Annotated in this window: 49 protein-coding genes and 2 pseudogenes; 22 read left to right on the forward strand and 29 right to left on the reverse strand. The window is 59.1% G+C overall.

The genetic code is table 11. The features are described from left to right. Positions 1-710 precede the first annotated feature (710 nt). Positions 711-968 (forward strand): hypothetical protein, encoded by a 258-nt coding sequence (locus EYC95_RS24500; protein WP_131062611.1) that lies wholly within the window; start codon positions 711-713, stop codon positions 966-968. 12 nt (positions 969-980) lie between these two features. Here the strand turns inward: EYC95_RS24500 and EYC95_RS24505 are convergent, their stop codons facing one another. Further along, positions 981-1,232, reverse strand: a complete 252-nt coding sequence (locus tag EYC95_RS24505) for a phage virion morphogenesis protein (RefSeq protein ID WP_131062612.1) — start codon at positions 1,230-1,232, stop codon at positions 981-983. A 648-nt stretch (positions 1,233-1,880) separates the two neighbouring features. Here EYC95_RS24505 and EYC95_RS24510 point away from each other — a divergent pair. The 6 genes and pseudogenes from EYC95_RS24510 to EYC95_RS24535 all read left to right on the forward strand — a co-directional run bounded on the left by EYC95_RS24510 (position 1,881) and on the right by EYC95_RS24535 (position 8,510). Then, a complete protein-coding gene (locus EYC95_RS24510) occupies positions 1,881-2,240 on the forward strand; it encodes a DUF6124 family protein (protein WP_131062613.1) in 360 nt (119 codons plus the stop codon). Positions 2,241-2,596: 356 nt separating this feature from the next. Then, positions 2,597-4,045 (forward strand): HAMP domain-containing sensor histidine kinase, encoded by a 1,449-nt coding sequence (locus EYC95_RS24515; RefSeq protein ID WP_131062614.1) that lies wholly within the window; start codon positions 2,597-2,599, stop codon positions 4,043-4,045. A gap of 184 nt (positions 4,046-4,229) precedes the next feature. Continuing rightward, positions 4,230-4,463, forward strand: a pseudogene (locus EYC95_RS24520) (hypothetical protein); the annotation flags it as partial. Positions 4,464-4,486: 23 nt separating this feature from the next. Next, positions 4,487-5,518, forward strand: a complete 1,032-nt coding sequence (locus EYC95_RS24525) for an SCO family protein (RefSeq protein WP_131062615.1) — start codon at positions 4,487-4,489, stop codon at positions 5,516-5,518. Positions 5,519-5,620: 102 nt separating this feature from the next. Then, positions 5,621-7,114, forward strand: coding sequence for a sensor histidine kinase (locus tag EYC95_RS24530; protein ID WP_131062616.1), 1,494 nt, complete (start codon positions 5,621-5,623; stop codon positions 7,112-7,114). Then, positions 7,083-8,510 (forward strand): sigma-54 dependent transcriptional regulator, encoded by a 1,428-nt coding sequence (locus EYC95_RS24535; protein ID WP_131062617.1) that lies wholly within the window; start codon positions 7,083-7,085, stop codon positions 8,508-8,510. The genes EYC95_RS24530 and EYC95_RS24535 overlap by 32 nt, the downstream gene beginning before the upstream one ends. A gap of 3 nt (positions 8,511-8,513) precedes the next feature. On the opposite strand, the gene EYC95_RS24540 is transcribed toward EYC95_RS24535, so the two are convergent. Next, on the reverse strand, positions 8,514-8,900 hold the full coding sequence (locus EYC95_RS24540) for a hypothetical protein (RefSeq protein WP_131062618.1): 387 nt from the start codon (positions 8,898-8,900) through the stop codon (positions 8,514-8,516). Between the two features lie 179 nt (positions 8,901-9,079). On the opposite strand from EYC95_RS24540, the gene EYC95_RS24545 reads away from it, so the two are divergent. Then, positions 9,080-9,886, forward strand: a complete 807-nt coding sequence (locus EYC95_RS24545; RefSeq protein ID WP_131062619.1) for a bifunctional 2-polyprenyl-6-hydroxyphenol methylase/3-demethylubiquinol 3-O-methyltransferase UbiG — start codon at positions 9,080-9,082, stop codon at positions 9,884-9,886. Between the two features lie 547 nt (positions 9,887-10,433). Here EYC95_RS24545 and EYC95_RS24550 read toward each other — a convergent pair. The 17 genes from EYC95_RS24550 to EYC95_RS24630 all read right to left on the reverse strand — a co-directional run bounded on the left by EYC95_RS24550 (position 10,434) and on the right by EYC95_RS24630 (position 29,227). Further along, positions 10,434-11,126: a GNAT family N-acetyltransferase gene (locus tag EYC95_RS24550; protein WP_131062620.1), complete on the reverse strand. Its 693-nt coding sequence runs from the start codon at positions 11,124-11,126 to the stop codon at positions 10,434-10,436. A 135-nt stretch (positions 11,127-11,261) separates the two neighbouring features. Continuing rightward, positions 11,262-12,026 carry a ChbG/HpnK family deacetylase gene (locus EYC95_RS24555; protein ID WP_131062621.1) on the reverse strand — a complete coding sequence of 255 codons (765 nt, stop codon included), beginning with the start codon at positions 12,024-12,026 and terminating at the stop codon, positions 11,262-11,264. Beyond that, on the reverse strand, positions 11,998-13,215 hold the full coding sequence (locus EYC95_RS24560; RefSeq protein ID WP_131062622.1) for a GNAT family N-acetyltransferase: 1,218 nt from the start codon (positions 13,213-13,215) through the stop codon (positions 11,998-12,000). Before EYC95_RS24560 ends, EYC95_RS24555 begins: the two co-directional genes overlap by 29 nt. A 4-nt stretch (positions 13,216-13,219) precedes the next feature. After that, a complete protein-coding gene (locus tag EYC95_RS24565; RefSeq protein WP_131062623.1) occupies positions 13,220-13,909 on the reverse strand; it encodes an N-acetyltransferase in 690 nt (229 codons plus the stop codon). 86 nt (positions 13,910-13,995) lie between these two features. After that, on the reverse strand, positions 13,996-15,915 hold the full coding sequence (locus EYC95_RS24570) for a hypothetical protein (RefSeq protein ID WP_131062624.1): 1,920 nt from the start codon (positions 15,913-15,915) through the stop codon (positions 13,996-13,998). Next, complete coding sequence (locus tag EYC95_RS24575; RefSeq protein WP_131062625.1) at positions 15,912-17,216, reverse strand: lipopolysaccharide biosynthesis protein; 1,305 nt, start codon at positions 17,214-17,216, stop codon at positions 15,912-15,914. The genes EYC95_RS24570 and EYC95_RS24575 overlap by 4 nt, the downstream gene beginning before the upstream one ends. After that, positions 17,213-18,214 (reverse strand): polysaccharide deacetylase family protein, encoded by a 1,002-nt coding sequence (locus EYC95_RS24580; RefSeq protein WP_131062626.1) that lies wholly within the window; start codon positions 18,212-18,214, stop codon positions 17,213-17,215. Before EYC95_RS24580 ends, EYC95_RS24575 begins: the two co-directional genes overlap by 4 nt. 12 nt (positions 18,215-18,226) lie before the next feature. Then, positions 18,227-19,363 carry a glycosyltransferase gene (locus EYC95_RS24585; RefSeq protein WP_131062627.1) on the reverse strand — a complete coding sequence of 379 codons (1,137 nt, stop codon included), beginning with the start codon at positions 19,361-19,363 and terminating at the stop codon, positions 18,227-18,229. After that, complete coding sequence (locus EYC95_RS24590) at positions 19,356-20,324, reverse strand: glycosyltransferase family 2 protein (RefSeq protein WP_131062628.1); 969 nt, start codon at positions 20,322-20,324, stop codon at positions 19,356-19,358. The genes EYC95_RS24585 and EYC95_RS24590 overlap by 8 nt, the downstream gene beginning before the upstream one ends. After that, the gene (locus EYC95_RS24595) at positions 20,321-21,688 is read right to left on the reverse strand and encodes an O-antigen ligase (protein WP_131062629.1); all 1,368 of its coding nucleotides are present in this window, start codon (positions 21,686-21,688) and stop codon (positions 20,321-20,323) included. The genes EYC95_RS24590 and EYC95_RS24595 overlap by 4 nt, the downstream gene beginning before the upstream one ends. Then, positions 21,685-22,773, reverse strand: a complete 1,089-nt coding sequence (locus EYC95_RS24600; protein ID WP_131062630.1) for a glycosyltransferase family 4 protein — start codon at positions 22,771-22,773, stop codon at positions 21,685-21,687. The genes EYC95_RS24595 and EYC95_RS24600 overlap by 4 nt, the downstream gene beginning before the upstream one ends. Then, positions 22,770-24,362, reverse strand: a complete 1,593-nt coding sequence (locus EYC95_RS24605) for a Wzz/FepE/Etk N-terminal domain-containing protein (RefSeq protein ID WP_131062631.1) — start codon at positions 24,360-24,362, stop codon at positions 22,770-22,772. The genes EYC95_RS24600 and EYC95_RS24605 overlap by 4 nt, the downstream gene beginning before the upstream one ends. 17 nt (positions 24,363-24,379) lie before the next feature. Beyond that, positions 24,380-25,405, reverse strand: a complete 1,026-nt coding sequence (locus EYC95_RS24610; protein ID WP_131062632.1) for a polysaccharide biosynthesis/export family protein — start codon at positions 25,403-25,405, stop codon at positions 24,380-24,382. A 23-nt stretch (positions 25,406-25,428) separates the two neighbouring features. Next, positions 25,429-26,076: a CpsD/CapB family tyrosine-protein kinase gene (locus EYC95_RS24615; RefSeq protein WP_131062633.1), complete on the reverse strand. Its 648-nt coding sequence runs from the start codon at positions 26,074-26,076 to the stop codon at positions 25,429-25,431. After that, positions 26,077-26,823, reverse strand: coding sequence for a sugar transferase (locus EYC95_RS24620; RefSeq protein ID WP_131062634.1), 747 nt, complete (start codon positions 26,821-26,823; stop codon positions 26,077-26,079). Continuing rightward, the gene (locus EYC95_RS24625; protein WP_131062635.1) at positions 26,820-27,878 is read right to left on the reverse strand and encodes an NAD-dependent epimerase; all 1,059 of its coding nucleotides are present in this window, start codon (positions 27,876-27,878) and stop codon (positions 26,820-26,822) included. Before EYC95_RS24625 ends, EYC95_RS24620 begins: the two co-directional genes overlap by 4 nt. Further along, positions 27,875-29,227, reverse strand: coding sequence for a UDP-glucose/GDP-mannose dehydrogenase family protein (locus EYC95_RS24630; RefSeq protein WP_131062636.1), 1,353 nt, complete (start codon positions 29,225-29,227; stop codon positions 27,875-27,877). Before EYC95_RS24630 ends, EYC95_RS24625 begins: the two co-directional genes overlap by 4 nt. A gap of 388 nt (positions 29,228-29,615) precedes the next feature. On the opposite strand from EYC95_RS24630, the gene EYC95_RS24635 reads away from it, so the two are divergent. Continuing rightward, complete coding sequence (locus EYC95_RS24635) at positions 29,616-31,313, forward strand: sulfatase-like hydrolase/transferase (RefSeq protein ID WP_131062637.1); 1,698 nt, start codon at positions 29,616-29,618, stop codon at positions 31,311-31,313. A gap of 113 nt (positions 31,314-31,426) precedes the next feature. Here the strand turns inward: EYC95_RS24635 and EYC95_RS24640 are convergent, their stop codons facing one another. Beyond that, positions 31,427-32,482 carry an AraC family transcriptional regulator gene (locus EYC95_RS24640; RefSeq protein WP_131062638.1) on the reverse strand — a complete coding sequence of 352 codons (1,056 nt, stop codon included), beginning with the start codon at positions 32,480-32,482 and terminating at the stop codon, positions 31,427-31,429. A 71-nt stretch (positions 32,483-32,553) separates the two neighbouring features. Between EYC95_RS24640 and EYC95_RS24645 the strand changes: the two genes are divergently transcribed. Then, positions 32,554-33,468 (forward strand): LysR family transcriptional regulator, encoded by a 915-nt coding sequence (locus tag EYC95_RS24645; protein ID WP_131062639.1) that lies wholly within the window; start codon positions 32,554-32,556, stop codon positions 33,466-33,468. A 132-nt stretch (positions 33,469-33,600) separates the two neighbouring features. On the opposite strand, the gene EYC95_RS24655 is transcribed toward EYC95_RS24645, so the two are convergent. Next, positions 33,601-34,530, reverse strand: coding sequence for a LysR family transcriptional regulator (locus EYC95_RS24655; protein WP_256656997.1), 930 nt, complete (start codon positions 34,528-34,530; stop codon positions 33,601-33,603). Between the two features lie 94 nt (positions 34,531-34,624). Here EYC95_RS24655 and EYC95_RS24660 point away from each other — a divergent pair, with 94 nt between their 5' ends. The 5 genes from EYC95_RS24660 to EYC95_RS24680 all read left to right on the forward strand — a co-directional run bounded on the left by EYC95_RS24660 (position 34,625) and on the right by EYC95_RS24680 (position 41,756). After that, positions 34,625-35,464, forward strand: coding sequence for an AraC family transcriptional regulator (locus tag EYC95_RS24660; RefSeq protein WP_131062641.1), 840 nt, complete (start codon positions 34,625-34,627; stop codon positions 35,462-35,464). A 223-nt stretch (positions 35,465-35,687) separates the two neighbouring features. Beyond that, complete coding sequence (locus EYC95_RS24665) at positions 35,688-37,514, forward strand: DUF1302 domain-containing protein (RefSeq protein WP_131062642.1); 1,827 nt, start codon at positions 35,688-35,690, stop codon at positions 37,512-37,514. Between the two features lie 11 nt (positions 37,515-37,525). Continuing rightward, positions 37,526-38,863, forward strand: coding sequence for a DUF1329 domain-containing protein (locus EYC95_RS24670; RefSeq protein WP_131062643.1), 1,338 nt, complete (start codon positions 37,526-37,528; stop codon positions 38,861-38,863). 161 nt (positions 38,864-39,024) lie between these two features. Then, positions 39,025-40,374 (forward strand): DUF1254 domain-containing protein, encoded by a 1,350-nt coding sequence (locus tag EYC95_RS24675; protein WP_131062644.1) that lies wholly within the window; start codon positions 39,025-39,027, stop codon positions 40,372-40,374. After that, positions 40,371-41,756: a DUF1254 domain-containing protein gene (locus tag EYC95_RS24680; RefSeq protein WP_131062645.1), complete on the forward strand. Its 1,386-nt coding sequence runs from the start codon at positions 40,371-40,373 to the stop codon at positions 41,754-41,756. The genes EYC95_RS24675 and EYC95_RS24680 overlap by 4 nt, the downstream gene beginning before the upstream one ends. A 120-nt stretch (positions 41,757-41,876) precedes the next feature. Here the strand turns inward: EYC95_RS24680 and EYC95_RS24685 are convergent, their stop codons facing one another. Further along, positions 41,877-43,850, reverse strand: coding sequence for an alkyl/aryl-sulfatase (locus tag EYC95_RS24685; protein WP_131062646.1), 1,974 nt, complete (start codon positions 43,848-43,850; stop codon positions 41,877-41,879). Between the two features lie 137 nt (positions 43,851-43,987). On the opposite strand from EYC95_RS24685, the gene EYC95_RS24690 reads away from it, so the two are divergent. From EYC95_RS24690 to EYC95_RS24715, 7 genes are all read left to right on the forward strand, one after another. After that, positions 43,988-44,656, forward strand: a complete 669-nt coding sequence (locus EYC95_RS24690; protein WP_131062647.1) for an ABC transporter ATP-binding protein — start codon at positions 43,988-43,990, stop codon at positions 44,654-44,656. Between the two features lies 1 nt (position 44,657). Beyond that, positions 44,658-47,129, forward strand: a complete 2,472-nt coding sequence (locus tag EYC95_RS24695) for an ABC transporter permease (RefSeq protein ID WP_131062648.1) — start codon at positions 44,658-44,660, stop codon at positions 47,127-47,129. Then, positions 47,119-48,174, forward strand: coding sequence for a lipocalin-like domain-containing protein (locus tag EYC95_RS24700; protein WP_131062649.1), 1,056 nt, complete (start codon positions 47,119-47,121; stop codon positions 48,172-48,174). Before EYC95_RS24695 ends, EYC95_RS24700 begins: the two co-directional genes overlap by 11 nt. A 124-nt stretch (positions 48,175-48,298) precedes the next feature. After that, the gene (locus tag EYC95_RS24705) at positions 48,299-48,541 is read left to right on the forward strand and encodes a hypothetical protein (RefSeq protein ID WP_131062650.1); all 243 of its coding nucleotides are present in this window, start codon (positions 48,299-48,301) and stop codon (positions 48,539-48,541) included. A gap of 11 nt (positions 48,542-48,552) precedes the next feature. Further along, positions 48,553-48,726 (forward strand): hypothetical protein, encoded by a 174-nt coding sequence (locus tag EYC95_RS30240; RefSeq protein ID WP_165557502.1) that lies wholly within the window; start codon positions 48,553-48,555, stop codon positions 48,724-48,726. Between the two features lie 87 nt (positions 48,727-48,813). Continuing rightward, positions 48,814-49,398: a hypothetical protein gene (locus EYC95_RS24710; protein ID WP_131062651.1), complete on the forward strand. Its 585-nt coding sequence runs from the start codon at positions 48,814-48,816 to the stop codon at positions 49,396-49,398. Between the two features lie 351 nt (positions 49,399-49,749). Further along, the gene (locus EYC95_RS24715; protein WP_131062652.1) at positions 49,750-50,571 is read left to right on the forward strand and encodes a VanW family protein; all 822 of its coding nucleotides are present in this window, start codon (positions 49,750-49,752) and stop codon (positions 50,569-50,571) included. A 104-nt stretch (positions 50,572-50,675) separates the two neighbouring features. Here the strand turns inward: EYC95_RS24715 and EYC95_RS24720 are convergent, their stop codons facing one another. The 7 genes and pseudogenes from EYC95_RS24720 to EYC95_RS24750 all read right to left on the reverse strand — a co-directional run. Continuing rightward, positions 50,676-51,173, reverse strand: coding sequence for a hypothetical protein (locus EYC95_RS24720; RefSeq protein ID WP_131062653.1), 498 nt, complete (start codon positions 51,171-51,173; stop codon positions 50,676-50,678). A gap of 58 nt (positions 51,174-51,231) precedes the next feature. Further along, positions 51,232-51,555, reverse strand: a complete 324-nt coding sequence (locus EYC95_RS24725) for a hypothetical protein (RefSeq protein WP_178083853.1) — start codon at positions 51,553-51,555, stop codon at positions 51,232-51,234. 74 nt (positions 51,556-51,629) lie between these two features. Beyond that, a complete protein-coding gene (locus EYC95_RS24730) occupies positions 51,630-51,893 on the reverse strand; it encodes a hypothetical protein (RefSeq protein ID WP_131062654.1) in 264 nt (87 codons plus the stop codon). Between the two features lie 7 nt (positions 51,894-51,900). Continuing rightward, positions 51,901-52,371: a hypothetical protein gene (locus EYC95_RS24735; protein WP_131062655.1), complete on the reverse strand. Its 471-nt coding sequence runs from the start codon at positions 52,369-52,371 to the stop codon at positions 51,901-51,903. A gap of 81 nt (positions 52,372-52,452) precedes the next feature. Beyond that, positions 52,453-52,923 (reverse strand): hypothetical protein, encoded by a 471-nt coding sequence (locus EYC95_RS24740; RefSeq protein ID WP_131062656.1) that lies wholly within the window; start codon positions 52,921-52,923, stop codon positions 52,453-52,455. 721 nt (positions 52,924-53,644) lie between these two features. Beyond that, on the reverse strand, positions 53,645-53,980 hold the full coding sequence (locus EYC95_RS24745; protein WP_131062657.1) for a hypothetical protein: 336 nt from the start codon (positions 53,978-53,980) through the stop codon (positions 53,645-53,647). Between the two features lie 14 nt (positions 53,981-53,994). After that, positions 53,995-57,573 (reverse strand): annotated as a pseudogene (locus EYC95_RS24750) (RHS repeat-associated core domain-containing protein); the annotation flags it as partial. Positions 57,574-57,671 lie beyond the last annotated feature (98 nt).

A 57,671-nucleotide genomic window follows, 5' to 3' on the forward strand; every position in this document is an offset into this window, starting at 1 on the left:
GCAGTGGGGTGTGCGGGGAATTGGTTGGGGGGGACAAAACCCGAAGTCGGGCAAAGATTGATGCCGAGCGCGAAAAACTCGGGCTTGGGGTGGCACTAGCGGGAGCAAGCAACCTGACCCATGGGTTGTACAGTTTTACGGCAAGAACCCTTTGCCCTTGATGGGGGCTTAATATGCCGTTGTCCTGAAGACGATTGTTTCCTCTGGACTTGTGTACGCCTACCCGCCGAGTCACCGGTTGCTTGATGCCTCGTGGCAATAGAGGTTGAACGACTTTGGCTTGCTCTGCTTCGGGTTGCAGTGCGCCTGTAGCCTCCATGGGCATGTATGGTCGAGCCGGAATGTCGCACCATAGTGTTTCCCACCGAACTGCATCATCGCCGCATACGGTTTGATGCTGCCAACGAGCGCCGAGCCCTCGGGCGCGTAGGTGGTGATGGCGGCGGCCAAATCGGCGGCGCTGACTTGTAGGATCTGGCCGGGCCTATTGACCTACCCTTATCAAGCCTCCGCCGTCGGCGTCCGAAGCATGGCACGTGATTCGTTTGGAGGATTAGCAGTGAAACCCGTTAAACCTCTAACTACTGCTGGATAACTTACGCTATAAGATATTTCGAACAATTATAAAAAACTGTTAGATCTTACAGGTGTGTAATTTTCCCCACATGCACAACATAAGGCTCCCTAAATGTGCTGCTGGAGAAGTTAAAATGATATTTATCAAATCCTCGTTCGCTGGCTTTTCACTTTTGGCCGCCTTCGCATTGTCGACGCAACTCAGTATGGACAAGGTTTCGTCTCCTGCTGACACAGCGTTAATAAAATATGATGGCGATTACAATGCTTTAGAATATACGAAGGATACCGTCGTATCGAATAGTGAAAAGCACGAACTAAAAACCAATCAAAATGAGGCCTCAGGGTTAGTAGTGGCTGATTGTGATTTACCGCACGACCACTGCTTTTAAATGGTCCAAGGCTTAATGCGTTATTGCCTCTTCCGCTTCCGGTTGTAATGAACCGTCGAGGTCCACCGGTAGATAGGGGCGACTTGGAACGTCGCCCCACAGATACGGAAAGTCTGCCTGCTCCCCTCCAAACTGCATCATCGCCGCATACGGTTTGTTGCTGCCGACCAGTGCCGAGCTGTCGGTGGCGTAGGTGGTGATGGAGGCGGCTAGGCCGGCGGCGCTGACTTGCAAGATCTGGCCTGGCCAGTTGCCGTGTACGATCTCGCGGGTTTACGTTATTCCTATGAGCCCTCCATGGTGAAAGATTCGGATTTTAATGAACGAGCAATCATTCGCGCAGCTCGGTTTTCTGGAAATATTATGCATACGCGATGTGACCTTTACTGAGGTGGTAGAGGACGCTCGTTGTACGGACAATGCGCACAGCCCCTGCTTAAATGTACAAAGGTAAAAATGGTGACTAAAGATCAATTTATAGTTGCCATCCGCTTGGCCTTTGACGCAGCCCTCCCATTTCACTATTGCAAGTAGAAGCTGCGTGTTAGCGTTTTAAACATCTCTGGAGAGTGCTTGTTTAACTGCTCGCAAGGTTACGTCCTGAAAGCTACAAAATCTTGCGCCGTTGCCTACGGCTGCGCCAGAATCTGCCGGCTTGTGCGCCTTGGAGTCCCTCGGTAACTTTATTCCTGTCACTGCCCATCAGTGATCGGGTTTAGCAGCCCGGGATTTCTCGGTTGTACGTGCATCTGTCATGCAGGTATTTCATTGCCTGTACTTGATGGTAGCTGTACGTAGGGCGCCCTTGGGCGCGCCGGATTGCTGAGTGTCCCGGTCTGCTAACCTGCGTGCAGTTGCCACCCTCTTCGTTTAGCAGCAGGAGGGATGGCACACCATTAGGACACTCAGCAAATGATAAAGCCTTCACCAAATCCGCCAGACACCGATCCGGCCTCCCCGTACGAACCCGATTCAAAGAAGCTCAATGAGGCCGCCGAGCGGGCTCTGGACTTTCACTTCCCGTCGAATGCCGACATCAAAGCCACCGCGCGAACACGCAGTACCCTGTTTTCTGTGGACCCAGAGGCTACGGCCGAAACCCTGGCGGTTTATCTGGTTGAAATACTGGCCTCGGTCGATGTGATGGTCCATCAGTTGGTGGATCATCTGGAGGGCGAGTCGCGCTACGCGCTGCTGGGTATTTCCAACAGCATTATGATGGCGGAGATCACCGCAAATAGGGTGTTGGATAAGATTGATCTGCCCAGGTAGGTGCGGTCTGTTGTGGTGAGTGGGTAATTGATGTTGGGCTGTGAAGCGGTTTCTTTCTGGGGCCGCTTCGCAGCCCAACGGGGCGGTGCGGCGTTCCGCTAAATCCCCTCCCCACGGATGAGATTGCACACCACCAAGTCGATATGTTCGCCCCGTCAGTTGTTGGCTGATCGGGGCGTTTTCTATTGCGTGTGCTGCGACCGTATTGCCCAGGTTGCCAGCCTGTCCGAAATGTACCGCGTTTATCTCGCTTGGCCGGTTGGGGGGCGACCCTAAACAGGGGGACAAACCCCGAAGTCGGGCAAACACCAGACAGTGGGCTATAACCCTATAGGGAGTTTCCGGGAACAACATCCATGACCAGTCAGTCCACAACCCTCCAGAAAGAAGAGGGCGATGTCCGCTTGAGCTCGCGCAAACAGCCGTTCAATCTGCTGCGCTGGTTCTCGCTCATCAGCATGGCGGTGATCGGCTCGGTGGCGGTCGCGCTGGGCGCGGTGTCCACGCGCTTTGTGATTACCGAAAGTGTGCAGCGCGATGCGTTGCTCACGTCCCAGTTCGTTCAAGCGATTGCCTCGGCCGAGGTTCGGCATGTCTCGATCCCTAACGTGCGGACCATGGGCGAACTGCTGGACCCGCGCAAAGACAAAGACTTTCCCGAAGTCGACCCACTGGCCAGGGCCAGTGCCCGTGGTGAGTTCCTCGACCATATCGAGCACTTGCCCGACGTGATCCTGGCCAACATTTATGCCCCTGACCGCATGGTGATCTGGTCCACCAACCCGGCACTGATGGGCACCACGATCCATGCCGACGATGACCTCGACCAGGCCTTTTCTTCCAGGATGCCGGTGTCGGCCAGTTATCACAGCGTCGACAAAAGCCGCATGGAGCAGAAGTTCGTCACGCCGCCGGACTACATCTTCATTGAGAACTACATTCCGCTGTTCGATGCCGATGGCGATACCGTCACGGCGATGGTCGAGATTTACAAGGAACCCAAAGACCTGATCGACCGCATGGCGCGCGGCCTGGTCCTGATCTGGCTGGCCACGGCCCTGGGCGGCGGACTGATCTACCTGGGTCTGTACTGGATCGTGCGGCGAGCGGCGATCCTCCTGGAGACCCAACAAAAACAACTGATCACCAATGAAACCTTTGTCGCGCTCGGGGAGATGTCATCGGCGGTTGCCCATAGCCTACGCAATCCGTTGGCGACCATTCGCTCCAGCGCCGAGCTGGCGCTGGAGTTCGACAGTGGCCCGGCCCACAAGAACATCAACGACATCATTGGTCAGGTGGACCGCATGTCGAAGTGGGTCAGGGAATTGCTGCAGTCGTTACGCCCGCTCAACGATGAAGCCGAGCCGGTGAATCTGGTGGCGGCGTTGCATGACAGCCTCATGGCTTTCGAGCATCAGATTGCCAAGGCCGGGGTGCAGGTGGTGTTCGAGCCGAAGGAGACGCCGATGGTGTTGAGTCAGCAGGTGCAGCTCACGCAGATCCTCAACAGTTTGCTGGCCAATGCCGTCGAAGCGATGGACAGGGGCGGCACGCTGACCATCACCCTGGAGCCGACCGATACCCGAGGAATCTGCGTCGTCGTAAGCGACACTGGCAAAGGCATGAACGAAGAACAGCGCAGCATGGCGTTCCGGCCTTTCTTCACCACCAAGCAGGGTGGGCTGGGCGTCGGGCTGGTGCTGGTGAAGCGGATCATGGAGCGTTTTGGCGGAGCGGTGACTCTGGGCAGTCGTGAAGGTGAGGGCACTAGCGTCTGTCTGTCGTTCAAACGGATTCCCTGACAATGGGTATGAACTTTCCCCGTTAGCGGGTGCCAGGCCCCAGTCGTTTCTCCGATCAGGGCGCATTGGTGTTGTTAAGCCATTGTTTTGTTAGTGTTATTGCTCTTGTACAAATCTGTTACAGATCTGGCGAGGTCCTTGCAAAACCACCACTACCTCCTTCACGACTTCGAGGCGGCTGGTGATGGACAGAAAAGCGCGGCATTCCTTCCAATGGTTCAGCCTGATAACGCCTTTGAGCGTCCTGCTCACTATGACGCCGGGCACAGCGACTCTGAAGACCCGTTTCAATTACCCCACCAACGCCAAGCCAAACCCGTTTTTTGGCGCTCAGCCGTTCACTCGGCAGCGGGTGCTGTTTGAAGAATTCGGCCCGGAAAAACTCGATGCCTTTATGCGTCAGCCGGGGCTGACCTTTGGCCCACAAGTGACGGTGAAAAAATGAAACGCAGGGGAGCCGACACACCAGCGCATACGCCGCGCTCCCGCGCCTTGGGTATGCACCTGATTCTGGTCCTGGTCACTTGCCTGTTGGCCAGTCTGGTGCTGCTCGCTCGCGAAGGGGTACTGGCGCCAACGGAATCGGCGACACCCTGGGGCGGCGATTACTTCCCCAACACCCTGCTGACCGATCAGGACGGTCGGCAGGTGCGGTTCTTCGATGATTTGATCAAGGACAAGGTGGTGGTGATCAATTTCATATTTACTTCGTGCAGCGACTCCTGCCCGCTGGAAACCGCGCGCCTGCGTCAGGTGCAAACGTTGCTGGGCGACCGGGTCGGCCAGGACATTTTCTTCTACTCCGTCAGCATCGACCCACTCAGCGACACGCCCGAGGTGCTGAAGGCTTACGCACAACGCTTCAAGGTCGGGCCGGGCTGGAAGTTTCTGACCGGCGAATTCGAAGACGTCACCGATCTGCGCAAAAAACTCGGGCTGTTCATCGAAGGCGTCGACAACGGACGCAGCAAAGACCACAACCTGAGCCTGATCGTCGGCAACCAGTCCACGGGCCGCTGGATGAAAGCCTCGCCGTTCGAGAATCCGTGGATCCTAGCCGATCAGTTGGCCAACACCTTACAGAACTGGAAGAAGCCCAGCGTTGGAGAAAGTTACGCCGATGCGCCCGAGATTCGCCCGCCGAGCAATGGTGAAGAATTGTTTCGCACCCGTTGCGCGTCGTGCCACAGCTTGGGGCCGCTGGACGGGCAGGGCATCGGTCTGCGCAGCATCGGCCCGGACCTGATCGGCGTGACTCGCCAGCGCGACCCGGCCTGGCTCAGCCGCTGGATTCGTGAACCGGACCGCATGCTCGCTGAAAAGGACCCGATCGCGGTGGAGCTGTTTGAACGTTTCGACAGAATCCCGATGCCCAACCTGCGTCTGGACGAGAAAGCGGCGCAGTCAATTATGGGATTTTTGCAGGAAGAAACCGATCGTCAACAACCGCTGCAAGCGGCGCAGGTGCAATAGCGGCGAAATACTATCAGTGGAGCCGTCAACCACGATCAATGCCACCTACACTGATCGCTGACGCGGCTGAAAAGGCTTGATGCAAGTCTCCAGGACACTCTCATGCAGACGCTGGAACAACAAAAAATTCCTGCGCCGGACACACCGGCAGCACGGAAGCCGTGCCGGGGCGGACAGTTCAATCTACTGCGCTGGTTTTCCTTCGTCAGCTTTTTCATCATTGCCGCCGTGGCGGCGGGGCTCGGCTACATTTCCACGCGTTTTGTGGTCACCGAAAGCATCGAACGCGACTCCATGCTCACCGCGCAATTCGTTCAGGCCATCGGCGATGCGGAAATCCGCCATGCCTCGATCAATCCGGTCAGAACCATGGGTGAAATGCTCGACCCGCGCGATGACAACGCTTATCCCGACGTCCTTCCGACAACCCGTGCGTCTTCGCGTGGCGAGTTTCTCGATCATGTGGAGCATCTGCCGGACATTCTGTTAGCCAACGTGTATGCCCTGGATCGCACCGTGGTCTGGTCGACCAACCCGCAGCTGATCGGTGTGCGCATCGAAGACGATGATGAACTCGATGAATCCTTTGAAATGAAGGAAGCGGTGTCCACCAGTTACCACGAGATCGACGACGAGCGTCCAGAGCAGAAACTGCTGCGTGAGCCCGAGCACCTGTTCATCGAAAACTACATCCCGATGTTCAATGCCGACAAAAGCAAAGTCATCGCCATGGTCGAGATCTACAAGGAGCCGGTGGATCTGGTAGAGCGCATTCAGCGTGGCTTCAGGGCAATCTGGCTGGCGACCCTGGTCGGTGGTCTGGTCATCTACCTTGGGTTGTTCTGGATTGTGCGGCGCGCGTCCATGTTGCTGCAGAGCCAGCAGAAACAACTGATCACTAACGAGACCTTTGTCGCCCTGGGTGAAATGTCCTCGGCGGTCGCCCACAGCCTGCGCAATCCGCTGGCGAACATTCGCTCCAGCGCCGAACTGGCCCAGGAAATCGCCAGCCAGAATGCACAAAAGAACATCGGCGACATCATCAACCAGGTCGATCGCATGTCGCGCTGGGTCCGCGAGTTGCTGGTGTCGTTGCGGCCCATGAACGACGACTCCGAAACGGTGGACCTGGTGCTGGCCATCGATGACACCCTGAGTGCTTTCGACGCACTGATCAAACGCTCGAACGTGGAAGTGCGCTTCACACCGCAAACCTGTCCACCGGTCGTCAGCCAACAGGTGCTGCTCACGCAAATTCTTAATAGCCTGTTTGCCAACGCCCTGGAGGCCATGCCCAAGGGCGGCACGCTCAGTATCGAGATTGAACAGCCCCGATCCGGACAGGTGCGGATGACCTTGAGTGATACCGGCAAAGGCATGACCAAGCAGCAGCAACAGATGGTCTTCAAGCCGTTTTTCACCACCAAACAAGGAGGGTTGGGCGTTGGCCTGGCCCTCGTCAAACGAATAATGGAGCGTTTTGACGGCTCGGTCGAACTGACCAGCCAGGAGCAGGAAGGAACCCGCGTCTGTCTCAATTTCAAAGTGGCAACGGGAGGGGAATATGGAGCACAGCATACTGCTGGTCGAGGATGATGAACTCCTGGCCGAGAATATTCAGACCTACCTGGAGCGCAAAGACTTCGAGGTGACGGTCTGCCACTCGGCTGAAGAGGCGTTGAAAAAACTGGGTACGTTCACCCCTGATGTAGTGTTGACCGATAACTCGCTGCCGGGCATGAGCGGTCACGACCTGATCCAGAAGCTGCGCATCAGCGCGCCGGATCTGAAAGTGATCATGATGACCGGCTACGGCAACGTCGAAGACGCCGTGGTGGCGATGAAAGAGGGCGCTTTTCATTACGTCACCAAACCAGTGGCCTTGCCGGAGCTCAAGCTGCTGCTGGACAAGGCCCTGGCCACTGATCGAATGGAGCGCACGCTGTCGTTTTATCAGGAGCGCGAGGCGCAAAAGTCAGGAGTACAGGCATTGATCGGCGAATCGGCTCCGATGCAATACCTGAAAAACACCATCGCCCAATTGCTCGACGCCGAGCGACGCATGGCCAATACCGACCTGCCGCCGGTGCTGGTGGAAGGCGAGACCGGTACCGGCAAGGAATTGGTGGCACGGGCGCTTCACTTCGACGGTCCGCGCAGCAAAGGTCCGTTCATCGAATTCAACTGCGCGTCGATCCCGTCCAATCTGGTGGAGTCGGAACTGTTCGGCCACGAGAAGGGCGCCTTTACCGACGCCAAGGACCGTCGTGTTGGCCTGGTGGAAGCGGCTGATGGCGGTACGCTGTTTCTCGACGAAATCGGTGAAATGGATCTGCTGCTGCAAGCCAAGTTGCTGAAGCTGCTGGAAGACCGGACCATCCGCCGGGTCGGCTCGGTGAAGGAGCGCAAGGTCGATTTGCGGGTGATCAGCGCGACCAACTGCAACCTCGAACAAATGGTGCAACAGGGCAAGTTCCGTCGTGACCTGTTCTTCCGATTGCGCATTATTTCGATCAAGGTTCCCCGCCTGTATGCCCGTGGCGCAGACATCTTGCTGCTGGCCCGGCACTTCCTGGCAATCCACGGCAAACGCTATGGCAAACCGAACCTGCACTTCAGCGATCTGGCTGAAGAATTGCTGCTCAGCTACAGCTGGCCGGGCAACGTGCGTGAGTTGCGCAACATGCTTGAGCAAACCGTGCTGCTGGCTCAGAGCGATACGATTGCGGTCCATCAGTTGAACGTGTGCCTGAGCCTGGTGGATGACCCGATCATCCTGCAGGAAGCACAGCACCACGAGCCGCGTCCGGTGTACAACGGCACCGACTCGATGAACCTGCCGGAAGTCGAGCGCGACATGGTGCGCAAGATGCTCGACAAGACCGATTGGAACGTCACCAAGTCTGCACGGCTGCTGGGCCTGAGCCGCGACATGCTGCGTTACCGGATCGAGAAACTCGGCCTGGCACGCCCGGACAAACGCCAGTGGTGAGCCTTATTGCAACGTTGCCCCCTGACGGCTAAGGCATTCGAGCACGCACCGGGGGTCGAGGACTTCTTCGTTGACGTAGACCCCGCGTTCCGGATCGTAGGAGCGGATGAATACTCGAACGGAGGCATCCGCGACCGTCGGCAAAACTGAGTCGTAGAACTCATGCTGGCTGGCAATCGGGATGAAATCCTGAGGGGCCGTCGGGCTGTACGACCGAGGCGGCACCGTGCTCAGGGAGGGCGGCACCGGGTGGGCGAACGGCTGGTCGGCCCCGTAATAGTTGAAGTTGCTGCTGTAATCGGTGGTGGGTGTCAGCGTGTCGTCGGCCTGGGCGCCGGTGATGGTGGTCAGGCTAAGGGCGAACAGCAGCGTCAAATCAGTTGTTTTCATGGCAACACCTGCGAAATCGGTTTTCCCGCACTTCCCCAAGGCCATTAACTATAGCTGCCGTACGGGCACGCGTTCGCGATGCCCGGATTACAACATTCCAACAAACGCCCGATGGGGTTTCTTAGAGCACTGATCTAGACTCGTGCCGGTCAACAAAGCCCCGAACTCTGGAGTGCGCAATGGAAATGCCGACCAAAGAAAACGCCATCGCCAGCAACCGCGATGCGTGGAACGACTCCGCCCGACACCACAAAGACACCCCCGATTGGCAAGCCCTGGTGAAGGCGGTCAGTCAGCGCGATTTTTGCTGCATCGACGACACACTCCGCGGTGTGCTGGAGCAGGTCGGCGTCGATGGCAAGGACGTGGTGCAACTGGGCTGCAACAACGGGCGGGAAAGTATCTCGCTGTTTGCGCTGGGGGCTCGCAGCGTGGTGGGCGTCGACCAGTCCGAAGCGTTTCTCGATCAGGCGCGAGAGCTGGCGTCCCGCTCGCCGCATGAGCCCGAATTCGTCGAGGCCGACATTCATCACCTGCCGGCTGAACTTCATGAGCGCTTCGACGTGGCGCTGATCACCATTGGCGTATTGAACTGGATGCCGGACATCGGCGAATTCTTCCGCCATGTCGCCCAGACCCTCAAGCCCGGCGGTGCGCTGGTGGTGTACGAAACCCATCCATTCCTGGAAATGGTCGACCCCGAAGCTGCCGATCCTTATCGCCTGGACAGCTCTTACTTTCGCAGCGAGCCGTTCGTGCAGGACCAGCCGATTGTTTATGAAGGCAAAGTCGAGCAGCCGGCCGCTCCGTCCTACTGGTTCGTCCACACCCTGGGCGCAATCGTCACCGGCGCCCTCGAGGCGGGGCTGCAGATCAGCCACTTCAAGGAGTACCCGCATTCCAACCGCGAGGAACTCTATGACCGTTATGAGAAGCAGACGGCGCAGTTGCCGTTGTGTTTTACGTTGGTGGTTGTGAAGCGCTAAGAAAGGTGTCGCTCCCACTGACGCCATCGCGAGCAAGCCCGCTCCCACATTTGATCGTCGTCGAACACAAATCCTGTGTGCGCTGGAGATCTACTGTGGGAGCGGGCTTGCTCGCGAAAGCAATTTTTCAGTCGCATCAATGCTGAATTGTCCACCGTCTTCGCGAGCAAGCCCGCTCCCACATTTGATTGTCGTCGGACACAAATCCCGTGTGCGCTGGAGATCCCCTGTAGGAGCGAGGCTTGCCCGCGAAAGCAATTTTTCAGTCGCATCAATGCTGAATTGTCCACCGTCTTCGCGAGCAAGCCCGCTCCCACATTTGATTGTCGTCGGACACAAATCCCGTGTGCGCTGGAGATCCCCTGTAGGAGCGAGGCTTGCCCGCGAAAGCAATTTTTCAGTCGCATCAATGCTGAATTGTCCACCGTCTTCGCGAGCAAGCCCGCTCCCACATTTGATCGTCGTCGAACACAAATCCTGTGTGCGCTGGAGATCCCCTGTAGGAGCCTTGCCCGCGAAGGCCGCAACTCGGTCTCTCTATCAGAAATCAGGCGTTTGCCGCCGCCGTCACCACCGGCCGTCCCGGTTTGCGCAGCGGGTCCAGGCGCGAGCCTGTGTAGCGGGTTTCGCGGTGAAAGCGCCAGCGGCCGAACAGGCCGTAGACGTGGGTGACGCGACCCTGTTCGTGATAGCCCATGCGGATGTGCAGCTTCAACGCCGGGATGTTGTGGGTTTCGCAGACGTCCACTACCTTGTGGCAGCCTTGGGCGCGCATCGTGTCCCAGAGGGCGACCTGGACATCCACCGACAGGCTGGTGCCGAAATAGGCGCGGATCATTTCGCCGCCGAACTCGAAGAACTCTCCGGGTTTGACCGGGAACCAGCAGCCGTAATAGTGGCGGTCGTGGTAATCGCGCACGCTGCCCCAAATAAACCCGATAGCGTGGCCGTCATCGTCAACGTACATGTGCCCGGTGTGGCCTTCGGTCGCGAGTTCGGCCATGGTTTCGACCCGGTCGCCAAAATGCTTGGCGAAAGCGATGGCGTTTTCCGGGGTAATGGTCACCTGGCGCACACCCGAATAGGGACGCAGTTTGTGCGGCGGTACCGGGCTTATCAGGTCGCGTTCCATCCATAAAAGCTCCCAGTGGAAGAACACGTAGCGTTTCCACAGCGTGTTGAACGTGCGGCTCAGGCCCTTTTGTTTTATGCGTTCGCGAAGCTTTTTGATGATGCTCATGACGCTCTCCTTAGCCTAAGCCACGGTGTGGGTGGAAACGTTTTTTTGATGGGTATAGATCAAGGTTGCTGGTTCAAAGCGCCGGCTTTGAATATGTTGCAACCTATGTAACTCATTCGAGCGCTGCTTCACCTGTCACCAAATGGGTGTTCGCCCATAGGAAACCCGTGGAACACCTTGAAGACGCCGCTCTAGCACAAGGGTCAGCGACTCTTCTGAATGCAAATAGGCATCGCCGAAATCAGCCCCCAGCTGAGTCGGATGGGCCATGATTTCCAGCACACCGTCGGTCGGCATGGCGTCGTTACGCAGGTCCACCGGGGTGCACACATAATCCGCGGTCACACCGGCCAGACTCTGCAAACGAATATTGAGCATCGTCTTGAATACGCGCTTTGGCAGGCTCAGGTTTTGCCCCAGATTGCGCGCAAGGCGCACGGCCACACCTTGGTTCGCGGCGAAGCGGGCGACGATTTCACCGATAGGCCAAATGTTGTGAACGTGCTGATGGGAATCGATGTGGCTGGGCCGTACGCCGTTGTCCACGCAGCGTTGCCATTGGGCCTTGAGTTCCTCCAGCACCGCGTCGCGGTCCCGGCGGCTAAGCCAGAAGCGGTGGCGGGGCAGGTTGAGATCGAATACCCCGTTGCGGTCGCAGAAGTTCGATCGACCCAGAATCGACTGACTCAAGGGGCGCCCGTAGGTGAGGTTGAAATGCAGGCCGATCCGGTCCTTGAGTAACGGGTGCTGGGCCATGACGCACGCCGCTTCGAAGGCCGGCATATTGGCCATGGCCGTGGCGGAACTGATCACCCCCGCCTGGAACGCACCGAGGATCACCGCGTTTTCGCACGGGCTGAGACCGAAATCGTCAGCGTTGACTATGACTTGGCGAGGCATGTTCGCTCTCCCTGTTGTTGTCGGTTGGCGGCGCCGCTTTAACCACCGCGGCGACGGGGGCCGGTGCGGCGGCAACGGCCGCTGCTGCACGTTTGGCTCGCCGTTTCTGCAGCACGGGTTTGAGCCACTGCCAAAGTCTCAGGGCCAGGCCCAACGCAAGGCCGCTGGGGCGCCAGGAATAGAAACTCCAGCGCCAGTGTTCCAGTTGCCCGGTCATGCGTTCGTGCAGTTGATGGTTGGAGTTTTCCAGGCTCACCCGCGAGGCATCGATCCAGCGCCAGTGTTCGTCCAGCCCCCAGCGAATCCATTCATCGAGCAGCACCCGACCGCTGCCCAGATCGGCGTATTGCGGCAGGAACGCCAGGTTGTAATCGTACAGTCGACCCTGCTCCAGCAATCCGAGACGGTAGCTGATGCAGCACCCGTCCAGCTCCAACACCACGACCCGCACCAGCCCCTGTTCGGCGAGGGCGGTGAAGGCACGGTCCATCCATTGTCGGTGGCGTTCGTCGGCGAAAATCCCGACGCCTTCATCACCTTTCCAACTGACCGCTTCGACTTCACTGATGGCCTGCAACAACGGGCCCATGGTCGACGCGTCGGGCGTGATCCGCCGAACCTGGGCGCCACACGCCGCGATGCGTTTGCGTGCGCGGCGCAGTTTGTAGCGCGGGTCGCCAGAGACTTCCTGGTGGTCCGCGTCGCTGATCACATGCACCGGCACTCGACAGCTGAGGCGTCGTTCACCGGTCGAACTGTGGGTCATCCACTCGGTCAGTGCGCTTTCTTCGCCAACAGGTTCCGACAACTCGTTGAGTTGCAGCAGGGCATGGGGCAGCTGTCGACGGATCTCGATCAGTGCCTTGCGGATATTCTCCGAGTCCGTTTTTGCGAGGAGCGCGAGGCGGTCGGCGAGGGGATAGCCCAGGTGATGCAGCACGCGAAACGGCAGCCTGCCGAAACGTTCGACGCAGGCCACCAACGGCAGGCACAAGACCAGTTCCTTGCCATGCCAGCCGAGCAACACGTGCAAGCGTTGCCCGGTTGTCAGTGTCTGTTCGGACGCGCGCATCCAGGCCAGGGTGTTGAACGGCGTGTGGTCCGTCACTCGCAGACGCAACGCTTCATAAGCCGTTGCCGGGAAGTCAGCGGCGCACAGTGAAGTGCGCCATTCGAATCGTGCTGCCATAGGGTCAGGTCACCGCTGCCGGGGCAGGTTCACGCGCCGGTTTGCGCAAGGCATCCAGGCGTGAGCCGCTGTAATGGGTTTCGCGGAAGAAGCGCCAGCGGCCAAACAGCTCGTAGACGTTCATGATCCGCCCTTGTTCCTGATACCCCATGCGGATGTGCAGCTTGAGGGCCGGGACATTGTGGAACTCGCAGACATCCACCACTGTGTTGCAGCCTTTTGCCTGCATGGCCTTCCAAAGGTTCAACTGAAGGTCCAGCGACAACAGCGTGCCCCAGTAGGCGCGGATCTGCTCGCCGCCAAATTCAAAGAACTCGCCTTCCTTCACCGGGAACCAGCAGCGGTAGTAATGACGGTCGTGATAGTTGCGCGCGCAGCCCCAGATGAAGGCCACGGTATCGCCGTTTTCATCCAGGTACATGTGCCCGGTATGACCCTCGCGGGCCAGTTCGGCCATGGTTTCCACGCGATCGCCAAAGTGACGGGTGAACGCCACCGCGTTTTGCTCGGTGATGGTCTCCAGGCGCAGCGGCGGGTAGGGCCGCAGTTTATTCGGCGGAACCGGGGTGACCAGGTCGCGCTCCATCCATAACAGTTCTTCGAGGGAAAATACGTAGTGCTTCCAGATTTTTCTGAGGGTGGCGCGCAAGCCTTTTTGTTTGATGTGGCGGCTGAGTTTCTGCAAAACGCTCATGGTATTGACTCCTGACGGCACGGGCCGTAAGTGGAGTAATGCGAGGCCCGGCCAATGACCGGCGTCGCTATTCAATTCGTGGCAATTCATGAGGTGCTCCAGCTAAGGGTAAACAGGGTCCGTCCTGGCAGCTCGAAGCTGACGCGACCGTCCTGGCAATTGAACGGCGCGTCGCGGGCACGGTTGTCGGCACCGAAATAGCGCAATGAACCGTTGGCCAGCGGGCACTGCGCCCCGGTCAGGGCCACACGCTGCAAGCGCGTCCCTTTGTTGACTCCCAGCAAGCTGCGTTTGAGGTCTTCGGCCATGGCCAGCACGTCGACCTCGAAAGCGTCATTCTCCAGGCTCATCACGTCGCGCAGCCAATGCTCGCGGATGAACTGCTGGGCCATGCCCACGGGCTTGAGTTCGAAGGAATTCTCGCCGAGCACGCGCAACATGCCTTTGGGGTAGTTCGGTTCGTCGGCGGCCTGGAACCAGCCCAGCATCTCCAGCAAGCCGTCCTGGGACGAGTTGATAACGACCGAAGCCCACCACAACGACGCGAAGTCGGTTTCCTGATCGTAAGGGCTGAGGCTGGAACCGCTGGACATGTTGGTCTGGTCCAGCAGCAAGGCTTTGCGCGGCCGACCTTGGGCGTCGAGGCCGACCAGTTCGGCGGCGCGGCGCACGCTGTCACGGTAGACCCGTGTCGCCAGCAGGTCGCGAATCATCCATTCGTGCCAGGCCAGGGCATCGATGTTGTCGCCGGATTCGGCCAGCAAACGCTTGGCCCAATCGATGCCGCGCTTGTCGGCGGCGTTGTCGGCAAACGGGCCGTTGACCAGCCGTGAACTGGCGGGCATGGCAATGCGCACGCCGGCCTTGGCGTTGGCGGGATTGCTGCGCACCTGCCGGGCCATGCTGTTGAAGATGCTTTGGTAGCTGGCGTAGTCCGGGTAGTTAAGGTTCGGCTCGTCGGCAAAACCGATGTAGTGCGTGCCTTTGCCACCCAGAGCCCGAGTGGTCGCGAGCCAGGCGTCGAGCCCGGCGTTGCTCATGGTGTCGGCGCGCAGGTCAGCCTGACGCTGGCTCCCGGCCAATAACGTGATGTCTTGGGTAATGCCGAAGCGGTCCTGATACAACTTGCGGAAAGCGTCTTCGTAGTGCGGATTCTTCGCCGTGATGTCGACGAAACTGTAATAAGTCCCCGCCTGTGGCTTGAGTGCATCGAGCACTGCATAACTCGATTCCGGCACCTTGACGTAGGGCAGGGCGATGCCGAGATTCGGGGTCGGCCCCAGCTCTTTGTTGTGCAACGTCAACCGGACTTGGCCATCGTCCTCGCGCAGGGGCTTGAGCTGCTGCGGGTTCTGGGCGAAGAGGTTGGCGGTGCCGTCGAGCCAGAACGCCACTTTGCCGCTGCCTTGCAGGCGCAGGCGCCAGACCTGTGGCTCGGTGGCGACGGGCAACTCGACCTTATCGAATTGCCAATAGCCGCGATACGGTTTCAGCGCCAGCGCTACTTGTTTGCCGTCGCCCACGCGCTGCGCTTGCAGGGCGCTGACGCCACCGTGGAATTTGCCGGCCAGCACCGCGTGTTCACCCGGCGCCACCTTGAAGTACAGTTCATCGCCATTGCGGGTTTCGGCGCTGAAATGCACCTTGGCCGGGGCGAAGAGCGCCACCGTGCTGTCGTCGTGATCCACCTTGTAACGACGGAAGCTGTAGCCCGGAATTTCCAGTTGATAGCTGGAGGCACTCGGCGCCAGCGGCCAGCTCTGACTGCCGCGCGATTCACTGGCAGCGATCAGGCGCTCGCCCTGAAGTTTGCCTTGGCCATCGAGCAGGTACAGGCGTTCTTCGTTGGCGTCCGCCTGCCACGCCGGTGCCCAGCGAATGGTCAAGGTGTCGGGGCGATCCGGTTGCAGGTACAGGCTGCCGTCGCGAATGTCGGCCCAACGCATGGGCGCCGCCTGAGCGCTCAGCGAGAGTCCCAGACTCAACAGCAGGGCCAGGCGTTTCATGCCGACTTCCTTTGCAGCATTTGCAGCATCGGCGCTACATCGCTGGGCAGAATGATCAGGGTTTGCCAGACCGGCACACCGCTCAACCGGCAGTACATCACCAGCAATGCGAGGGTTACCGCGACATAGGCGATGGACGATGCCGCCGCCGCGCCGACGATCCCGTAAGCCGGAATCAACACCAGGTTCAGCGCCAAATTGAGCAAGGCGCCGAGGCCCATCAACAGCGAAATCGTGCCGGGGCGGTTTTTACCCAGCAAGTCCAGACGCAGGATGCTCGCGTAGCACAGGCCCAGCAGACCCGGCAGCAGCGCCAACAAGGCGGGATAGGCCGGCTGATAGGCCACGCCGAACAGCGTCACGATCAGCCATTCGCCGATCACGGCCATGGTCACGCAGGCGCCGAGCATCACCGTGGCGGTCAGGCGCAAGGCCAGCGGCGTGACTTTGTCGATGCCTTCTTCCTGTTGCAGCAGGCGTTTCATCAGCGGCGTGGTCACGGCTTCCGGGACGATCAGCAGCAACTCGGCGGCGGCGCTGGCCATGGCGTAATGACCGAGCGCGGTGCTGCCGAGTAGGGCGCCGATGAACAGGTAATCGGAGCGCAGGATCACTTGCTGGAACAGCAGGTCCGGATGGCTGCGGGCGCTGTAGCGCAGCAGCTCATTCTGACTGGCGCGGTCCCACTGCAATTTCAACGGCTGATCGCGTTTGAGCCAGAACCAGCCCGCCAGCACCACCAGGCTGATGCCGGACAGCCAACTGATCAGCGCCGCTTCCAGCGCGGAGTCTTTCCACATCCAGAACAAGGCGAGAAACAACAGCAGTGGCACCAGCGATTCCATCAGGCGCAACGCATTGAATGCCACCACGCCGCCGGATGCATTGTGCAACGTCAGCAGTCCGCTCTTGAGTACGGTCAATGGCACAGCCAACAGCAGCAGCCAGGCGAGGAGGCCCAATTGCGTGGTGATGTCGAGTTCGTTGCCGAACTCGCGCATCAGGGCGACCACCAGCAAGGTCAAAAGACCCGCCAGCAGGCAACCGAACACCAGCACCTGACTCAGCAGCAAACCCATGGGCCGCTGCTTGGCCGCCTGAAAACCCACCGCCGAGTTCAGCCCGCCACTGGTGGCAGCGCTGATCAAGTCAGGCAGGGTGCTGAGCAGGGCAAACAAGCCCCGTTCGCTCGGCCCGAGGATTCGGGCGAGCAACACGTTGCGCATCAGCCGCAAACCGATCATTGCCAGTTTGGTGCCCATGCTCAGGGCCAGATGCTTGAGGTAATGGCTGCGGCTCATGCGCGTGCCCCGCGATAAAGGCGCCAGGACAGCAACTGCGGATTGCGTGCCACCCGTTGGCTGACGCCGAAGCGTGGCAAGTTCAAGGGATCTTCGGTGCCCCGATAAATCCCGGTGCCCGTGCCCAGGGCGAACGGGAAATCATGGTCGGCCACGTGTTCGCGCACCCGCGCATCATTGTCGCCGTTGGGGTAGCAGTAGACTGGCAGAGGCCGGTTGCAGCTGTTTTGCAAGGCGTTGCGGCTGCGGCTCAGCTCCTCATGCAAACGCTGATCATCAAGGCCGGTGAGAATCGAATGGCTGGCGCCGTGCGGGCCGAACCGCACGAGCCCCGAGGCTTCCAGCGCGCGCACCTGATGCCAGTCCAGCGCCTGGGGCAATGACTCGTCCGGGCACTCATCGGTCAGTCGATTCAGGTCAGCTGGGCTCAGGGTTTTCAGGCTGTGCAGAAAATGCAGCAAGGCCAGGCTGCGACGCTCCACGTCCAGTTCATCGAAGGGCACCGGCAACGGCCGATCAACCTGTTTAAGGCAATCGATCAATTGCATCCGGGCCCGTTCACCGTGGCTACCCCAGAGGGTTTCACCGATGCTCTCCCACCAGAATCGCTGGCGGCTGCCGATGAAATCGGTGGAGAGAAAAATGCTCGCTGGCACCTGATATTTTTGCAGCAGCGAGAAGGCGTTCACCGCGTTGTCGCGCCAACCGTCGTCGAAGGTCAGGGTGATTTTCGGTCGGTCCGACCTCACCGTGCCGGGTTGCAAGATGTCCATCAACGACACGCAGTCGAAGTGTTTTTTCAGCCATACCAGCAAGTGTTCGAACGCCTTCGGCCCGACGCACAGTTCATTGCGGTGGGGCAGCTCGGCGGCCTGGTCGCTGGCCAGCACCCGGTGCAGCATCAGGATCACGCCAGCGCCTTGCAGTTGAGTGCGCCCTACCGGCGAGTTGAGGTAAAGCCAGCCACTGGTGCGTTTTAATAATTGTCTGATCGCCATGGCTCAGTCCTCTCAACGGTTTTGCTCAGGGTTCCACTGGGCGTACCGCTGCCCCCGCAGGAACTGCCACAGACCGATACTCATCCCGGCCAGGGTCACCAGAAGGAACGCGGCGAGGCGAAAGGGTTTGGGTAAATGGTGTTGCGAATCCAGCAAACCGGCGATGGCCACGGCGTAACCGAGCAGTTGCGCGACCAGGCTCAGGCGATAGAAACCGTGTTCTTCCCACAGCCAGAAATTGCTCAGTAACAGCGGCAGCAACAGGATCGGCGCCAGTCGGCGGATCAATTTGTGGCTGATCAAGGCAATCGAATACAGGCCATGTTTCCGCGGATTGAGCAGCTCGCTGCGCTGGGCCAGGCTTTGCAAACCCCCGACGGTGACCCGTTGGCGACGGCGCAATTGTTTGTCCGCTTCATCGACGCCTTGGTCGATTACCTGTGCCTCGGGCACATAGACAATTCGCTTGAATGCCACCGGTGCGCAGGTGCTGATGAAGAAGTCATCGTTGACCTCGGCCGGGATGTCCTGGAACAACTCACGGCGCAGGGCGAGCAGGGCGCCGTCGGCGGAAACCATGCAGCCGGTGCGGTTTTCCACCCTGCGCACCCAGCCTTCGTAATGCCGATAGAGGCTGTCGCCGATGCTCAGGCCACCGCCGGTGACCGGGATCACCATGTGCCCGGCGCAGGCACCGACTTGCGGGTCGCAAAAGGGCGCAAGCAGGTGACCGAGGGTGTCACGGGACCATTGGTTGTCGGCATCGGTGAACACCAGAATATCGCAGGTGCTCAACGCAACGCCGGCATTCAGGGTCGCGGTCTTCCCCTGGCGGGGCAGGTCGAGAATAGTGATGCGCGGGTCGATGACCTTGCGTGCACAGGCCACGGTGTCATCGGTTGAACCGTCGCTGGCCAGAATGATCTGCAGCGAGGCTGGCTGATAATCCTGAGCGAGCAAGGTCCGCAGCTTGTGTTCGATGTGCCGCGCTTCGTTGTGCGCGGCAATCACGATGCTGATGTTCATCGGTTCCGGCGGCGCATGACGCCGCGAAGCAAACAACGGCGCCAGTAGCGTCAACAGCAGCGGATAGCCGAGCCAGGCGTAAACCGGCAGCAACAGGCACATCCAGAAAAAGAATTCAGCCACGGGCGGGCCTCCTGGCATTCCAATGACAAAGACTGAGGATGAACGCGGCACCGGCCAGTTGCAGACGCACCCAATGCAGGCCCCAGAGTTGCAGCGTCAGGCCCAGGTCACGGTGTTTCATGCTCTGGCGCATGCTCAGGGCGAGCGCGGGCAGACTGGTCACCAGCAAGAAGAACAGCGTCAGATGGACCTGGCCGTTGAGCAGGGCAAAAAGCGCCGCAATATCCAGTACCCAGGCGGCTATCGACAGCATCGGGAAGCGCAGCAAACGCAGGCTCATGCCGTTGCTGCGCAGTAACTGCAGGTGACTGCCCTGACGCCAGAATTCCTTGCCCATCCATTCGCGCCAGCTGGCTTCATAACCCCAATGCAGGGCGACGCTTTGGTTCACCGACAGCAGGCGCGCACCCGCGTGGGAAAGGCGCATGGTGAAGTCCTTGTCCTCGCCGGTACGCAGGCTTTCATTGAAGCCCCCGATCTTGTCGAACCAATGGCGGCGCATCAGCAGGTTGGCGCTGGGCAACCAGCGCACGGTTTGCACCGTTTCCGCACTGGGGCGCAACAGCCGGCGTTGCCAGGCATCGGCATACCAGGGGGCTTGCGCCGGGGTGTGCAAATCCAGTCCGAGGACGTCGACATGAACCGCAGGCTCGATTCTCAATAACAGGGTCAGCCAGTCCTCGGGCACTTCGATATCGGCATCGAGGAAGGCCAGCCATTTACCGCTGGCGACGGCAGCGCCGCGATTGCGCAAGGCGCCGATCAGCAAGCCCGGCAGCACCAGCACTTGCGCACCCATTTGCCGGGCGATGTGCGGGCCCTGATCCTCGGAGCCGTTGTCGGCCACGATCAGTTCGCATTGCACTCCGGCGGCGATGGCGGCGCGTTGCGCAGCCAGCAGGGTCCGGGCGATGTGTGGGGCTTCGTTGTACATCGGAATGACAATGCTGATGCGGGTCATGCCTTGGCCTCCACGAGTGGGCTTTCTTCGGCTTTCAAACGCAGCACGCTGGTCAGGGCGAGCATGATCCACACGTACTTCTGGTTGGGTGCGCTGAGGAACATCAAAAACAGGGTCAGCGACAGAAAACTCATGCTCAGGTGCGTCAGCAAATCCGCCTGCTCTCGGTTGCGTCGCTGCATCCACACACGACGGGCGCGGACCAGGTTGTACAAGCCGAGGGTGAGCATGCCGACAAACAGCAGGCCGGCGGGAATCCCCAGTTCACTGAAGATTTCCAGGTAGGTGTTGTGGGCGCGGCGGTACAAGTCGCCGATTTTGCGGTTGGCCGAAAACGCCTTGGCATACCCGGTGGTGGCGTAGTGCAGCGGGAACGTCCCGGGGCCGGTGCCCAGCAGCGGGTTCTCGCGGATCATCTGGCTGCCGACCACAATGTACGAGGCGCGACGGCCGAGGGATTGATCCTGACTCTTGGCGCCGGCGCTCAAAATGCTCAAGGACTGTATGCGCTCGATGTAACCCTTCGGCATCGCATAAAGGGCCAGCGGAATCACGATCACCAGACCCAGCATCGCGAACCCGAGATGCCGTGGACGGATGCGTTTCAGCTCGGCGCGGTAGTGCCAGGCGCCAATCATCAGGCTGAGGAACAGCACCACCAGCCCCGAACGGGATTCGGTCTTGGTCATGCCGCCCAGCAGCAAAATGCAGCACCCGACCCAGAACAGCCGATGCAAAAAGTTCGGACTGCGGACCACCAGCAGCAAGGCGAGTGGCACGGCGAAGGCGATCAGCATGGCAAAGGCGTTCGGGTCTTCCAGCAGGCCTGCGGCGCGACCCTGGTCCTGATACTTGCTGGAGAACACCGCCAGCACGCAGGTCGCCGTGACACTGAGCGTGACCAATCTGGCGAACAGGTCCATGTTCAGCTCGCGGCCGATCAGCAGGGTGATCACAAACAGCACCAGGCCGACACTCAGTTCCCGCAGATGCCCCATCGACATGGCCATGTTATCGGTGTTGATCACGCTCAGCAGGTACAAGACCATGAACCAGATCAGGTAGCGCCAGATGTTGCTGCGCAGGCGCTCGGACGGGAGCTGGTGGATGGCCAGTTGCAGCATCAGGATCACGGCCAGTGAGGCGCCGAGGAACTTGGTGCCCGACAGCGAACTGTCCTTGAAGAAACCTTCGAACGGTATCAGTGCCGCGATCCCGAGCAAGCCCCAGGCGGGTTTGCGGTAAAGCAGCGCGACACCCACCAGGGCCAGCACCGCCCCCGGCGCCAGATACGGATAAGGGCTGGCCAGCAAACCGAGGCAGACCAGGCCAAACAAACTGACGATCGAGAGCGGAAAGATCACGCGCGTGCCTCCCGTGCAGTACGGAGATAAAGTTGCGACCAGCGTTCGGCAAGGGCCTTGAGGTCGTAACGGTCCAATTGCGTACGTTTTGCGTTGTCGATCAGTTCGCGGGCCATGGCCGGTTCAGTCAACAACGAGCCGATCTGGCGGGCGAGGGCGGCGCTGTCGGCAGGTGTCGCCAGCAGGCCGTTGTGCCGGTCTTGCAGCACATCGGGAATCCCGCCGACGCCAAACGCCACCACCGGCACGCCGGCTTGCATCGCTTCGAGCAGAATCATCGGCGTGCCTTCGGTGCGCGAGCTGATCACCAGCGCATCGAGTTGCTGCCACCACTTACCCATGTCGGTCTGGTAACCCGGCAGGGTGATGCGGTTTTGCAAACCTGCTTCGTTGATGCGCGCCAGCAGCGTCTCCCGTTCCGGGCCGTCGCCGAGCATCACGGCGTCCAGTTGCGGGTGTTGCTGACAGAGTGGAATCAGCGCATCGAGAAAAAAGTCCGGGCCTTTTTCACTGCTCAGCCGTCCGACGTAACCGGCCAGCCAACGCTGGCGGTCCACGCTGTGCGGCAGCAGTCCGGTAGCCGCCGGTAAACCATTGGGAATCACTTGCAGCTTTTCCGCACGGACACTGGCCTGGCGGCACAACACGGCAATGCTTTCGGCGACGCAGACCACGCGAGTTACCGACGCGGTGCGGCACAGTTGCAGGCTCAGCCAGGTGTAGAACTTCTGCTTGCGGCTGCGCGGGGTAAAACCGTGTTGCGTAATCACCAGCGGAAGGCGCAACAACGTTGCGCCCACCCAGCCAAACAACAGGCCCTTGAAGTTGTGCGTATTGATCAACGGCCGTTCCGCCCGGCGCTGGTGCAAATGCGCGAGCAATGGCCCCAGCCCCGCGCAGCTCCGGCAGTCGACCCCCGCCTGGCGAAACCGTGCGATCAGGTCTGGCGGCGCATCGAGAAACAGCACCTGGTGCTGCCCCGGCGTCGCCAGGCAATGGTCCAGCAGCATCCGCTCAGCCCCGTAGAAGCCACCGCTGCTGAGCAAATGAATGATCGGCAGGGAAGGGATGAGCGGCGCGTTCAATTGCGCACCCAATGCACGAGGCCAGGCACGGACCAGTTGCTGTGCGGATTGGTCGGTTCCACGTTTTGATCGTTGATCACCAACAGCACCGGCAAGCCCAGTTCGTGGGTGATTTGCGCTGGGTGTTTGAAACGGTGATCAAAGAACTCACGCACGTAGACCAGGGCAATCGCCAGCAAGAGACCGGTGAACAAGCCGAACGGAATGATCAGTATCGGTTTCGGGAACGCGGCTTCGGTAGGCTCATACGGCGGGCTGAGTACCCGTGCGTTGGACAGGTCGTTGTCCAGCGAGCGAGAGGTGCTGCTTTCGGCGAAGCGCTGGGCGTAAGTCGAGAACGCCGCGTGCAAGCCGTTGATCTCGGTGTCCATCTGCCGCAGCTTGCTCTGGGTTTTCTGCAACTGGTGGATGCGGTCTTTGAACTCGGCAATGCGCGCGGTTTTCTGGTTGATCACTGAACTGACAACGGCCAGGTCGGTGGTGCGCTCCTGAATCCGGTTGCTGACCACTTTCAGAAACTGCTGACGGGTGCGGGCGATTTGCTCGCGGGTCAGCAACATCGGCTCGCTGCTTGGCTGGAAGATCGCCAGGTCGTTCATGTAGCGGCTGACCTGAGTGGTCAGGGCCTCACCCATCTGTTTGATCTCGCGATCTTCAAACGCCACGTTATCCACGGTGGTGGTGAAGGTGTAGGGGAAGGTGTAGTCGTTGAGTTTGGAGTTGCTGGCAGCGGCCAGGCTGGTTTTCAGGTAGTCGAGCCAGCGTTGGCTTTGCAGCAGGCGGTCGCGGTACAGGTTGAGCGCTTGCTCCTCGGTGTTGATGGCGTTGAGGCGGAAGGTGATTTCTTCCTTTGGATCGGACGAGCCGACTTCTTCAAGCAAGGCCAGCCGAGTGCCTTCCAGGCCATCGAGCCGCACTTGGTACTGCTTCTTTTTGGTTTCGTAGAACGATTGTGGCAAGTCGATGGACTGCAGTTCCTGACGGCTGGTCAGGTAGTTCTGCAGCAAGGTTGCGACAAACTTGGTGCCTTGGGCCGGATTGTCAAAGCTGTAGATGATGGAAATCACGTTGGAGCCTGGCAGGGTCTCGATTTTCAGACTGTCCATCGCCTCTTGGGTCAGTGCATCCAGCACCGTGTCGCGCACCGGATCGGTTTCCAGGCCAAGAGTGGCTTTCACCGGGTTGATCACGTATTCGCGCAGCGGGGTGGTGACGTACTCTTTGATCGGCTGGGTCACCAGTTTGTTGAACACGCCAGGGGTGGGCGTGTACTCACCCTTGTCGCGCAACTCGCTGATGGTCTGCCGAATCAACGCCGGTGAGCGCAGGATATTGCTCTCGGTTTCCATGTCCGCCAGGGACGGTGGAATGAACGAGGCGTTCTCCTGGTTGAGGGACGTCGTGGCGTCTCCCTGGGAGAGTTTTTTGGACTGCACGATCACCTGGGCGGTGATATCGAAGCTCTGTTTGAGCACCAACGGCAAGACCAGGGCGATCACTGCAAAGAGCAGGAAGACTCGCTTCACCAACTGCTTGTTGGCGAAGAAGATCCTGAAGAACTCGTGCAGGTAGTTTTCCTTTGGATTCATGGTCGGTCACCTGAGAGTTAGTTGCTGTCACTGTCTTTGTTGTCGACGCGGTAGCCGAAGCTGAAGCCCACGCCCTGGAACAACACCACGTCCGCCAGTTGCCGCGCGAGCTCACCGGCGCTGGCCAGTTTGGTCTTGGGCACATAGAGCATGTCGTCCGGTTGCAGGTACGCAATCTGCGACGCATCGCCCGACAAGGCTTTTTCCACGTCATAACGCACGGCCTGAACCTGGTTGCCGTTGCGACGCATGATCACCACCGAATCGAGCCGCGCCTTGGTGTTGCTGCCACGGGCCAGGGTCAGTGCTTCGAGCACCGAGACCGGCCGGCGGATCGGGTAGGAACCCGGTTGGCCGACTTCGCCCAGCACGTAGATTTCATTGCCGGCGGTGGACTTGAGCAGCACGTCGACGGTCATCCGCCCCGGCAGTTGTGCGTAGCGTTTGTTGAGGAAGGTTTCCAGTTGATTGACGGTCATGCCTTGCAATGGCACGGCGCCGATTTCCGGGAAGCTTGCGTAGCCGTCGGTGCCCACGGTGATCTCCCGGCTCATGCCGGTACCCGGGTGGTTCAGGGCACTTTTGAGGTTCGCCTCTTCGCTCAGCGGGCTGAGGACCTGCACGGACAGCTGATTGCGGTTAGGCTGGAACAGCTGCTTGCGTTGGTAGACACGCTGGATTTCCTGACGCGCTTCTTCGGACGACAGCCCGGCGATTTTCACCGAGGTGTTGGCGCCCGGCAGTTCAATGGTGCCATCGGGCAGCACCAGTTGATTGCCGTTGAGCTGGCTGGCGGCAGTGAAGTTCAGGCCGACCTGGTCACCGGACTGGATGCGGTAGGCACTCGATCCGGTGGTGCTGATGCGGAAGATCACGTCCAGCACATCCTGTGGCCGCAACGTCTGTTCGACCTTGGGCATGTCGGTGGCCTGGGCATTGGCCGGCGCGGCCGTGAGGATATTCACCGGCATGTGCTGGGTTTCGGAAGTGCTGGAGCAACCTGCAAGCGGCAGCAACAGCAGGACAAGCATTTTGGCGTTCATGTCGTCATCCCTTTCTGGTTGCTTTACAGGTTTTTGTACAGCCACTTCGGCATGTAGTACTTGCGCCGGTTGAAGACGCTGCCGACCAGTTTCGCGCCGGCCTGGGTCAGGCGCTGAACCGCCGCCTGGGCCACTTCCCAGCGCGTGTCTTCAGAGCGCACGACCATGATCACGCCGTCCACCTGGGTGCTGATGATCATGGTGTCGGCGGCGGAATACACCGCGTCACCGTCGATCACCACAAAGCGATACTGACTGCCGAGCTGATCGAGCAACGGGCCCAAGAGTTCGGGTGTCAAGTGTTCGTTGCCGCGCACAAACCGGCCGTTGGGCAGGATGTGGAAGGGCAGGCTGGAGACATTCACCACGCAGTCCTGCAGCAGTGGCGGGCTCTGGGTGTTGAACAGCAGGTCGCGAAAACCGCGCTCTTTAGTCAGCCCCAACTGCTGGGTGAGGTTGGTCGCCGAATGGCTGGCATCGACCAGTAGCACTTGGCCGCTGCTCATTTGCGCCAGTTGGCTGGCCAGCGCCAGGGCACTGGTGGTGGTGCCAGCGCCGGGGTTGGCGGCGGTCAGGAACAGGATCCGCAGATCAAGATCGAGCACGGTCGAAGTCAGATTGGACTCGCTCGGGTTGGCAATGCTTAGGCTTTTGGCTGATGAACCGTCCATTTAACTCGCTCCGTGGCCGCTGAACACTTTGAAGGGGGTTTTCAATAGGATCTTCAGATCAAGCAACAGGCTCTGCTCGGCGATATAGCTGAGGTCCAACTCAACGCGCTGGTCGAAGTCGATATTGCTGCGCCCGGAGATCTGCCACAGGCCGGTCATGCCGGGGTAGATGCTCAGGCGTGCAAGGTGATTGTCCTTGTAGCGGTAGGCGTTGAACGAGGTTGGGCGCGGGCCCACCAGGCGCATGTCGCCTAAAACCACATTGATCAGGTTCGGCAGCTCGTCCAGGCTGCTTCGCCGCAGGAAGCCACCGATGCCGGTGATGCGCGGATCCTTGTCGATTTTGAAATCAATCGCGTCGGCACCGTGCTTGTTCAGGTGACGCAGGGACTCCTTAAGCTCCTCGGCGTTGGCCACCATGGTGCGGAACTTGTACATGCCGAACTTGCGACCGCGGTAGCCCGTGCGTTTTTGCACGAACATCACCGGCCCCGGGCTGCTGAATTTGATCGCCAGTGCCAGGCCCAGCAGGATGGGCGAGATCATCACCAAAATCACCAGCGCACCGAAGCAGGCGACAACGCGATTGGTGCGCGACAACGTCCACGGCCGACCGCCGTCACGGCCGGTCATCCAGCCGCGACCCTGCATATGGATCGCGGTATCGAGGCGCATTCGGTGCTCCGGGTCGAGGCGCTTGTCTTGGCGCATCTGTTGCACGGGCACCGTTTTTTCATGTCCAGTCATGGAATCCTCCGCTGAAGTTCAGCCGCTAGCGGCGCGTGGGCGATAGGCAGTGGGTAGTAATCGCGGAACCAGGCGATAAAGCGCCCGAGTCCCTCATCCAGCTCGATACAAGGCTGAAATCCGGTTGCCCGAGCCAGGTCACTGGCATCGGCGCAGGTGTTGAACACATCGCCTGGCTGCAAAGGCAGCAACTCGACGAGGGCTTTTTGTCCTAGGTGTTTTTCCAGCAGCGCCAGGTAATCCTTGAGCTCAACCGGGTGCTGGCCGCCGATGTTGTAGATCCGCCACGGCGCCATGCTGCTGGCCGGGTCCGGTTGTTCGCGGTCCCATTCGGCGTTGGCTTGCGGTGGACGTTCGATCAGGCGCGTGATGCTTTCGATGATGTCGTCGATGTAGGTGAAGTCGCGCTGGTGCTCGCCGTAGTTGAACAACTTCAACGGCTGACCTTCGGCAATCGCCCGGGCAAACTGGATCGGCGACATGTCGGGCCGGCCCCAAGGCCCGTACACGGTGAAAAAACGCAGGCCGGTGCAGGGAATGCCGAACAGATGGCTGTAGCTGTGGGCCATCAGCTCGTTCGCTTTCTTGGTCGCGGCGTACAGCGACAGCGGGTGGTTGACGCCGTCCTTCACCGAGTAGGGCGTGTGCTGGTTGGCGCCGTACACCGAACTGGACGAGGCGTAGATCAGGTGCTTGACCGGGTGGTTGCGGCAGCTTTCGAGGATGTTGAGGAACCCGTTCAAATTGCTGTCGAGGTAAGCCCGAGGGTTTTCCAGGGAGTAACGCACCCCGGCCTGCGCCGCGAGGTGAATCACCACCTCGGGTTTTTCACGGACAAACAGTGCCTCGATGGCCGGACCATCGGCCAGGTCAACCGTCGCGAGCTGGAAAACGCCAACCTGCTCCTGCACCCAATCCACGCGGTCGTGTTTGAGTTGCGGGTCGTAGTAGTCGTTGAAATTATCCAGCCCGCACACGTCGTGCCCGTCGCGCATCAGCCGCAATACGCAGTGGGCACCAATGAAACCGGCCGCTCCGGTGACGAGAATCTTCATGGTCGCGGCGCCTCGGGAACGATGTGCCGCAGGCCGATGCCGCTGTAGTGCAAACCGGCCGCCGCCACTTGTTCCGGGTTGTAGAGGTTGCGACCGTCGACGATCACCCGTGAACGCAATTTGCTCGCCAGCAAGTCAAAGTCGACCACGCGGAAATTCTTCCACTCGGTGCAGATCACCAAGGCGTCGGCGTCTTCCAGGGTGTCGTCGCGGGTGGCGCACAGGTGCAAGTTATTGCGGTAGCCGTAAATGCGCCGGCATTCAGACATGGCTTCCGGGTCATAAGCCTGCACGCTCGCGCCTTCGGCCCACAGCGCTTCCATCAGGTAACGGCTGGGGGCTTCGCGCATGTCATCGGTGTTGGGCTTGAACGCCAGGCCCCAGATTGCGATGGATTTGCCGGCCAGCCCGTTGGGGAATTGCGCTTTCAGTTTGCTGAAGAGGATGTGGCGCTGACTGTCGTTGACGTCAGTGACGCTGCGCAGCAGACGCAACGGCATGCCATTGTGTTCAGCGGTGTGCAGCAGGGCGCGCAGGTCCTTGGGGAAGCACGAGCCACCAAAGCCGCAACCGGGGTAGATGAAGTGATAACCGATGCGCGGGTCCGAACCGATGCCTTTGCGCACCGCTTCGATGTCCGCGCCCAGCAGTTCGGTGAGGTTGGCCAGTTCGTTCATGAAACTGATGCGCGTGGCGAGCATCGCGTTGGCCGCGTACTTGGTCAGCTCGGCGCTGCGGTTGTCCATGAACATGATTTTTTCATGGTTGCGGCAGAACGGCGCGTAGAGCTCGCTCAGCTGGCCGCGGGCTTCGTCGTCGTCGGTGCCGACGATGATCCGGTCCGGGCGCATGCAATCGGCGAGGGCGCTGCCTTCCTTGAGAAACTCGGGGTTGGACACCACCCGCACGTTCAAGGCGCTCTTGCCGCGGCGATGCAGTTCTTCGTTGGCGGTGGCGGCCACCTGGTCCGCGGTGCCGACCGGCACGGTGGACTTGATGATCAGTGTGCGATCGGCCTCCATGTAACTGGCGATCTGGCGGGCCACATTCAGGACGTGGCTCAGGTCGGCCGAACCGTCTTCGTCGGCGGGCGTGCCGACGGCGATGAAAATCAGCTCAGCGTGTTCGACCGCATCGCTGGCCTGGGTCGTGAACAGCAAACGGCCGGCCTTGATGTTCTCTTCCAGCGTGCCGGATAACCCCGGTTCGCTGATCGGTGGCACGGCCTGTTGCAGTTGTTTGATCTTGTTCGGATCAATGTCGACACATAAGACGCGATGCCCGACATCGGCCAGTGCCGCTGCTTGTATCAGGCCGACGTAGCCCGTACCAAATACGCTCACGTCCATATTGGCGTGCCTCGTAAGACGGTTGAAAGAACTGAAATAAGACTGTCAAAAGGGGTATAGCCCAGCGCTGGGAAAACGTGTCAGCAAAATGACATGTTGCTTTGCTATAACAGCCCCAATTTCGGGGCGATTTGCCATCAAGTGCTTGCCGCAGCTGGATTTGCCGCGGTTTTGGCAGGTTTTTCACATTTCGAAGAAAACGATAAACGGTCGTAAGGCTTGAAATACAAGGGTTACAGCCGGTCAGGTGTGTCAGATTTGAGTCAACGTTTTTTTGACGCTTTGTCGAAAAGCCCGACATTTCTTGCGCTTTGATGTCCCGGTGCTAGTGTCAAAAAATGGCCGACAATCTATTGGCCAACGGACGGCCGCGAGCATCGGAAATACTATGATTCGATACCTCAAAGAACTGCTCTTGGTTCTCTATTTAGTTAAGAGCTACGACTATTACCTGGAACGCCTCAGCGCCATGGGCATCGGCTTCCCGGTGCTGCTGTTTGGCGGGATGTTTATCGCGCTGACAGTGGCGCTTTTCATGACTGCCTACATTCGCCAGACACTGCTCCGGCATGTGTTCGCCCTGGCGATGTTTGTCTCGGCGGTGTTTTTCGATGTTTATACGCGCGTCACGGCCGATTACCTGACGTACAGCAGCTTTGTGTCGCTGGTGTACTCCGGCGGGTTCATCCAGGAGGCGGCGTACCAATACCGCGACGCGATCATCAGTGGGGTGGTCGCCGGATTGCTTCTGCTGTTTGGCATCGGGCTCAAGCCGCGGCGGCGCATGCCGTTGCCCGGTGCGTTGCTGGTGGCGGCGCCGGTGCTCGGGGTGCTGTTGCTCAGCGCGGTATTGTTCGTACGAGCCGGCGAAGGTGCCCGCGGCCTGCCGATCATGTACACGCCGCTGGCCTATTTGAACCTCTTTACCTACGAAGCCCTGCACAACACCGTCGGCCCGCGCGAATCAGTGAGCCTGGCGCGCAACGACTCACCGCCGGGGCACGACATCGTGCTGATCATCGATGAAAGCATTTCCGGCAACTACCTGGACATCAACGCGCCGTTCGGTGTGCACAGCAAGCTCAAGGAACCGCGCCCAGGGGTCGAGATCTTCAATTACGGTTACGCCGCGTCCATTGCCAATTGCAGCGCCGACACCAACATCACCCTGCGCTACGGCGGCACCCGCGCCGACTACATGCGCATCAACAGCACGATGCCGTCGATCTGGCAGTACGCGAAGAAAGCCGGCCTGCGCACCGTCTACATCGATGCCCAGCGTACCGGCGGCAACTTGCAGAACCTGATGAACGATGCCGAGAAAAAGGACATCGACGAGTTTGTGCAATTCGACCAGACCAGCGTGCGCGATCGCGACATGGCGACAGCGGCGAAGCTGATCGACCTGCTCAACGACGGTAAGCCTGAGCTGGTGGTGATCAACAAGGTGGGCGCGCATTTCCCGGTGCACGACAAGTACCCGGATGCGTTCATGGCGTATCGTCCGACGTTGCCCCGGGGGCAATTTGTCGAGATCGTGGACACCGGCAAGCGGGATGGCTTCAACGGTCAGCCGGATGACTGGGTGCTGTACCGCAATGCCTACAAGAACACGTTGCTGTGGAACGTTGGGGAGTTTTTCTCACGGGTGTTTGCCAAGGCGGACATGAGCAATGCGCTGCTGATTTACACCTCGGACCACGGGCAAGACCTGCATGAGCGGGGCAACCCCGGGTTGAATACGCACTGCGGCGGAGATCCGGTGGAGGAAGAGGGCCTGGTGCCGCTGGTGGTGATTCAAGGGGATCAGTTGCGCACACTGGATTGGCAGAAGGCGCTGACCGCGAACAAGAATCGGTCGAGTCACTACAACATCTTTCCGACGCTGTTGCAGTTGATGGGGTATGACCTGGCGGGGATCGAGGCGGTTTATGGCAAGCCGTTGAGCGTGCCGACGGCGGACGACTTTACGTTCAACTACCGGTTCAATGCGCGGCTGGGGGCCAAGCCTGAGTGGAAGTACATTGACCTGAAGAGCATTGTGACGCCGGGGCAGGCGGCTACGAGTGTGGCGGTGGGGCAGTGAGGTTATGAGGTGTCTGGGGCGGCCCCTTCGCGGGCAAGCCTCGCTCCTACAGGATTTGCGGCGTTCACAAAACCCTGTAGGAGCGAGGCTTGCCCGCGAAGAGGCCCTGCCGGTCAGAACAAATCTGAAGATTGTGCCCATCTCGTCCGGTACACCCCCGGCGCACACCCCAACCACCGCAAACACGCGCGGTTGAAACTCTGCACATCGCTGTACCCCAGCCGATCCGATATCTCCACCAACTCCAGATCCGCTGCCTGCAACAGATCCTCGGCCAGGCAACGGCGATACTCGTCCTGCAACTCGGAAAAACTCCAGCCCAAGGCCTTCAAGCGCCGCGCCGCCGTGCGTTCCAGCCAGTGATGGTCGGCGCAAAACTGCTGCCAGTTTGCGCGGGCAAGGTCCGCAATCAGATGGTCGCTGACCTGCTCCAGCAACGTCGGTTCGCTGTTGCGCCGAGTCTGCTCCAGCAGGTCCACCAGCGTTTGTTCCAGCTCATGGTTGCCCGGCGTCAACGCTGTCACAAACAACTGCGGATCGAGGCGGATCGAATGATGTGGCTGTGCCCACTTCACCGGCGCGCGGAATGCCTGTTCATGCGCCTGCGGGTTGGCGGTACGTGGCCACGCCAGACCGATCTCGATAATCGGATCACGCTCCAGCCCACTGGCGAGGAATTTGCGACGCAGCATGCTGCACAGGCTGATCACGATGTAATCGGTGGTCGACGCACAGGCTTTCAAGCTGCCGCAGTCCAGCAGCCGCAACTCGACGCCGTCATCGTCACGCACGATCTGCGCCCGGAAGTGCCCGTTGAAGAACGGAAAGAATCGCTCGAAATAATTGCAGGCGCTTTCCAGTGATGCCGCGACGTCGAACAGGTAAGTCAGGCCATTGGTGGCGGTGGAGACGAAGCGTCGGCCCGCCGCCAGACCGATCAACGGGTCGCCAGTCTGCTCCAGCGCAAACGCCCAGAAGCGACGCGAAAGGAACAACGGAATACGCATGAACGGCGCACGCAGTTCGAACAGGCTGCGGCGAAACAGGCCTTCGAGGGTTTCCCGGGCAATGCCTCTGCCCAGCAGTTCTTCGATGGCCGGCAGCAAGGTCGGCGCATAAAACGCATTGGGCACTGGTTGATGGAGCAGTGGCTGATCGCTTTTTGTCATGTAGGGCTCACAGCTTGTTTCGGGACACTGGTTAGGCTGCCCGACGTTAAGCGATTTGCCGGAGCAAGACCATGCTTGATTTACGCCAGCTCGACCTGAACCTGCTGCTCGCCTTCGACGCGATTTATCAGCAACGCAGCGTCACCCGCGCCGCCGAGGTGATGTGCCTGTCGCAACCGGCCATGAGCAACGCGCTGCGGCGCCTGCGCGAACTGTGCGGCGATCCGCTGTTCATCAAAAGCCGTCTCGGCGTGACGCCGACGCTGGTGGCGCATCGTCTGGCCGACTATGTGCGCGCCGCCCTGGAATCGTTGCGCGATGGTTTGCGCATGATTCCGGCCGCGCGGCAGAACAACCCGTTGCTGCGCATCAGTTGCCTGGACTGCCTGCAACCGGTGCTGCTAGACGCCTTGCTCGAAGCGCCGCATGCCGACTGGCAGGTCCGATACTTCCAGCCTCGCCGTCGCGATGCCTTGCAGGAACTGGCGAGCGGCAAGCTCGACATTCTGATCGACCTCGATCAACCGCTGGCCGGGCTCGCCGGTCTGCACAAGCAGGTGTTGCCGGCCGACCATTACGTGTTTGCCTACGGCGACGCGCTCAAGGAACCGCCGCGCACGCTGCAAGCGTATCTGCAGCAGCCACAGATCCAGATTTCCAGCCGTCGCGATGGCCTAAGCCCGGTGGATTTGTACCTCGGTTTGAAAAGCCTGCGCCGAACGGTGGCGGTGAATACCCAAAGCACACTGGCGGCGAAATTGATCGCCGATCGGCAGCCGTTCGGCATGAGCCTGCCGAGCCGGGTCGCCACCGTGCTGGGGTTGCAGCAAGTGCCGTTGCCGTTGGACGAACCGGTGGAGCTGAAACTGGCGCTGTACATCGAAGCCCGTTACCGCTTCGAGCGCAGCCGGGAGGAAGCGATGCATTGCCTGCTGCGTGCGCTGGGCGCGCCGCGAGCGGTGCAGTCGCTCGCACGTCGCGCCTAGTCCAAAAGCTGCACAGAACCCCTGTAGGAGCGAGCCTGCTCGCGATGGCATTGTGTCAGCCAGTGATGAGTGTGACTGACACACCGTCTTCGCGAGCAAGCTCGCTCCCACAGGGATAGCGGGGATGCGACTTTACTGCGGCCGATCCACCGCCAGCAAACGCTGGTCAACCGCCAGAACCGCATCGACCATCGCCAACGCCGCCGGTGTCAGCGAGTAGCCGGAGCGGCTGACAATGCCGTAGTGCAGTTGCAGGCCGGGGTCATCGCTGGGGACGTCGACAAAATCCAGCAGGCGGATGAGTCCTTGTTCGGCCGGTTCAGCCAGGGCTTCCATGGTCGCGATGCCGACGGCGTCGGAGTGCATCACCACTCGGCGGATCGCGTCGAATTGCGCGCATTCGACGCTGGGGTTGAAGTCCGGTTCGCCCTGCACGTCGGCCAGGATCTTGCGGATCATCGGTGGAATCCGCGTACCGACCACGGCATAGCCGAGCAGGGCACGCAGGGTCAGGTTTTTCCGTGTCGCCAACGGGTGATCGATCCGGCAGAAAAACCGCCCGCGCCGGGGTCGCAGCAGTTGCACCTGATACCGCGGATCGCCGGTGAAATAACGCGAATCGGCCACCAGGAACTCGATCTGTTGCTCGCGCAGCCACAGCGCCAGTTGTTCCCAGTCGCCGAGGTGGAAACTCGTGCGGATCGCCGGATGGGCCTGGATAAACTCTGCCAGCGCCTCGGGCACCAGCAGCTGCGCCGGATACGGGCCGCAGCCGAAATGCAACTCGCCACCCGTCAGGCCATTGTATTGGGTCAATTCGTTGTGCAATGCCTGACTGCCGGCCAGCAGGCGCCGGGCGTGTTGCAACACCAGTTCGCCCTGGCCGGTGAGGCGGAACTCGCGACTGCTGCGTTCCACCAGCGCGCAATCAAGGTCCCGTTCAAGGGTCTGGATACTGCGGCTGAATGCCGGCTGGCTGAGATTGATCGCCTCGGCGGCGCGGCCAAAACTGCGGTAATCGGCGAGGGCCACGAGGTGTCGAAGCTGGCGTAAGTCCATCATGCGTCTCCTGCATTCGGCGGATACTTTTAATGCATTTGATCGATAACACGGCGACTGGCATAAGTACAACCCTGTCTTCTCGCCGTAGCCTGCCATGCCTGATCAATCCTTCGCTTCCAGTGCGTTTACCCGAACCATTCTCAACCATGCCCGGCAGTCCGGCCTGTGCCAGGACCAGTTACTGCAGCGCGCCGGCATCAGCCTGTCGTGGCTCGACGGACAGGGTCAGCACATCCCCGCGCACCTGGTCGAACAGCTGTGGCGCGAATGCGAGCACGCGGGCGTTGCTGCCACGTTCGGTTGCGAATTGGTGAACAGCATGGCGACCACCTGTCTGCAAGGCTTGAACATCCTGCTGGACTCCGCCGCGACATTGCGTGCCAGCCTGGCCTGTTTTACCGGGTTCCTGCCACGGGTGACCAACTACGTGGTGGCCGAACTCGAAGAGGTTGACGGGCAGGCCCGACTGCACCTGCGCGCCGCCCACGGGCAGCCGCACTTTTATGGTCTGGACGCCGCGACGTTGACCTTGGTGCGCAACATCGCCCGGCGCGTCGGGCGGGCGCCGGGGGAGATGTTTGTCGGTGTCAGCCTGACACCGCAGCAAGCGGCCGGCGACTGGTTGCGCAGCGTTGGCATTGAGGTGCAAGAGGGCGCGCATCCGTGCCTGCAACTGCCGTCGGCCAGCCTTGACGAACCCTTGCTCGGTGCGAATCCGTTTCTGCATCAAAGCATGCTCCGCCACTGGCAAACCGAGGCGGCGCAACACACTCGCAGCGACAGCCTGGACATGGCGCGGCACTGGCTGACGGCCGGTGACCAGCCGATCGAACGCATCGCCGAACGCCTCGGTTACCGCCAGCCGAGCAACTTCATTCGGGCCTTTCGCAAACAGTTCGGCATCACCCCCAAGCAGTTTCGACTGAATCTGTAAGAGCACGGCTTGCTGGCGGAAGCGATTTCACGGCCGTCTTCGCGGGCAAGCCTCGCTCCTACAGAAACTCATCGGTCTGTAGGAGCGAGGCTTGCCCGCGAAGAGGTCATCAAAGACACCGAGATGCACCGTGATGATTATTTTTTGTCGGCCATCGCTTGCGTGTAGCGGTGGATTGTTGGGCACCGTGTCCGGGCTGAGTAATCCTGACCGGAGCCTAATAATGATAAGAACAAGCTCGGCCACAGCCGCAGTCCTCCAGCGACCGCATCGGCTTGGCCACACCCGCCCGCAACCCCTTGCGCTGGCGATTCTTGCTGTCCTGACAAGTCCGAGTTACGCCACCAGTTTCGACATTAACGAAGACTGGAGCTTGTCGACCAAAACCACGTTGTCCGTGGGCAGCAGCTGGTCGACGCAGAACCCCGACAAAAGCCTGATGACCCGCGCCAATGCCCTGCAAGCCCAAGGCGTGCGCGCCAACGGCAGCAGCGTCAGCGCCGACGATAATCGGCTGAACTTCGAGAAGGGCGATCCCATTTCGCAGACCTTCAAGGGCCTCACCGATTTCAGTCTCGATGGCCAGGGCCAGGGCGCGTTCATACGCTTCAAATACTGGTACGACCACGCCTATGAAACCCGCAAAGGCCGGTTCAAGGATTTTGACGATTCGGGGTGGGACGACCTGTCGAAGTTCAAGGGCTTCGAGATGCTTGACGCCTATGTCTGGAAGGATTTTCAGGTGGCCGAACGCCCGTTGACGGTGAAGGTCGGCAACCAGGTGTTGTCGTGGGGCGAGTCGCTGTTGATCCAGAACGGCATCAACGTGATCAACCCGCTGGACGTCTCGGCGTTCAACCGCCCGGGCGTGGAAATCAAGGAAGGGCAGTTGCCGGTGGAGATGGTGTCGTTCAGCTTCGGCCTGACCGACAGCCTCAACCTCGAAGGCTTCTACCAATACAACTGGCGCCCCAGCGTACTCGACGGTTGCGGCACGTTTTTCGCCAGCAGTGATGCGATCCAGAAGGGTTGCGGGCCGTTGTATTTGAGCCAGGTGCAGACCGATCAACAGATGCAGGCGGCTGGCTTGTACGCCACCTCTCGTGGCAACGAATCACCGTCCGATAACGGCCAGTTCGGCTTCGCCCTGCGCAACATGATCCACGCGCTGAACGATGCCGAAGCCTCGATCTACTTCATCAACTATCACTCGCGGCTGCCGTATTTCACCCTTGATGCGAGGAACACCAGCCTGCCCGGCACCTTTCCCGGTGGCGTTCAGGCGCCGAGCTACGCGGCGGCGTTTCCGGAGAACATTCGCCTGTACGGCATCAGCCTGAATGGCGTCGAACCCAACAGCGGAATTTCCCTGGCCGGTGAGTTGAGCTATCGGCCGAACATGCCGCTGGCGATCAACGCACCGGACATCAACGTCGCGGTGATTTCCGGGCCGGGCGGCAGTTCCTGGGTTGACCTGCCACCGGGGTTCAACACCAACCGTGGCAGCCGCTACGACGGCTGGGTGCGCAAAGGCGTGTGGCAGATGACCGGCTCGGCGACCCAGGCCTTCGACCACATCCTGGGCGCGACCCGTTTGAGCCTGTTCGGTGAGGCCGGTGTCGTGCACATCGACGATCTTGGCGACGAGCGTCTGGGGCGCAATGCCGCGTTCGGCCGCAGTGCGCCGCGCAACGGCACGACTTGCAACACCGTGGCCTCTGGCGTGACCAATCAGTACTGCACCGACAAGGGGTTCGCCACCGATTGGTCGTGGGGTTATCGCCTGCGCGCGAGCCTCGAATACAGCGACGTGCTGCCCGGGATCAACCTGATTCCGGCGGTCAACTGGCGGCATGACGTCTCGGGTTATTCCTACGATCCGCAAGGACCGTTTCAGGAAGGTCAGCAAGCCCTGGGCCTGAGCCTGACCGGCATTTACATGAACGATTACAGCGTGGAACTGGCCTACAACGCGTTCTTCGGCTCCAACGACTACAGCACCCTCGACGACCGCGACTTCGCATCCGTCAGCTTCAAGGCAGACTTCTAAGGAGAACCGATATGCGTATGCAATTGTGCGTGCTGGCGCTGGCCTGCACCGTCGGCCTGGCTCAGGCCAAAGGCACCGATTCCGCCGCCCTTGGCAAAACCCTGACCCCCATGGGTTCGGAAATGGCGGCCAACGCCGACGGCAGCATTCCGGCCTGGAGCGGAGGCCTGGCGAGCAACGCCGGCACCGTCGATAGCAAGGGCGGTTACAGCGATCCGTATGCCGCTGAGAAGCCGTTGTTCACCATCGATTCGAAGAACGCCGCGCAGTATCAGAAGTTTCTCAGCCCTGGGCAGATCGCGTTGTTCAAGCGTTTTCCCGACAGCTACAAGATGAACATTTACCCGACGCACCGCAGCGCCAATCTGCCCAAGGATGTGCTGGCGCAGAGCCGCGACAATGTCGCCAAAACCAGCCTGGCCGACGGCGGCAACGGCTTGCACGATTACGCCCGAGGTATACCGTTTCCGCTGCCCACCGAAGGTCTGGAGGTGATGTGGAACCACATGACCCGCTATCGCGGCGGCAGTTACGAGCGCATCAGCAGCTCGGCATTGGTGCGTGAAAACGGCGCCACCAGTTACGTGCGCAACCAGTCGCTGATCAACTTCGCGGACACCGTGGGCGGGCTGGAAACGGGCGCCAACATCCTGTTCATGTTCAAGAGCCGCGTGCTGGAACCGGCGCGTCTGTCCGGCGAAGCGGTGCTGGTGCATGAACCGATCGACCAGGTCGCCGAGCCGCGTTCGGCGTGGCAATACCTGCCGGGCCAGCGTCGGGTGCGTCGCGCACCGATGATTGCGTATGACAACAGCGCCCGTTACAGCAACGGCCTGATCACCGCCGACAACATCGACGGCTACAATGGTGCGCCGGACCGTTTCGACTGGAAACTGATCGGCAAACAGGAGCTGTTCATCCCTTACAACAGCTACAAGATTGGCAGCCACGGGCTCAAGTATGACGAGGTGATCAAACCCAATCACATCAATCAGGATCTGGCGCGTTATGAGAAACACCGGGTGTGGGTGGTGGAAGCCACGCTCAAGCCCAACGCCCGGCACATCTACGCCAAGCGCCGGTTCTATGTGGACGAGGACAGCTGGCAGATCGCGCAGTCGGACCAGTACGACAGTCGCGGAGAACTGTGGCGCAGTGGTGAACTGCACGCGATTCAGCAGTACGACCACGGCTTCACCTACAACGTGCTGGAAACCTCCTACGACCTGATTTCCGGCCGCTACTACGCCGGTGGCCTGGCCAACGAAGAGACCGAACCGATGCGCGTCGGCTTCGCTGCCAAGACCGATGATTACACCCCATCGGATTTGCGCCGCTGGGCCAAGTAACCGCGATTTCAAGCACCCCATAAACCTAATGTGGGAGCGGGCTTGCTCGCGAAGGCGTTGTGTCAGTCACCATCAAAGTTGCCTGACACACCGCCTTCGCGAGCAAGCCCGCTCCCACAGGGAACGGTGTGTGCCGATGTTTATCTACCAGGAGACCTGCCGTGCGCTACTGGATATCCGCTCTCGCCCTGGGCGCAAGCCTAGGCTCTGTCCACGCTGCAACCCTCGATCAAACCCAGGCCAAGGCACTGGCGCAAGAGGCTTACGTTTTCGCCTACGCCACGGTCGAACACGACAAAGTGCTCACCGCCATCGCCGCCAGACTGCCGTTCAACCGGCTCTACAGCGAACCGCGATTGCTCGGGCCGCAGGACAACAAAGTGGTGTCGCCAAACAACGACACGTTCTATTCCCGGGCCTTGCTCGACCTGCGCGGCGAGCCCATGGTTCTGCAAGTGCCAGCGGTGGAAGGGCGTTATTACAACTTCCAACTAGTCGACATGCGCACCGACAACCTCGATTACATCGGTACTCGCGCCACGGGCAACCAGGCGGGACGTTACCTGATCGCCGGACCGGACTGGCAGGGCGACATGCCGGCGGGATTCAGCGGCTTGATTCGCTCGCCGAGTCGGCTGGTGTTCCTGCTCGGGCGCACCGAGGTCAAGGGCGAAGCCGACCAGAAAGATGCGGCAAAAGTGCTGACGGGCTATGCGCTGCAACCGTTATCCAAAACGTTCGGTGGAGCGACGCCCGAAGCGTTGGCCCCGCTGCAATTGCCGCCGTATCAGGAGACGAAACATGGACCGGCGCAGGCGCTGCTCGGCACCTTCAATGCCTTGGCGCCGCTGCATGAATGGACACCCGGTGAACGCTCGAAGCTGCAGCGTTTCGCTGCCATTGGCGTGAAGCCCGGCGCAGCCTTCCAACCGCCGATGGACTTGATCGAAGCAATCGCTCAAGGCGCAGAGGCCGGCCGCGAACAAGTCCGTGTCGCCTCGAGCCAGCTATCGGTGGAGCAGCAGGGCTGGTTCCGTTCGCCGACCAATGTCGGCAAATTCGGCGACGATGACCTGACCCGAGCGGCGGTGGCGTGGCGCTACATCTACGCCAACGATCCGGTGGAAGCGGTCTACCCGATGGCGTTGCACGATGCGCAAGGCCAGACGCTGGACGGCAGCAAAAGCTATCGCCTGCATTTCCCCGCCGGCCAGTTGCCGCCGGTGAATGCCTTCTGGTCATTGACCCTGTACGACAGCAAAACCCAATTGCTCGCGGCCAACCCGATTCAGCGTTACGCCTTGGGCGATCGCAGTCCCGGTTTGCACTACGACGCTGACGGCGGCCTGACCCTGATTCTGCAACCCACCGCGCCAGCGCAAACGCATCAGGGCAACTGGCTGCCGACGCCTGAAGGCCCGTTCAATCTGTTGCTGCGCTTGTACCTGCCCAAACCCGAAGCGCTGGACGGCAGTTATCGGATGCCGACGATCGCGAGGGTCGAGCCATGAACCTGATCTTCAGTCGTCGTCGCGTACTCGGTGGCATGGGTGTGCTGGGAGGAAGTCTGATGTTTCCACGCTGGTTGCTGGCCGCCGACGCGGACGACACTCGGGCCATCACTCGGGAGGCGTGGATCTACGCCTACCCGATGCTGATGCACTATCAGACCTTGGAAAAACAGCTGCTCAATCCTGCCGCACCGGAATACGTCGGCGGGTTCAATCGCTTCCGTCATTACAGCGAGTTGTACACCCCGAAAAACCGCGAAATCGTCACGCCGAACAACGACACGCCGTACTCCTGGGCCTGGCTGGATCTGCGCAGCGAACCGCAAGTGTTGAGCGTGCCGGCGGTCGACGATGATCGTTACTACGTTCACCAATTGGTCGACCAGTACACCCACAATTTTGCCTACGTCGGCGTGCTCAGCACCGGGCGCGAGGCGGAGGACTACCTGATCGCCGGGCCTGACTGGCAAGGGCCGACACCGGCCGGTATCAAGGCCGTGCTGCGCAGCGAGACCGAGATTGTCATGGTGCTCGGGCGTACCGGTTTGAAAAACGCTGATGACTTGCCGGCGGTGCGCGCGTTGCAGCAGCACTATCGATTGCGTGCGCTGCATGAGTACACCGGCAGTCCGGCACCTACCGCGGCGCCCGCGGTTGCGTGGCCGGTGTGGGACAGCAAAACCGGGTTGGGGCCGTCGTTCATCGCGGCGCTGAACCAGATCCTGACGTTGTGTCCCACTCATCCATCCGAGGATGCGTTGCGTGCGCGATTCGCGCGTATCGGTATCGTTCCGGGTCAGGGTTTCGATGTCGCGGCCCTGCCGGTGGAAACGCGTCAGGCCTTGATCGCCGGGATTCAGGATGCGCAGGCGCAACTGCAAGCAGCGGTGAGTCAGGTTCGCACCACCCTCGGCCTGTTTGGCACCCGAGAAGCGTTGCAGGGCAACACCCTCAACCGCGCCGTCGCCGCGCACGTCGGCATCTACGGCAACAGCGTGGAAGAGGCGTTTTACACCGGCACTCGGCAGGACAACCAGGGCCAGCCGCTACAAGGTGGTCGTCAGTACCGATTGCGCTTCGCGCCGGGGCAGTTGCCACCGGTCAGCGAGTTTTGGTCGTTGACGCTGTATGACCTGCCAGACCGGCAACTGGTGGCCAATTCGATTGACCGTTATTGCCTGAGCAGTCGCAATCAGTTGCAGGCGGACGCGGATGGCGGGTTGACACTGGTGATGCAGCCTTCGGCACCGCAAGCCCAGAGCAACTGGCTGCCGACGCCGGCGAGTGGGGCGTTTACCCTGGTGTTGCGGTTGTATGGTCCGGGGCGGGAGGTGATTGAGCAGGTGTGGCGGATGCCGGTGGTTGAAGTGATTGCTGCATAACCCGTTAGACCGCTATCGCGAGCAAGCCCGCTCCCACAGTAGATCTGTGGCGTTCACAAATCCCCTGTAAGAGCGAGCCTGCTCGCGAAGGGCGCGACGCGGTGTTCCCGCGTCACCCATTCAAGGCGTCACGATATTGAACTGCGGACTGAAGCTATCCAGGCTCGTCAGCAACTCCCCAAGCTTCTTCCCGTTCCCTTGCAACTTGATCAACCCTTTCTGCATCGCCGTCGGGAAATCCAGCTGTTTGAGGCTGATCTGTTCGAGCGTCGCCTTGCTCAAACTCACACTGGCATCCGCCGCCGGATTAAGCCCTGTACGGTGAGTCAGCACCCCATTGCGCAAGGTCAGGTTGAAATCCTTGTGCTGATCTTCAAACGTCCAGTTCAACGTCAGGTCATGTCCCACCGCCTTGTCGCTGTCGAGACGAATCGCCAGGTAATCGAAAAACATCTCCGGCGTCATCGCCCGCACCATGTCCACAGACACCGAGCTGCCGGCATGCTGCGGCACGCCGCTGCGCAATTCCATCGCCCCGGTCAGGTACATGTTGCGCCAAGTTGCGTTCTCGCTTTGATAACCCAACTGCTCCAGCGCATCCGCCTGGGCGCTGCGGCCCGGCACGTTGTCGGGTTCGGCGAACATCAGCTGATTGCCCAACTGCGCCGCCCAGCGATAGTCACCCTTGGCCATCGCCGCACGCATCTTCTCGACAACCGCCGCGCCGCCACCCATGGCCTCGACGGAGCGCTTGGCGGTCTCCACGGGCGGCAACGGATTGAGGTTGGCCGGGTTGCCGTCGTAGAAACCCATGTAACGCTGATACACCGCCCGCGAGTTGTGGCTGAGCGAACCGTAGTAACCACGGGTGTACCACTTCTGGTCGAGAGCGCCGGGCAGTTTCTGCATGTTCTCGGCGATTTCCATCGGCGTCAGGCCCTGGTTCAACAGGTGCAAGGTGCGGTCGTTGAGAAACGCGTACATGTCGCGCTGATCGGCGAGGAACGTGCGAATCCGCTCACCGCCCCAGGTCGGCCAGTTGTGTTGAGCGAACAACACGTCACTCTTGTCGCCATAACGCGCCAGGCTGCTGTCCAGGTATTGCGCCCAGGCCTTGGCATCGCGCACGGGCGCACCACGCGGAGTGAGGATGTTGTGCATCATTTGCGTGGCGTTTTCGGCCATGCACAAGGCGCGCAACTGCGGCAGGTAGAGGTTCATCTCCGACGGCGCTTCGGTGCCCGGCGTGAGCTGGAATTCCACCTCGATGCCGGCGATGTTGCGGGTTTCCAGTTCCTTGCTGATCAGGTCGGTCGGCTCGATCAAGGTGATGGTGCCGCCGGTGGGCAGGCTCTTGCCCATGCCCGAATCCACCTGGCCTTTTTCACCCCGAGGCAACAGGCTGCCGAACTGATACTGCGCGCGGCGGCTCATGGCGTTGCCGGCGTACACGTTCTCGCTCATCACGTGTTCCATGAAACCGGACGGCGCGAACACCTTGACCTTGCCGGCCTTGACGTCGGCCTCGTCGATCACCCCGCGCACGCCACCGAAATGGTCGGCATGGGTGTGGCTGTAGATCACCGCCACCACCGGTTTCTGTGGGCGGTTCTGGTAATACAGCGCCAGGGCGGCCTTGGCGGTTTCGGCCATGGTCAGCGGGTCGATGATGATCAGCCCGTCGTCACCTTCGATGATGGTCATGTTGGCCACATCGAGGCCGCGCACCTGATAGATTTTCGGGCTGACTTCGAACAACCCGGCGTGAGCGCTGAGCTGGGCCAGGCGCCACAGGCTCGGGTTGACAGAAGAGGGCGCCTGATCCTTGTCGAGGAAATCGTAAGCCGCAATATCCCAGATGACCTTGTCGGCCGCGTCCTTGACCTGACCCTTGAACGGCGCGATCAAACCGCGACTGACCGATTCAAAATCGGTGCGGTCACTGAAAGGCAGGTGCTGCAGCACGGCGGCGTTGTTGGATGAGGTGATCGAACTGGCATCGGCCGGTACATCGGCGGCGTACACCGCTTGCGTCAGGCAAGCCGTGATCAGGCAGGCCAGCAGGCCACGAGGGCTTAAAGTGAAACGAGGCATGGCGTCTCCGTTTTTTATCGTTATGGTTAGACCAGTCTCGAGGTTAGGGCGGCGGCCGATCAGGGCAGCAATCCGCAACGGACAAAAACCATGCAAGGCCGCTATCCTTGCCCCACGCTCATCAAACAGGCTTGCCCATGCTTCAGGTCCAAGGCGTTTTCAAAAGCTACGCCACTCCGCAAGGTCCACTGCCGGTGCTGCAAGGTGTCGACCTGACATTGAAACCCGGCAGCAGCCTGGCGCTGATGGGCGAGTCGGGCAGCGGTAAAAGCACCTTGCTGCACTTGATCGCCGGGCTGGACAAGGTCGATCAGGGCAGCATCCGCAGTGGCGAGCATCGACTGGAGCAGATGAACGAAGGGCAACTGGCGAACTGGCGCCGGACCGAAATCGGCCTGGTGTTCCAGCAGTTCAACCTGATCGGCAGCTTGCGTGTGGAGGACAATCTGGCGTTTCAAGCGCGGCTGGCGGGGCGGCATGATCCGCGCTGGCAAGCGCATCTGGTGCGGCGATTGGGGTTGAGTGATTTGCTGCGGCGTTATCCGGAGCAGCTCTCCGGCGGGCAACAGCAGCGAGTCGCGTTGGGCCGCGCCCTGGCGTCGAAGCCGAAATTGCTCTTGGCCGACGAGCCTACCGGCAGCCTCGATGAAGCCACCAGCGATGAGGTATTGAAGTTACTGCTGGAATTGCTCGACGACAGCCCGACCAGCTTGTTGATGGTCACGCATAGCCATCGAGTTGCAGCACGCCTGGCGGAAAAAGTAGTGCTGCACCGCGGCCGTCTGGCTGGCGCGGGCGAGCGCTGAGGTGCGAGTCTTTCGCGAAACGCTGCGGGCGCTGCTCAGCCATTGGCGTCTGCACCCGGTGCAATTTTTCAGTGTGCTGACCGGGCTCTGGCTCGCCACCAGCTTGCTGACCGGCGTGGAAGCGCTGAACAGTCAGGCGCGGGAAAGCTATGCCCGAGCCAGTCAGTTGATCGGCGGTGAACCCCAGGCCAGCCTCAGCGCGCCGAGCGGCGCGACCTTCTCCCAGCAAGTGTTTGTTGACCTGCGCCGCGCGGGCTGGCCGGTCTCGCCTGTGCTGCAAGGGCGGGTGACGCTCAAGGGCCATGAAGACCAGCGTTTGCAGCTGATGGGCATCGAGCCGGTGTCGCTGCCGGCCGGTTCGGCGGTGGCGGGGCGATCATTGGCAATCGAGCAGATTGTCGAGTTTTTCACCCCGCCGGGCCGCACCTGGATTTCGCCGCAGACCCAGCAGACATTGGGTCTGCATGAAGGTGAACAGCCGCTGAGCGCAAGCGGCGTGGCATTGCCGCCGCTGCAGGTTCAAACCGACATGGCCCCCGGCCTGTTGCTGGTGGACATCGGCTTCGCCCAGCAGATTCTTGGTCTGCCGGAGCAACTGTCGCGCCTGCTGTTGCCCAAGGATTTCAGCGCAGCACTGCCCGATCAATACAAAGGCCAGTTGCAGCTCAAGACCAGCGGTGAAGAAAACAATCTGTCGCGGCTGACTGAAAGTTTTCATCTGAACCTCGATGCCTTGGGCTTTCTGTCCTTCGTGGTGGGTTTGTTCATCGTTCACGCCGCGATCGGGTTGGCGCTGGAGCAACGCCGGGGATTGCTCAGAACCCTGCGTGCTTGCGGGGTCAGCGCACGCATGCTGATTACCTGTCTGGTGGTTGAGCTCGGTGCGCTGGCGCTGATCGGCGGCATTGCCGGTGTCGCCAGCGGCTACCTGCTGGCCAGCGTGCTGTTGCCGGATGTGGCCGCCAGTCTGCGCGGTTTGTATGGCGCCGAAGTGGCGGGGCAGTTGAGCCTCAGTCCGTGGTGGTGGTTCAGCGGCGTGGGCCTGAGTCTGTTCGGCGCGCTGCTGGCCGGAGCCAGCAGTTTGTTGCGGGCGGCGCGTTTGCCCTTGCTGGCGCTGGCCGATCCGCAAGCCTGGCATCAGTCTCACGCACGCTGGTTACGACGCCAGGGTTGGGTCGCGGCACTGGCCGCTGTCATTGCGCTCATCGCCTTGTTCTGGGGGGACAGCCTGGCCAGTGGTTTTGTGCTGATGGCGGCGCTGTTGATCGGTGCCGCACTGGCCTTGCCGGTGGTGCTGAATATCGTCTTGAACCTGGCGTTGAGCCGCAGTCATTCGGTGCTTGGCCAATGGTTTCTCGCCGACTGCCGTCAGCAACTGCCGGCGCTCAGCCTGGCGCTGATGGCGCTGCTGTTGGCACTGGCGGCGAACATCGGCGCCGGCAGCATGACCGCCGGTTTCCGCCAGACCTTCAGTGACTGGCTCGAACAACGCCTGACCGCCGAGCTCTACGTCAATCCGCAAAACCCGGCCCAGTCCCGAGAACTGCACACCTGGCTCAAACAGCAACCTTCATTGACGGCCGTGCTGCCCAACTGGCAAGTGTCGATCCAGTTGCAGGGCTGGCCGGCGGACGTCTTCGGCGTGATCGATCACCCGACCTATCGCCAACATTGGCCGCTGCTGGAAGCCTTGGGCGACAACCCCTGGGACCGTTTGGCCAAGGACGATGCGCTGATGCTCAGCGAACAACTGGCCCGGCGCTTGAACGTGCGGCTCGGCGATCACTTGACCCTCCCCACGCCGGGCGGCCCGTGGTCGCCACGGATCGTCGGGATCTACGCTGACTACGGCAATCCCAAGGGCCATATTCTGGTAAACGGCAACCATCTGCTGCGCGGGTGGCCGCAGCTCACGCCCAATCGTTTCAACCTGCGCATCGAGCCGGCATTGATTCCGCCATTCCTGAAAACGCTGCAAGCACGCTTCACCCTGGACGACAGCCGAATCGTCGATCAGGCGCGGCTCAAGGGATGGTCCACGCAAGTGTTCGAACGCACCTTCGCCGCCACCGCCGCGCTCAACAGCCTGACCCTGGCCGTTGCCGGCGTGGCGCTGTTCATCAGCTTGCTGACCCAGAGCCAGAGCCGCCTCGGACAACTCGCGCCGCTGTGGGCGCTGGGCGTGACGCGACGGCAATTGATGCTGCTCAACCTTGGGCAAACCTGGTTGCTGGCGGTGCTGACGCTGGTGCTGGCCTTACCGCTGGGGATCGCGTTGGCGTGGTGCCTGGACACGGTGATCAACGTGCAAGCGTTTGGCTGGCGATTGCCGTTGCGGGTGTTTCCGTTGCAGCTGTTGCAGTTGATGGGGCTGGCGTTGCTCGCGACCTTGCTGGCGTCGGCGTGGCCGCTGTATTCGCTGTATCGCACGCAACCGGCCGACCTGTTGAGGACGTTTGCGCATGAGGATTAAGGTCGCTGTCTTGTTTTTGGCGTTGTTGAGCGGCTGCGACAACTCGGCGCCTGACGATAAAGGCTTCGCCGGGCTCGGCGGTGAGGCCGCCGCGTTTACCCCGGTGGTGCCCGGTCGGGTCTTCAGCTTCCCGGTCGATCATGGGCCGCATGACGGTTTTCGCATCGAATGGTGGTACGTCACGGCCAATCTCAAGGACGATCAGGGCCGCGAGTTTGGCGTGCAATGGACGTTGTTTCGCAGTGCCTTGAAAGCTGTTTCGGAGCAACCGGGCTGGGGCAATCAGACCATTTGGCTGGGGCACGCAGCCGTGACATCGGCAACGGCCCATCACGCGGCCGAACGCTACGCCCGTGGCGGCGTGGGTCAGGCGGGTGTGAGTCTCGCGCCCTTCAATGCCTGGATCGACGATTGGCGCTTCAGCAGTCAGGGCTCCGAGGCCTTGGCGGATCTGCAACTCAGCGCTCGGGACAAGGGCTTCAGTTACCAATTGCGGCTGACGTCCACCCGTCCGTTGGTGCTTCAGGGTGACAAGGGTTTCAGTCAGAAATCCGAACAAGGGCAGGCGTCGTATTACTACAGCCAACCGTTTTTCCAGGCCAGTGGCGCGCTGGAAATCGATGGCAAGACTTATCAGGTTAGTGGTCCTGCGTGGCTTGATCGGGAATGGAGCAGCCAGCCCCTGACCGTCAATCAAACAGGCTGGGACTGGTTTTCGCTGCACCTGGACAGCGGCGAACAGGTCATGCTTTACCGCATGCGGCAAAAGGACGGCGCGCCTTACCTCACCGGCACCTGGATCGACGCCCAGGGCCAGACCCAGTTATTGCACGCCACCGACATCAGCCTCACACCGCAAGACACCACCAAAGTCGCCGGGCGTGAAATGCCGGTGCGCTGGTCGATCAAAATCCCCGCCAAGCACCTCGACATCTCCATCACCGCGCTCAACCCCAATGCCTGGATGGATTTGCGCATTCCTTACTGGGAAGGCCCCGTGCAATTCAACGGCGGCACGGGCTACCTCGAAATGACCGGCTACTAACCCCTGTAGCAGCTGTCGAGTGAAACGAGGCTGCGAGCTCTTGATCTTGCTCCCCGCCAAATCCCCCGGAACTCCAAACGCCGCCCAAGCCTCTACCGTAAGAACGCCTCGCAGGAGCTCACTCATGAGCGAAGACCTAAAACCACCCGACCTCGATGCCTGGCAGCGCCTGTTCGAAGACAAGGCCTACTGGCAGCAATCCCCCGACGCCCATTACAGCGAACTGCTGCGGGTGGCCGACGACTTGCTGGGGCAGGGCGCCATCGACCTGGAACAATGGCAGGCCTTGAAGGCCAAGGCCGAGCTATCCCACAAAGACTCGCCCGCGGTGAACGTCGCCCAGGAAGTCAATGATCCCGAGGCCTGAGGAGAACCATCATGAAATCCCCATCACCCGACACCACAAAACACCCCGACGAACCGCGACCACCCGGCGAAGTCGAGCGCGACAACGATGCCCTGCGTCCCACAGACCCGACTCGGCGCAAGGACAGCGGCAAGGGCACGGAAAGCGGCGAATCCACCGCGCAAGAAACTGCAAAAACTCCCTGAACTGCGTCTATGCTGATTTGCACAGTCGGCGCTGACCCACGGGCCAGAGCCGTCTGCTGCCACCAAATCACAGGGAAAGTATTGCTTATGAAACTCCACGCACTGACTAAAGCCATCACCCTAGCTACGTTGCTATCTGCCACCAGCCTTGGCGCCATGGCTGCGGACATTCCGTTGTCTGCCGTTGTGGAAGCGGATCAGGTCACGACCGAAGTTGTCTCGGTCGATGCGGCGAATCACCGGGTCGTCCTTGAAGGGCCGGAAGGTCGTCAGGTTCATGTGCAACTGACCGACAAGGCCAAGAACCTCGCCAACCTGAAAGTCGGCGATCAAGTCGACGTCAAGGTCACCAGCGCCGTCGCCGCCTACCTCGACACGGATGTCGACAAAGGCCTGCCAGGCACTGTCGAGCGCGCTGGCGAAGTCCGTGCCGCTCCCGGCAGCGACAACCCTGGCGGCGAAGCCTACCGTCAGGTGCAGGTTCAGCTGAAAATCACCAAAATCGATTTGAAGAAAAACCAGGTGACCTTCGAAAACCCTGCCGGCCAATCCAAGACCATTGATGTCGTAAGGCCCGAAGTTCAAGCAAAACTGAAAGACCTGAAAGTTGGACAGAGTGTCGTAGTGACCTACACCGACATCCTCAAAGTGACCAGCAAACACGAAAGCTGAGTATTAGCTCTATATATTGATTGTTCTTGTACAACTTTTTTGTATAAGAACAATCAGTTTTAACGGTATAACTGGTGAGTTTTTTGTTGTCGTACAAATCATATTTGAAATGACATTTAATTCATGTGGTATCGATAAATTTCATGATTATGTATACGGACAACTTCCCCGACTTCAATTAAAATACTTCCCGTTCGCCCAGTGGCAGGGCTCTTTACCAGTGCAGGGATTGCCGAGGCCATTACACTGGGCGAACACCTCCTCGGGGCAATACGCACCTGCGGCAATACGTTAAGATGCGCGGCACTTTACACATCAAGGATGAAAACGGCCGCCGCCGTTCTGACACGGATGAAACCACTCTCCCTTTATCACCCGGCCCTCTACTGGCTGCGCGTGTGGCAAAAAAGACTGTTTCGGCAAATAGCCTGGCGCTTCTCCAGCCGGCAATACGCCGTTTCGATCAACGCCGAATCCCGCTTGCCCTTTCGCTACCTCAAACACACCTCCAAGCTGATTCGTAAACTCGGCAACTCCGACCTTGCGCTGCAACACAACAAAGTCATCAACCTCAAACGGGCCGTGTCATCGATAAACGGCATAGTCATCGCGCCCGGCGAATACTTTTCCTTCTGCCGCCTGGTGGGCCGACCGACCCGCAAACTCGGTTATGTCGAAGGCATGGAGCTGTCATTTGGAGAAGCACGCAGCGGCATCGGCGGTGGAATCTGCCAACTGAGTAACCTCATTCACTGGATGGCCATTCACTCACCGCTGGAGGTGGTTGAACGGTCGAACCACAGCTTTGATCCGTTTCCTGATGAAGGGCGGGTGTTGCCGTTCGGCTCCGGGGCGGCCATTTTTAATAACTATATTGATTTGGTGCTGCATAACCCGACGGACCGGCATTTTCAGTTGAAATTGAATGTTGGGGATCAGCAGTTGGAGGGGGAGTTGCTGTGTGATCGGGTGCGGGAGTTTCGGTATCACGTTTATCAGGTTGGGCATCGGTTTTCGCGCGAGGGCGGGCGGGTGTTTCGGGAGAATGAGATATGGCGGGAGGTGAGGAGTAAGGGGCAGGGGAGTGAGGTGTTGGTGAGTGAGCGGCTTTATAAGAATCGGGTGGTTGTTAAGTATGAGGTTGAGGAAGGTTTGTTGGTCGCGAATGTATGAAGAAACGGGTGATCTTAAAATGCCCGTTTTTTTGGAAGCCGATAGAGCATTGGGGATTTCCGAAGCACGGGTCGATAGGATCGAGCCGAGCCAGTACTCCAGGATCAATTCCTGAAGTAAAGCTCATCCAGTTGCCGTCTCCGAATCCGCAGATATTCCTCCCATACCTTTGGGAAATCTTCATCTTTAGTGAGGGGGAAAGTCAGATAAATGTACTTGCCTTTAACACTTATATATTCGCGTGCACGTTTGAAGGCAGGTTGTTCGTACATCGAGATGCTTTCATCGTATCCGTCATGGCTGTGGGAGATGCTAACCCTGTGCGGAGCGATCATGCCTCGCGCAAAATCAATTACCCAGCCTTGATCCAGCCCAGTGCTCAAATAGCCGTAAACGCCATCGTTTGAGAGCCGGATACATGATTTTGCCTGAGCACCATCGTCGTCGTTCACAACAATGATCTTGTCTCTGAAGTACTGGATGCTTCGCTGATCCGGTCCTTGCAAAACCAAATTCCAGCCTTCAGCTGACATGCGAAATTCGCCTTGATTTTCGAATTCTGCAACCCACCCGTTTGAAAGACCGATCTGGTGTTTATTCACGAGAGATCCTGCTTGTTTGATTGATTGATAGGTAGACGTTCTGCAAGTGGCGACTGTCTCACTTTTCCTGCTTTTTCTGCTTTTCGGAATTTTGTCGTTTTGTGGGGCACAGACAGTCAGAGAGCCAAGTCAGACATTGGGCTACCTTATCGGCATCGTCCATCCAGGCCGATTCTTTCTTATCCAGCTCCGTAAATGCATCGACTGCACTCGCTCGATAAAACATCATCCAACCTTCGCGTCCTTCATTGACGATCAGGTAGGTAGTTCCTTGACTTTCGACATTCAGCGACCAACAGCCGAAAAATGCGCGCTGGTCCGAGAATTCGATGACGGAGAACCCGGCACGCTTAATCGCATTTTGCAGATCGGCAAAAGGCATCGGTAGACTCCTGTCATGTGTGAACCATTTGAGACCCTGATTATGGATTTTTTCTTTTTTGAGTTTTTCAGAGCTTATTTAGCCTCTCCGCGATCTGTGCCGGGCGCAAAGATGAGCAGGTAATCGACTTTCCGGTTCCTGCAGAGCTTAACAAATTCTAAAGCTGCAGTTGGATCAGACATGTAGAGATCATAAGCAACTCTATCTATTCGATAGTACTCTTCGTAATCCACCAGGCGACTGCTGACGGGTATCGAGACATAGGGCTTTCCAGTTTCCAGTTCTATACCAATAGAGAAGCGCTCGGTAATGCTTGTTAGCGTGTCATAGAATTTCATTTTTTCTCTAAAGGTTCGCGATATCGCTAGGGCCGCCATCATTAATAAGCTTTGATAGTCTCCAGCTGTAAAGCTCAATGTCCTGCGCATTCGTCGTTTTATTTCTTTCTTGATGCAGAAATTCCATGCATTTAGATATTGTCCGCTTTTCATTGCTAGACATATCCAGAATTAGGTCATACCCATTTGCAGATAAGGCTAGGTCCTTTTTTCGCATATAGTAATAGCAGCCTATATTTTCGAGAAGGTCGTTTGCGTCCTCTAGACTGTTTTTTACGGTAATTACGTATTTTTCGAACGCGCCTTTTAGAATTTGTACGGGATCTTTTTGTGTCTCGAGAAAGCCGCAAAGCCCTTGCCAGTTGATGATGTGTAGTTGATTGCCCCAGTCAGGACCTCTTGTGAAATAGATGCCGGATACTCTGAAGTAGTCTGGGAATTCGACTCTGTTTAGCGCTTTCTCAAAATTGCTGATCATTGAAGATGTTCCCACTCATAAAAATTGGCTTCGGTTAAAGAGGGGGCTGATTTTAAAAAAAAGGGAGCGGCTTTCTGTCATTTAAAGATTTTCAAGATCAATGGTGCAGTCTTTGTTTTTTAGTTTTTGAAGTCGTTGTTCGAATGAAAGCATCTGTAAGTCTTTAGTTTTTTTATCGTGTTCTTTTCTTAAGAGTCTAAATAGGCGGCCAATATTTTCTTTGCTTTTGTTGTCGAGACTCTTGATTAGGTCGTAGTTGTCGGCGGATAGAAATGGGTATTTTTGTCTTGTTATGTAATATGCTGTTATGTTGGAAAGTAGACCTTCAGCGTCTTCGTAGTTTTCATTGAGGTGTCTCGCGTACTCTTCAAATATAGTCGTCAATAAGCCCTGCGCAGCTTTCTGGGTTTTAAGTACGCTGCACATTCCTGCCCAGTTGCCTACATATAGATGATCGCCCCAGTCGGATCCTCTAGCAAAGTAGATACCATTTCCTTTGAAAAAATCGGAAATTTCATGTTGATCTAAGGCAGTTTCGAACGTGGTTTTCATTGGGTTTATTTTCCGCCCGTCTAAGTTTTTCAACAACGTCCCCACCCGCCTGTCATGGGTGATACTCTCTGATCCAATTAAAGCTATTTCTTTTGGTTCGCGTTTGGTTGTCTCCAAAAAAATAGCAGATGGCCTCCAATTTCCCTCGCTGCTTTACGTTCTACAGTTTTTCTAAGTCAACTTTACAGCCATTTGTTTTGATTTCAGACAGGAATTGATCGAGACTTATCACGGGTTTGCCGGCGTTTTTTTTGGCGTACTCACTACGAAATATTTTAAATAGATCTCCGATTATTTTTTTGTTTGGTTCGTTAAGGTTTGATACCAAATCAAAACCATCGGCGGACATGAAAGGTGTGTCTTTTCGCATTGAGTAGTAGCAACTGATGTTTAGTAGTAACGAGTCCGCATCTTCATAGGTATTTTTCAGCGATATTAAGTATTTACTGAATACTTCAAGCAGTATTTCATTTGGGTTGTCTTTCAGTTTAAGGTGCCCGCAGAGCCCCTGCCAGTTGTTGATGTAGAGGTGGTCTCCCCAGTCAAGATCTCGGGAAAAATATTGCCCTTGACCTTTGAAGAACTCTGCCGGCTCGTTGTTTTCCAGCGCGATCTGAAATTTAGTTTTTATTGGAGTCCCCCCCAGTCCTAAAATTGGTCATAAGGGACGGATTTATTTTCTGTAATGAACATAAAACCGTCTATTTTTTTGTCCGATTTTTTATAGTTTCATGAAGCTGTCGTATTCGTTGTAATGTTTTATTGCTCTTAATATTTCTTCGTTTGTTACTGATGCTTTTTGCTTAAGTGCGTTGAACGTCACGTCCTCTAAAAGCTCATCGGTAAACCAAAATTCTAGATTTTTTTGAGTGATGCTCTCTGGGAATATTTCTTCGTCGTCATCGGTGATCTCTGAGTACTCATCAATTGAGCATTCGGTTTCCAGCGTTGCCTGGTCCGAGGACCCTCTTCCATAAACGCAATAGGTAAGGGTTTTTTTCTGTGTTTTTAAAAAGTCAATTAGCTCGGATAGTTTTATGGTTTGATTGTGTTGCATGGTTCAAACTCCAATTATTCCGTTTTAATTTTACCTTCGCGGCCTTCTTTACCACCACCCCAGATGTCCCGTCCACCTTTTCCTGTGGGGTGGTATACAGAGTGTTCGCCAGCATGGTCTGCTCTGTGGACAAGTTGCAATAATCCAGGTTTTTCGTTGTGGTGCCAAGTATAGCCCGTTGGACTGGAACCCATGTTGCGCTTTGGGTCTTCTACCCAAGTCTTTAGATCAGGGTTTCGGCGATACATATTTTTCCGAAATGCTGGATCGTCGTTCAGTTTTTTGATGAGATCTTTGTTAGCCCTGTTGAACTGTACCTTGTCACTCTTTAAATATAGGTTTTCAGGGACTTTATAATTGTGAAAAGAGTTAAATTGATGGGCTTTCCTATCTGCTTCAGGAGCATCAGGTTGGCCTTCGTCGACAGCCGCTTTCTTTGTTGAGTTTTCACCCCCAAGATCAGGCTTGCAACTATCGGCTCCCGGACAATTATCCAACCCCAACGGATCCACCCACCCCGTAGGGTTAGGCACGTACTGGTAGTTGTTCAACCCACCCGCAAGCTTGATCGGATCCGGCGTCAGATACCGTCCAGTGCCCGGATTGTAGTAGCGATGCCGGTTGTAATGTAAGCCCGTTTCCCCATCGAAGTACTGACCCTGGAAGCGCAGCGGGTTGTCGATTTCGGCAATGTCGAGGGTGGCGAGGTTGCCGTAGGCGCGGTATTTCGCCGATCACATGATCTGGCCGCTGTAGTCGGTGAGTTCCTGCGGGGTGCCGAGGTGGTCGAGTTGGTAGTAGAACGGTTCGGCTTTGAGCGGGCCTTCGCCATCAAGCATGGCCAATGGGCGGAAAGTGCCCGGTTCGTAGATGTAGCTGCGATAGCGGTTGTCGGCGCTTTCGGCGATGAGGCGTTCGCCTTGCCACAGGAACTGCGTGGTGTGGCCATCGATGGTTTTGGCGATGCGGCGGCCAAAGGCGTCGTATTTGTAGGTTGCATTACTGCCGCCGGGGAGGCTGACGCCGATCAGGCGGTGTTGGCAGTCGTAACGGTATTCGGTGACGAGTTTCTGGCCGGTGCCTCGACGTTCGCGCGCCAGGTTGCCGTAGGCGTCGTAGTCGTAGTGGCGGTCGCCTTGCATGAGCAGGCGATTGCCTTTGACGTTGGCTAGGTTAGCGGTTGGCTGGTCGCCCTGGCCCAGGAGGTTGCCCGCCGGGTCGTGGGCAAAGCTTTCCGGGGTGCTGCCACGGACGTTGATCAGTCGGTCGAGCGGATCGTAGTGGTAGCTGCGATTGCCTTTGCGGCTGTCGTCGATGCCCGCAAGGTTGCCATTGGCGTCGTAGGCGTAGCGCCGCTGGAACAGGTTGCGATCTTGCTGACCCACCGTGTGGGCTTGCAGTCGGCCTTGTTCGTCGTACTGGTACTGGCTGAGCAGCAGGCCTTGTTGACGTTGATGCTCGCGGCCGGCGCTGAACTGGTGAGTGGTCAGGCGCGAGCCGTTGAGGTCGATGCTGCTCAGGCGACCGCCGGATTGATGGCGGTAGTCGAGTTTGCTGCCGTCGGGGAGGCGGCAATGGCTCAGTTGGCCGAGTTTGTCGTACTCGTAACGCGTGGTGCCCCAACCCTGGTGTTCGGTGATCAGGCGGTCTTGCAGATCGTATTCGTAGGCGAGAGGCCAGTGGCCGTCGTCGACATTTACCAGGCGACCCAGTGCGTCGTAGCTGTAGTGAATTTCTTCGCCATCTGCCAGGGTTTTTACCAGTAAGCGGCCAGCGGCGTCGCGCTGGTACTCGGTAACCAGTTCGCTGCCGTCGTCGCCAAATTCGGTTTTCTTCAGCAATTGGCCGTTGAGATCGTATTCGTAGGCGGTGCGGCGACCGTCGAAGCCGGTTTCCTGCTGGATCAGACCGTTAGGGTAGTAATCGAGGTGGTAGTGCTCGCCACGTTCGTTCTCGATCTCGCTGAGCAACAGGCGCGAGTTGTCGTAGCGGTAACGCAGTTGGCTGCCGTCCGGGTTGATGCGGCGGCTGACCAGATGCAGGTTATCCGCATATTCGTAGCGGGTGACGCGGCCCAGTTCATCGCGCTCGGTGGTGACTTTGCCGTAAGCGTTATAGGTGAACGCACGGGTTGCACCGCCGGGCAGGGTGATTTGTGCGAGGCGGTTCGCCGCGTCCCATTGATAGTGGGTGATCGCGCCGCTTTCATCCTGCCGCGTGATCTGTCGGCCCAGCGCGTCGTAGCGATACTTTCGCTGGCCGCCGTCGGGCAGCTGTTCTTCGAGCAGTTGACCGAGGTTGTTCCAGCCCAATTGATGGCGGCTGCCATCAGGATGCCGGATCTCCAACAGACGACCCTGGCGGTTGTAGCTGTAGTGGGTCGAGTTGCCGTCCGGGTCGATCTGTTCGGTGATGTCGCCCTGATCATTACGCCAATAGGTCCAGGTTGCCGGACCACGGTTCACTACACGGACAAACCCGTGGTAGTACTCGTAAGTGGTGGGGGCGTCTTCCGGTGGAATCACTGCGACCAGTCGGCCAGCTTCGTTGTACTGGTACTCGGTGACTGCGCCGAGCAGGTCTTTTTCGGCAATCAACCAGCCCTTGTCATCGTAGGCCTTGAGGTGTTCGGCACCATCCGGGTCAACCTTGGCGACCAGTCGGGCCTGATCGTCGTGGGTGTAGATTTCTTCGCTGCCGTCGGCGTTGGTAACCGTGACGCTGCCCTTATCATCCCAGACGTAGTGCGCGTCCATCTGCGAGAAGCTCGCCCAGTGATGGATGCAGCGTGCCGACTTGCCTTCCTTTTCCCACTCCCAGTAGAAGCTCGCGCCACCAGCCAGTTGGCGCTCAAGAATGACGTTTTGATCGTTGTAGGCGTAGCGTTCTGACTCGCCCGCTGCGTTTCGGGCTTCGATCAGGCGGTTCTGGGCGTCATAGCCATAGGTGACCAGGGTCTGAACGGTGCTCCAGGCATCTTCCAGATTGTCCGCCGGGCTGAACTGCTGATAGTCGATGGCGACGATGTGCTTGCGGTCATAGCGCACGAGGAGGGCGCGACCGGCACCGTTATCGACACGCTTGATTCGCCCGTGGATGTCACGGGTAATGTGCAGGCGATTGCCGTAATCGTCGCTGATGGCGATCAGCGTAGCGCCCTTGCTGTTGTAGCGGAAGTGGTAGAACTGTTTGCGTTCACCGGCCTGCGTGAGCACCAGCTCGGAAGGGTCGTCACCGATGAAAATAGCCGCTTCCGAGAGGCTGTTGGTGATCGCCGGACGCTGCACGCTTGGCAGCGGGAACGTGGTGACACGGTTCTCGTGGTCGGTCCAGATGACTTCGTCTTCGTGGATGTCGACGCGTTGGGCCAAAGCATGGCTCCAGCCGTAGCCGAGGCCGCAATCGATTTCTGCGGCGCTGGTGCGATAGAGGCGCGTCCAGCTGAAGGGCAACAAACCACCGAGCTCGCCATCGGTCAGGGTCAGCAGCTCTTCGCCCGTGACCATCGATACGGGGCAACCATTGGTGCAGGTTTTCTTGGCGCAGGTGGCGCTTTTATCGTCGGGTGTCTTCGACTGCGTCGAAACGTCGTCGACCTTTTCCTTGGGGGTGAGGGTGGTCTGTTTTTCTTTCTTGCCACGCGGAAACGAAGAAGCATCTTTCACTTCCTTCTTCGGCGTATCCGTTGTTT

It is taken from the genome of Pseudomonas sp. BGI-2, from assembly GCF_004310295.1.
Classification (GTDB): Bacteria; Pseudomonadota; Gammaproteobacteria; order Pseudomonadales; family Pseudomonadaceae; genus Aquipseudomonas.

Coding starts and splice junctions, on each gene's coding strand:
- EYC95_RS24500 (WP_131062611.1), top strand. CDS start 711: ATGATATTTATCAAATCCTCGTTCGCTGGCTTTTCACTTTTGGCCGCC.
- EYC95_RS24510 (WP_131062613.1), top strand. CDS start 1,881: ATGATAAAGCCTTCACCAAATCCGCCAGACACCGATCCGGCCTCCCCG.
- EYC95_RS24515 (WP_131062614.1), top strand. CDS start 2,597: ATGACCAGTCAGTCCACAACCCTCCAGAAAGAAGAGGGCGATGTCCGC.
- EYC95_RS24525 (WP_131062615.1), top strand. CDS start 4,487: ATGAAACGCAGGGGAGCCGACACACCAGCGCATACGCCGCGCTCCCGC.
- EYC95_RS24530 (WP_131062616.1), top strand. CDS start 5,621: ATGCAGACGCTGGAACAACAAAAAATTCCTGCGCCGGACACACCGGCA.
- EYC95_RS24535 (WP_131062617.1), top strand. CDS start 7,083: ATGGAGCACAGCATACTGCTGGTCGAGGATGATGAACTCCTGGCCGAG.
- EYC95_RS24540 (WP_131062618.1), bottom strand. CDS start 8,900: ATGAAAACAACTGATTTGACGCTGCTGTTCGCCCTTAGCCTGACCACC.
- EYC95_RS24545 (WP_131062619.1), top strand. CDS start 9,080: ATGGAAATGCCGACCAAAGAAAACGCCATCGCCAGCAACCGCGATGCG.
- EYC95_RS24550 (WP_131062620.1), bottom strand. CDS start 11,126: ATGAGCATCATCAAAAAGCTTCGCGAACGCATAAAACAAAAGGGCCTG.
- EYC95_RS24555 (WP_131062621.1), bottom strand. CDS start 12,026: ATGCCTCGCCAAGTCATAGTCAACGCTGACGATTTCGGTCTCAGCCCG.
- EYC95_RS24560 (WP_131062622.1), bottom strand. CDS start 13,215: ATGGCAGCACGATTCGAATGGCGCACTTCACTGTGCGCCGCTGACTTC.
- EYC95_RS24565 (WP_131062623.1), bottom strand. CDS start 13,909: ATGAGCGTTTTGCAGAAACTCAGCCGCCACATCAAACAAAAAGGCTTG.
- EYC95_RS24570 (WP_131062624.1), bottom strand. CDS start 15,915: ATGAAACGCCTGGCCCTGCTGTTGAGTCTGGGACTCTCGCTGAGCGCT.
- EYC95_RS24575 (WP_131062625.1), bottom strand. CDS start 17,216: ATGAGCCGCAGCCATTACCTCAAGCATCTGGCCCTGAGCATGGGCACC.
- EYC95_RS24580 (WP_131062626.1), bottom strand. CDS start 18,214: ATGGCGATCAGACAATTATTAAAACGCACCAGTGGCTGGCTTTACCTC.
- EYC95_RS24590 (WP_131062628.1), bottom strand. CDS start 20,324: ATGACCCGCATCAGCATTGTCATTCCGATGTACAACGAAGCCCCACAC.
- EYC95_RS24605 (WP_131062631.1), bottom strand. CDS start 24,362: ATGAATCCAAAGGAAAACTACCTGCACGAGTTCTTCAGGATCTTCTTC.
- EYC95_RS24610 (WP_131062632.1), bottom strand. CDS start 25,405: ATGAACGCCAAAATGCTTGTCCTGCTGTTGCTGCCGCTTGCAGGTTGC.
- EYC95_RS24615 (WP_131062633.1), bottom strand. CDS start 26,076: ATGGACGGTTCATCAGCCAAAAGCCTAAGCATTGCCAACCCGAGCGAG.
- EYC95_RS24620 (WP_131062634.1), bottom strand. CDS start 26,823: ATGACTGGACATGAAAAAACGGTGCCCGTGCAACAGATGCGCCAAGAC.
- EYC95_RS24625 (WP_131062635.1), bottom strand. CDS start 27,878: ATGAAGATTCTCGTCACCGGAGCGGCCGGTTTCATTGGTGCCCACTGC.
- EYC95_RS24630 (WP_131062636.1), bottom strand. CDS start 29,227: ATGGACGTGAGCGTATTTGGTACGGGCTACGTCGGCCTGATACAAGCA.
- EYC95_RS24635 (WP_131062637.1), top strand. CDS start 29,616: ATGATTCGATACCTCAAAGAACTGCTCTTGGTTCTCTATTTAGTTAAG.
- EYC95_RS24640 (WP_131062638.1), bottom strand. CDS start 32,482: ATGACAAAAAGCGATCAGCCACTGCTCCATCAACCAGTGCCCAATGCG.
- EYC95_RS24645 (WP_131062639.1), top strand. CDS start 32,554: ATGCTTGATTTACGCCAGCTCGACCTGAACCTGCTGCTCGCCTTCGAC.
- EYC95_RS24655 (WP_256656997.1), bottom strand. CDS start 34,530: ATGATGGACTTACGCCAGCTTCGACACCTCGTGGCCCTCGCCGATTAC.
- EYC95_RS24660 (WP_131062641.1), top strand. CDS start 34,625: ATGCCTGATCAATCCTTCGCTTCCAGTGCGTTTACCCGAACCATTCTC.
- EYC95_RS24665 (WP_131062642.1), top strand. CDS start 35,688: ATGATAAGAACAAGCTCGGCCACAGCCGCAGTCCTCCAGCGACCGCAT.
- EYC95_RS24670 (WP_131062643.1), top strand. CDS start 37,526: ATGCGTATGCAATTGTGCGTGCTGGCGCTGGCCTGCACCGTCGGCCTG.
- EYC95_RS24680 (WP_131062645.1), top strand. CDS start 40,371: ATGAACCTGATCTTCAGTCGTCGTCGCGTACTCGGTGGCATGGGTGTG.
- EYC95_RS24685 (WP_131062646.1), bottom strand. CDS start 43,850: ATGCCTCGTTTCACTTTAAGCCCTCGTGGCCTGCTGGCCTGCCTGATC.
- EYC95_RS24690 (WP_131062647.1), top strand. CDS start 43,988: ATGCTTCAGGTCCAAGGCGTTTTCAAAAGCTACGCCACTCCGCAAGGT.
- EYC95_RS24700 (WP_131062649.1), top strand. CDS start 47,119: ATGAGGATTAAGGTCGCTGTCTTGTTTTTGGCGTTGTTGAGCGGCTGC.
- EYC95_RS24705 (WP_131062650.1), top strand. CDS start 48,299: ATGAGCGAAGACCTAAAACCACCCGACCTCGATGCCTGGCAGCGCCTG.
- EYC95_RS30240 (WP_165557502.1), top strand. CDS start 48,553: ATGAAATCCCCATCACCCGACACCACAAAACACCCCGACGAACCGCGA.
- EYC95_RS24710 (WP_131062651.1), top strand. CDS start 48,814: ATGAAACTCCACGCACTGACTAAAGCCATCACCCTAGCTACGTTGCTA.
- EYC95_RS24715 (WP_131062652.1), top strand. CDS start 49,750: ATGAAACCACTCTCCCTTTATCACCCGGCCCTCTACTGGCTGCGCGTG.
- EYC95_RS24725 (WP_178083853.1), bottom strand. CDS start 51,555: ATGCCTTTTGCCGATCTGCAAAATGCGATTAAGCGTGCCGGGTTCTCC.
- EYC95_RS24730 (WP_131062654.1), bottom strand. CDS start 51,893: ATGAAATTCTATGACACGCTAACAAGCATTACCGAGCGCTTCTCTATT.
- EYC95_RS24735 (WP_131062655.1), bottom strand. CDS start 52,371: ATGATCAGCAATTTTGAGAAAGCGCTAAACAGAGTCGAATTCCCAGAC.
- EYC95_RS24740 (WP_131062656.1), bottom strand. CDS start 52,923: ATGAAAACCACGTTCGAAACTGCCTTAGATCAACATGAAATTTCCGAT.
- EYC95_RS24745 (WP_131062657.1), bottom strand. CDS start 53,980: ATGCAACACAATCAAACCATAAAACTATCCGAGCTAATTGACTTTTTA.